Source organism: Virgibacillus siamensis, assembly GCF_900162695.1.
GTDB lineage: Bacteria > Bacillota > Bacilli > Bacillales > Amphibacillaceae > Lentibacillus > Lentibacillus siamensis_A.
Map to the genome: position 1 here is coordinate 1,493,250 of NZ_FUIH01000007.1, position 57,671 is coordinate 1,550,920.

Below are 57,671 nucleotides of genomic sequence, written 5' to 3' on the forward strand. Positions count from 1 at the left end.
CTTCTGTATCATTATAGATGATATAACAGTTTGTACCCAATGGTCCGAGTGATAATGATTTAATATGCAATGCCATTCCCCCATTAAAAATTGTTTTGGACTCGACAAAAACGTATTTATACTATAAACTAATATTTAGCAATGCTTAGTTACATAATAATACATATGAGCTGATTCGAATAGTGACAAACATCGAAATACACAAGGAGGATTTATAATGGTTTTGGGAATAATTCTATTGGTCGTTGCTTTATTATCAGTTGTTTCCGTCGTACGTCAATTAAAATTCAAAAATCTTTTTGCCCTTGGATTTTCAGCAGTATCGGCACTTGTTTTTGGTTTTTTCTCCATCATGACCATTATTCATGAATTTGGAAAAATGTCCTAATCATAAAAACTAACTGTTATGACAGTTAGTTTTTTTATATGTAGAGCAAAAAGAAAAGCTAATTCACATTTGAATGAATCAGCTTTTCTTTTTTACATCATTTAATTTTCGTATTGGAGCTGTTTTTGCCAGTTGAAAAATTAACAAACCGGAACAAGTCACCGTAAATTAAGTCATCGGAGTATCCCAGTTCTTTCTCAACCTTCTGCGTAATTGGTTCACATGGATTTTCCGATTTATTCGCATCATCCTGATTCTCTTTCTGCTTCACCGGTTCTCCGCTTTTACGTAAGTAGCATATACCATCTGTAGATACATATTGATCACTTACAAAATCCCCATTTCGAAATGCAATATAGTCTTTGCGGTCATCCACAAACAAATCATTTCCAAAATAAATATCATTTTTTGTGCTAACGCCAAGCATATGCAATAATGTCGGTTTCAAGTCAATTTGACCGGAAACTTCAGACATTACCTTGCCTTTATCATATCCAGGGATGTGAATAAACAAAGGTACTCGCTGCAACTGCACATGATCATACGGACTTATTTGATCTTTTCCTAAATATTTTGCCATTGCTTTATTATGATTCTCGCTGATTCCGTAGTGGTCACCCATTATCACAATGATGGAATCCTTGTACAATCCCGATTCTTTAAGCTGATTAAAGAACTGCCTTAATGCTTCATCCGTATACCGGACCGTCTGAAAGTAATTATTAAGTGTTTTGGAATTGGAATCAAATTCCCCAATAGATGCTTTATCTTTATTAAGCTCAAAAGGAAAATGGTTCGTCAGTGTAATAAATTTTGTATAAAACGGTTGCTTTTGCGACCTCAGGTATTTCATGGACTGTTCAAAGAATGCTTTATCTTCTAATCCCCAGCCGATTGAGTTCTGATCAGTCACTTCGAATGCCTTCTCACCATAAAAATGATCGTATCCAAGACTGTCATACATTTGATCACGATTCCAGAAGCTTTTGTTATTCGAGTGAAAAACCGAGGTATAGTAACCTTTTTGGTTTAACATTTCCGGAAGGGCGTGATATTCATTTTGACCATGTGTAAAGAAAACAGCCCCTCTTGATAATGGATATAGTGAGTTCTCAAGAAGGAATTCTGAATCGGAAGTTTTCCCCTGTTGTGTCTGATGATAGAAATTTTTGAAATAAAACGTACTGTCGTCTTTCGTCAAACTGTTTAGGAAAGGTGTAATAACCTGTCCTTTCATTTTATTATTGATAACAAAGCTTTGCATCGATTCTGCAGATATGAAAATCAGATTCTTCCCCTTTGCAATCCCATGCAATGGAGAACTTTCATCACTTTGCACGTGCTCATTAACGTACTCCTTAATTTCCGGCAGTTCATTCCCATCAGCAAAAACTTTCTGTGATTTCACTTTGGAATGCAAAGCCAGATCATAAATATGATAATTGAAAATCCCAATATTTTTAACGAGATATTCCCTGTCAAATGCCCGGGTGAATAATTGCGGCCGCTCCATCTCAGCCAAGAAAAAGTTTCCAGCCAAAAGCATTAATGACATAGCCAATGCAAAGACCCTGCCGCTTTTCGGGTAGCTGACCGATAAGACATCGGACTTTTTCCTGCTTAAATACCAGATTATTGCCACATCAGCAAACAAAAGTACATCGTATACTTCCAAAAGTGAAAAAATACTGGAACCAAGATCCCCCATGTTACTCGCCTGGAACAATTGCGGTATCGTAATAAAATCCGTAAATGATCGATAAAATACCAGATTAAAGTATAAAATTACCGATCCAATTAAAGCAGTATACCGCAAAAACTTCATTTGACTGGTTGGTTTCTTAAGCCATACACTGATCGCAAAAATCAGGAAAGCTGAAACAAATGGGTTAATTGCCAGTATGAGCTCCTGCATTGCATTTTCCAGTTCAATATGAAATAAAAAGCGGTATATGATATACGTTTTTAAGCCAAACAATATTGTCGCGATAATAAATAAAGGTATCTTGGGAAACTTACCATTCATCTTTGTTCCTCCTACAATTAAACATACCAATACCCAATTCCGGTTCCGTATTCAATTAATGAATACCCGCACCATTTTTTTCTAAACTTCTACCCTATCTTATTATTAGACGTTTCAGTATATGAAAAGTTTCATAGATTGCTAATAAAATATAAAAAATAGGTTGTAATCCTGCAAAATCAACGTCTAAAATGTCACTTTTTCCAGGTTCTGTTTGACTAGAAATGCGGCACCTATGATTCCTGCATCATTTCCAAGCTGTGCTATTTTCATTTCACAGACTTCTCCGGCCTTTGCTAATGTGTTCCGCCTAAAAGCATCGTCTATCTGTTTCACAAAGCTGTTGCCTGCTTGCGAAACCCCTCCTCCAATCAGTATCCGGGAAGGGTTAATAATTACTGCAAGATTTGCAAGTGCAAGTCCAAGCACTTCCGCAGCATGCTGAATAATTTCACGGCAAATAGTGTCTCCCTTTTCAGCGAGTTCAAAAATATCCTTTGCAGTCAGATTGTTTTGTCTGGCATAGACCTCTGCCAATGGACTTGCAGGGTATTCATGAATCTTTTCTGTTGCCTGACGAATCATTCCGGTTGCAGAGGAAATTGTTTCCAGGCACCCTTGACGGCCGCAATTACACGGAGAACCATGCGGATCCATTGTTATGTGTCCGATTTCTCCCGCAGTTCCGCTTTCGCCATTTAAAATGGAGCCATTTGCAATGATTCCCCCCCCAATTCCGGTTCCAACCGTTATGGCAACAAGATTTTTCACCTGTCCGCCTGCACCTTTCCAGTTTTCACCCAGCACAGCAGCATTTGCATCATTTTCAACAAAAACAGGCAAACCAGTCTTTTCCTTCATTATTTTAGCCAGTTCAACCTGCTTCCAGCCAATATTCACTGCCTCATAGACATCACCTGTTTTCTGATCAATAAATCCGGGCACCCCAATCCCGACTCCTGCAACATCATGAAGGGAAACCCTTCCTTCAATGGATTTCCAAATATCGGATAAAATGGATTCACCTTCATTATCCGTATTCGTAGGTATCTCCCACTTATCCAGAATATTACCGTTTTCATTAATTATGCCAAATTTTACAGTCGTTCCACCCACATCAATTCCGATAAAAGTATTATTCATTCGTTTGTGACCTCCCGTTTTCACGTAAACGCGCTGCTTCTTTTTTTAACACATATACAGCAGTCTGATAATCTGCCGTTTCAATACACCCAGTTTGGTAGAGTTCCCGAACTTCATCCTCCATCATTTCCAGTTCGGCAATTCTGTTTCCTATATATATAATTGTTCCAAATCGTTTTAACAATTGCTGTACATCATATACTGTCTTCATGTAATCACCAGACCTTATTATACCAAATCTGATGCAAATTAGGAATTGCAATCATCAATCGTACATAAACGTCATGCTCCCTACATATATTTACCTGAAGAAGCGCAAAGAGGATGATGAACATGAAAAAGTGGACAGGCGGATTACTTGCTGTTCTCCTGGCAGCTGGTGCTGCATTATTTCTTTTCACCTATACTACTGGAGATACACCAGCAATTACGTATTTCCCAATGGATCAGAAAACTAAATTTGTGCATGCATCAACGCGTCTTAAATTGATTGAGGAAATGGACAAGGATTCCTATAGAATATCATGGGAAAGCGAGTCCAAAAGTGACCAAAAACTTTATTTAAGGCAAGATGCAGCAATGTTATTTGACAACGGCAGATTAATCGGGATTCAAAGCAAATGGAAGGAAAATACTGCCATTATTAAAATGAAGCAGAAACTTACCGGTGATGACAGCAGTCACTTTCAAACAATTACCTACCATCATGGCGAAGTACATTATCCGGATGATCAAATTAAAAGCATTCACAAAATGTCCTATGATCAGCTGTATGTCATCGATTCCCCAAACACGCCGCTGGATTCATTCAAAATTCCGGAAAATGAGGACGAAGATGAGTGGGTGCGATTGTTGGAGCATACAACACATCAGCAGTTAGTGTATAACTGGAAAAACTTAATGCATCATTTTAAAATCAATTCCAGCAAATATAAACCGGTCCCGCTCACAAAATTGTATATGTATAATGATCAGCCATTGCCGTCATTTACCCAGGAAGAAACGAATCAAATTATTGGACAGCTTTGGGAGGGATTGTATAAAAATTATATTTTGAATGCCAAGGTGGATCAACAAATAAAAAGTTATGTTCCTCTTATTTTATTTGATAAACAGCATAAACACCTGCTTGTGCTTTATACACTGAACGGTCAAAAAGAAAAACTGATTCAGAAGTATCCTGATTTTACTAAATAAGAACCCCCTTTTGTTGGGGTTCTTATTAGTCCGCCTGTTTTCCGGTGATCTCCTCGTACAATTCCTTCACGTTAAGCTTAACTGCATCCCGGTTATCCTGTTTCAGTTCATATGCTTTCGTAATGTGTTTTTTTGCTTTTGATACGTTGTTATGGTTGTAATAAATAATCGCCAAATTATAATGTGCACTGATAAATTCGTCGTTTATACGGATTGCCTTCTGTAAATCTTTCTTTGCACGGGTTATTTTATTCAATTTAATATATGCATAGGAACGCTGAAACAACAATTGATCCTTGATATCACTTTCAAATTCAAGTCCGTTTGTCGCAGCCTCAACTGCTTCCTCATATTGTTGATTCCCTGAAAGATATTCAGCATCCATAAGCTGATAAAGCGGGTCATTCAGATTGTGCCGAATCCCAAAAACGATTAAAAATAAAAGAATCACCGCATAAAAGATACCGGCAGAAAACTGTACCCGTAATTTTCTTTTGCCTGGAAGGTGAATTGCAGCTGAAGCAACAAACCCTGTAAGTAAACCTCCCAAATGAGCTCCCATATCCACTGACTGCACGGTAAAGCCAAAGACAATATTGATGCCGATGATAATCAATAAATTTTTTCCCATTGTCTGATTAAAAATACGTTTATGAATAAGGCCAAAGAACAATAGTGCACCAAACAGCCCGAACAATGCACCGGATGCTCCCGCAGATACATTCGTGGTAAAGGCAAAACTTGTCAATCCGCCGCCGACTCCGGACAAGAAGTAGATTAGTATAAAACGCCACGAACCGTAAATACGTTCAACAGCAACACCGAGAAAATAAACTGCCAGCATGTTCATAAACAGATGAACCGGGCCAATATGCAGGAACATTGATGTCAGGATGCGCCACCATTCATTTCCTTCAATGACTGCCGGATTGTATTTGGCTCCAAATTCAATTAGTGTTCCCGTATTTGTACTGCCGCCTTTTAATTCCAGCATTATAAAAATCAGTGTATTGATTACAATCAAAAAATATGTAAAAAATGGTTTCCCTCGTGAGAAGACCTCTTTTTCCTCGTTTTTTCGTTGATGATAGCGATCATGCATGAATGATTTATAATAATTGACCTGTTCTTCAATATCCAAATCTTCGTTGTCAGCAATAGGACCTGAACTGTCAATTGCTTCCCTGAACCGCTTCTTTTCCACGCCGCTTACTTCATCAGTTAAATAGTATACATTCATATGTAAAGGATTTTTTTCATTTAGTTGCATCGGTTTTTTTAATATTTCCCAGTCATCCACCGGCGAATCCGAAGCTATATAAACATTATGTATAATTATTTGTTTTCCACGTAAAAATCGTTTCATTGCCTTTGTTTTTTGAAACACTGCGGCTATGTCACGTTTTAAGTGATTTTTCCACTGAAAATTGCGATGAATAAGGCGTACTACATCTGATTTCTTCTTTTCATATTTTTCAAGCCAGATTTCTTCATCGCCTTCGTTAATATGTATAATTTCAAAATTGTCATTTTTCACAAGGGAAAATGCCAATTTATACATCGTATATTGTTCGTAAAGGTACATTCCATTTCCTCCCTTCCCCTTATCATACCAAAAGTAAAGGTTTTTTTCTTTAGAAACAAATAAAGAAGCTGCTAAAATGCAGCTTCAGAATGATGATACTATTCGGACGAACGACCTAACAGATTCGGTACCACTTTATTTCGGAATTCCGGCATATTCATCGTGATCATAATTGCCAATTTCCTTAAAAAACTAATTGCCAGCAATGTGTTTATAATTCTGTAACGCCACTTAACAAGCACGGTAATTGCTGTTATTGCGAAGGCGAATATTATAAATACCCTCATTTAAACACCCTTTTCTTTATTTGTTGGTGTTTTTAGTTATTTTCCACTATACGGTTTTTATACATCATGATCCGATGTACCGATCATATATGGTTCTTGCCTTCACACTGTCTTCAGTTCCCTGAACAAGAACTCGTCCATCAGGAAATATGACGAGTTTCAAACCGTTTCGGAAATCTGCCTTCAATAAAAATGGAGTCCTTTTTGCCTCTGAAACACCGGATAAACGTTGTTCCCATAATTCCAAATCCATCTCCTTATTTTGATGAATCTGTACTGTATTCCTGCCGCATAACGTTGTTTCCATGTTCTTTGCCGATTTTGTCAATGCAGGAAAATCCTTTTTCACACAAGTCGGACAAGCTGGATTCGGATCGGTAAATTTAATATCATACGTTTGGTTGAACCAAATATCCATTGTCTTTAATGAATTCCGTAAGTGCTCCTCATTACCTGTCATATATTTCATTGCTTCCGTCACCTGCAGTGATGAAATTATATCAACTACAGGGCCAATTACTCCAACTGTATCGCATGTTTGTCCATTTCCCGCACTTTCCTGCACCATACAGCGAAGACACAGTGTTTTACCAGGTATAAAAAATGCTGTCATTCCTCTTGAACTGACAACACCACCGTACGAAAATGGAACCTTTAATTTGAAACATGCATCATTCAGCAAAAATCTTGTTGCAAAATTATCGGTCCCATCCATAACAATGTCAATGTCCTTCATGAGCTCCTCTACGTTTTCATTCGTCACATTGCCTACAATAGCTTCCATTTCAACCTCGGAATTCATTTTCTTCAATTTTTGTGTTGCGGCAATTGCTTTCGGCAATGCCTTTCTTACATCATCTTCATCAAACAGCATTTGGCGCTGCAAGTTGCTGAGTTCAACATAATCACGATCAATCAGTCGAATTTTTCCTATTCCTGCCCTGACAAGATGATTGCAAATAACAGTGCCCAAAGCACCCGCACCAACAACAAGCACTGAACTGTCTGTCAATTTTTGCTGACCCTGTTCGTTAATCGGAGCAAACAACATCTGTCTGGAATAGCGCATCGCATCCATTTCCAGTCCCCCTTAACCGATCTTTCCTTTATCGGTAATAATGGTTTCAACCGGGATATCAAATGATTCTGCGGGTACTTCCTGAACCACTTGAAAATTCGAGGCAAGGGAGACTGTCCGATTCGGATAATCGGCAAGGAACCGATCGTAGTATCCTCCTCCGAATCCGATACGATACCCATTTTGATCAAACAAAAGGCCCGGGACAACCAGTAAATCAATATCCTCTTTCTTCACTTTTTCACTTTCTTCAGGGTTTGGTTCCAGCAAATTATAGTAAACAACTTCCAACTGGTTATATGTATGTAATTGATAAAAATCAAGTTTCCGCGATTTCGGCAGGCATTTCGGAACACAAACGTCTTTTTGTTCATTCCACGCTGTTTCAATTATTGGCCTTGTTGCCCATTCAAATCCATTCGAAATCGTGATACCTATTGTTTTTGCCTGTTTCCAGCCTTTAAATTGCAATAAATGGTAAAGTAGTTTCTCCTCAATTATCTTTCTTTCTGACTCACTCGTATTTTTCAGACGCATAATTGCATTTTTTCGCATTTCCGTTTTATCCAATATACTCACCTCTCCCCTCATTAATAGCACAAGTCAGGTAAAAACAAAACTCCCGCCACTTTTCAGGGCAGGAGTTCCATTCATATAACCATTATTTGGTTTCACGGTGCAATGTGTGTTTTTTAAGACGTGGACAATATTTCATAAGCTCAATGCGTTCAGGATTTGTACGCTTATTTTTAGTAGTGATGTAATTGCGATCGCCTGTTTCAGTACATGCTAATGTGATGTTTACGCGCATAATAATTTCCCTCCAAACTATAAAGTCCTGCATTTCAATAACTGCAATTCTTTTCAGACTTAATTATAATAGCAGAAGTTCATCATTTATTCAAGAACATGAATGTTAAATTTTGATGATTTCCCTTTTTTAAATTGTATGTTATAACTATTAAAGAGAAAGAATTGGAGGGGAATACAATGATTTATGCAATAGCTGCCATCATTACAATTGCTGTTGTACTGCTTATCATATCACTATTTGTAGGTGACAGATTTGAAGAAATGGAAAGCCAGATGGAACAACTTTCCATCACCACCATGCAGGACACACAACAATTGAAAAAGAAGGTAAAAGTTCTGGAAGAGGAATTGCTGGCGGATGACTTTTCGAACAACAGTGTACATAAGAGATAAAAAAATAGCTGGAGGTTAGGGCATACGATGAAACAAACAATCCGTTCATTTGCTTTGGGTCTGCTGGTGGCAGGAATTGTTATACTTGCAACCTTTTATTTTTCCGAAGATACAAGACAAGCCTCACAAAAATTATCAACGGACGAAATGATTGCTAGCATCGAAGAAGAAGGCTACCACGTCCTCGACGAATCCGAGTATATTTCATTTTCCGTAAAATCGGACAACAGTAGAAGCGAAGAAGAGAAAAGTAATGAAGATACGAAAAAAAGCAGCGAGAAGTCTTCCAAAGAAAATGAACAAAACGAACAGAAAAATAAGGATAATGACAATACCAGTGACAAGGAAAATTCCAAAAACGATAAGAACAAATCATCCAATGATAACGATTCAAAGGATAAAAAGAACGATTCCGATAAAGAAAAACCCGCTGCGTACACGTTAAAGGTAAAATCCGGGATGCCGCCATCCGTCATTAGTGATAAACTTGCCAAACACAATATTATTAAAGATGCAGACAAATTCGTACAATACATGGAAAACTATGATTATATATCAAAAGTACAACTTGGAACATTTAAATTCACCAGTGACATGAGCAACTATGAAATAGCAGAAGAATTGACAAACTAAAAGAAGAGCGGAAGCAAATAGTGCTTCCGCTCTTCTTTTCAGTTTAATTTATATGATTCCCCTTTTACCAGAAAAAGAATACTTTCCCCTAAATTTGTAATATGATCACCGATTCGTTCGATATACCGGGCAACAAATGCCTGTTGCAAAATAGACAGTGTTTTCCCTTCATCTTCAGCGGTGATAGCCAACAGCTCCCGTATAACGTTTTCATACTGATTATCCAGTCGATCATCCATACCGGATAATTTGCCGGCAATTGACACATCTTCCTGCTGAAATGCATTCATTGCTGTATGGATCATTTCAATTGCCAAATCCCGCATTTCCTTGAATGCAGGGTGAATTGAAAACTGATAACTTTCCCCCAGTTGAATAGCGGACTCAGCAATATTTTTCGCGTGATCAGCCATACGCTCCAAATCCGTTGTTATTCTAAGGGAGATTATTAATTGACGCAGATCCGTGGCGACAGGCTGCTGTTTTGTGATAGTCAGGATTGTATTGTTATTGATATCAATTTCCTGTTTATCAATCCAGCGATCACCTTCCAAAACCTTGTTTGCTAATTTCAAATCCTGATTGTACAATGCATCAACTGCTTCGAGAAAAGCAATTTCCACTTTTCCCGCCATTTCTGAAATCTCATCTTTTATACGATTTAATTCAGTTTCAAACTGTCCCCTTGCAATCATTTACATCCCCCTTATCCAAAACGTCCAGTAATATAATCTTCTGTTCGCTGATCTGCTGGGTTTGAAAAAAGCTTATCTGTATCGTTATATTCAATTACTTCACCGTTCAGAAAAAACGCTGTCTTATCAGAAATCCTTGCTGCCTGCTGCATATTATGCGTAACAATTACAATACTGTATTCTTGCTTCAGTGTTTGGACAAGTTCTTCCACCTTTGATGTTGAAACCGGATCAAGAGCGGATGTGGGTTCATCCATCAAAATGACATCCGGTTCAATTGCCAGACATCTGGCAATACATAACCGTTGCTGCTGTCCACCGGATAAACCAAAAGCATTCTCATGCAGCCGGTCTTTCACTTCATCCCAAAGTGCAGCACCTTTAAGACTTTTTTCAACGATTTCATCAAGTATTTTTTTCTTTTTGATTCCATGAATTTTCAAACCAAATACGACATTTTCATAGATTGATTTTGGGAATGGATTAGGTTTCTGGAAAACCATACCGACATTAGTACGTAAATTCTCCACATTGTACTTTCGAGCGAAAATATCTTTATCTTTATATATAATACGCCCACCCATTTTCACAGATGGCACCAATTCTACCATTCGATTGAGGGCTTTAATGAATGTGGACTTACCACATCCTGAAGGCCCTATTATTGCCGTGATTTTAGTAGCCGGGATATCCAGATCTATATTAAACAAGGCTTGCTTTTCACCGTACCAAAGGTTAAAATCCGAAATTGTATAAATGGATTCTGCCTGTTCTACGACTTTAATTGATTCTCTTATTCCAGTTTGTTTCTTTTCGATTGCTGCTGTCTGCATACATAATCCCCCTTAAAATCGTTTGGAAAATTTATTCCTTATAAATACTGCGATGGAATTCATAACCAGGAGCATGAACAAGAGCACAATAATTCCGGCAGAGGCTACCAGATGAAATTCCTCTTGCGGCCTTCCCGTCCAGTTAAAGATTTGAATAGGAAGAACAGTAAATCCGGACCAGATATTTTCAGGCAAATAAGCAATAAATGATAATGCACCAATCATTAACAAAGGTGCTGTTTCACCAATTGCACGGGACAGTGCCAATATTCCCCCTGTAAGTATCCCTGGAATTGCCGCTGGAAGTACAATACGCCGAATGGTTTGCCATTTTGTAGCACCCATTGCATAGGATGCCTCCTTCTGTTCAGGAGGTATGGCACGAATAGCTTCCTGGGCAGCCACTACGATAATTGGAAGAATCAAAAGACTCATCGTTAGACCGCCGGCCAAAACACTTCTGCCCATTTCCAATAGCCTTACAAATACAGTTAAACCAAGCAGACCAAAAACAATGGATGGTACTCCTGCGAGATTGGAGATATTCACTTGAATAAATCCGGTGAATTTATTTTTCTTTGCATACTCCTCCAAATATATGGCAGTTCCAACCCCAAGTACCAATGATACAGGTGCTGTAACGGCCATTAACCAGAGTGATCCGGCAATCGCAGCCTTGATACCTGCTTCTTCAGGAAATCTGGATGCAAAACTGGTTATATATGACCAGTCAAGGTACCCGATCCCCTGCGTTAAAATACGATATAACAGTACCGCCAACACAGTTATTCCAAAAACAGCCGCCAGAAAAAATAAACCCTTTAAGATTTGATTGGCTGCCAGCCTCCTTGGAATTCCGTTATGGATAGACTTTTTATCAACCAGATTCATTCTAATACTCCTCCCTGAAACGACGGGTAATAAATTGTGACAGCAGATTCATCAATAAGGTGAAAACAAACAAAGTCATTCCAACAGCGTAGATGCTGTAATATGTGGTTGACCCGTATGAAGCATCACCCAAGCTTACCTGCACAATATATCCCGTCATTGTTTGAATCGATTCCATCACATCCAGCGTTAATTTTGGAGTTGACCCTGCAGCTACAGCAACAATCATCGTCTCCCCGATTGCCCGTGATATCCCCAGCACAAATGAAGAAATAATTCCCGACAGTGCAGCCGGAACGACTATTTTCAGCGCAACTTCCAGTCTTGTTGCCCCCATCGCCAGTGCACCCTCCCTCATTGCATTCGGAACTGACCCCATCGCATCTTCCGACAGAGATGCAATCATTGGGATAATCATGATTCCTACCACGATTCCAGGACTAAGTGCATTGAAAATTGGCAGACTTGGAATGAGCTGCTGTAAAACAGGAGTAACAAAGGTCAAGGCAAAGAAACCATATACAATAGTAGGAATACCAGCTAATACCTCCATGATTGGCTTCACGATTCTACGTACTCGGTCACTAGCATATTCACTTAAATAAATTGCCGAAGCAATTCCTGTTGGGATAGACACTGCCATTGCTATGCCAGTAATTAACAATGTTCCAGAAATAAGGGGAAGAATTCCAAAAACCGGTTCCGTGCCAAATGGCCACCATTCGGTTTCGGTTATAAAATCAAGGAAAGATACCCGATCGAAAAAAGTAACGGTTTCCACTAATAATGTGACAACAATTCCAATGGTTGTCAGTACCGAAATAACAGCACACATCATTAAAAATACCGGAACTGCTTTTTCATTGAATCTGAGCATAAAACGATTTGAGTTTTTTTCGTTAATCATTTTTTTAACGTCAATAGCCATACGTAATACTCCTCTGCAAAATCTTATGATTGGGTTGAATGACAATAGGAAAGCGAGGTGAACAGCAGCCATTCACCTCTCTCATAATCCTGTTTCCGGAATACTTCATACGAGCTTATTTACCGGCTATGTTTTCGATTTTCTTTATGTCCTTTTTATAAGCTTTTTCAGGTTTAGCAACATATCCAACAGCTTCTGCCATTTTACCGGCATGTTCAAGGGTGTACTTCACAAAATCATATACAGATTCATTTTTCAGTGCTTCGTTTTTTACATAGATGTACAATGGTCTTGAAAAAGGATTGTACGTACCGGATTTAATTGATTCATGACTTGGCAATACCGGGCTTCCCTTACTGTTTACAATTGGTACTGCTTTTAATTGGTCTTTATTTTCGGCATAATACGCATAGCCAAAATAGCCAATACCGTTTTTAGATCCTGTTACACCTTGTACCAAAACATTGTCATCTTCCGAAAGTGCAGCATCTTTCCGGATTTGTCCTTCTCCCAAAACGACTTCACTGAAATAGTCGTAAGTTCCGGAATCTGCACCGGGACTGAAAAATTTTATTTCTTCATCCGGCCACCCTTTTTTAATGTCCGACCATGATTGAACTTCCCCTTTTTCACTCCACATTTCCTTCAACTGCCCAACTGTCAGTTTATCAACCCAATCATTCTTTTTATTGACAACGATTGACAGTCCATCAAGTGCGACTTCAAATTCCGTATATTCAATTCCTTTTTCTTTCAGTAATTTCTTTTCTTCTTTATCAATCGGACGGGAAGCATTTGAAATATGAGTTTCTCCGGCGATAAACTTTTCCAATCCGCCACCAGTACCGGAAACACCTATATTCACTTTCGCATCGGGATTCTTTGTCTGATATTCTTCGGCAATCCCCTCCAAAATCGGGAAGACAGTAGAGGATCCATCAACCATAATTTCTGTTTCATTACCGTTACCTGTTCCTTTACTTCCTTCCGCATTCCCACATGCTGCCAATAGCACTACTGTCAGAGAAATGAACAGCGATACGAAAATAGTCCTTCTTCTCAATTTAAAGCCCCCTGTTATGGTTGTTGTCAGGAAAGCATACTTCCTTTCCTGCAACTCCATCATAAAGGACCAGTGTTAATTACCTGTTAACTGCTTGTAAAAAATACGTAAAAAAAGCCTGAACCCATGCTGCAGGTTCAGACTTGACGAAATGGAAACTTATTTCCCGTTATCTTTTTTTAATTCAAAATATGCATCCAAAATACCCTCGCCAACCAATTTACTTACCGGATGTTGGGCTGCCACTACGCCACCCTTTGGAACCATAACGGCAAACGCTACTTCCGGATGGTTATATGGAGCATAGCCGACAAGTGAATGATTCTCTGCATCCATAACCTTTTTGCCATCCTCATATATATCACTCTCCGCTGTACCCGTTTTTCCGGCAGCGGTATACGGTTTCCCCGCGAAATAGGATGCTGCAGTTCCGCCAACTTCCTGATAAACCCTCCGGAAGCCTTCCTGTACACGATCCAGATACTTATCTTCCATCGTAATTTTATTCAACACTTCGGTATTAACACTCTTATATACCGGTCCTAAATCTTCCTCATGAGGAACCGGGGTTCTTATTGATTTCAGGAAATGCGGCTGTACGCGATATCCATCATTTGCAATAGTTGACACATATTGGGCAAGTTGCAGTGTTGTATATGTATCATACTGACCAATTGCAAAGTCCAGCAGGTTACCTGCTTTCGGATCCGGACCTTCATAGCCAACCGATTCATATGGAAAATCAACGCCGGTTGAAACACCAAGACCGAACTGACTGAAATAGTTCCGAATTTCCTGGAAGGCAGATGGATCAAAATTCAATTTTTCATTCGGCTGGTAATTAAAATCCCCGCCCATCCGCATTGCAATATAGAACATATACACGTTGGACGACCGTTTCAGTGCGTTCACATCATTAATCCAGCCAAGATTCATATATGAGCTTTTCTCTGGTGTTCCAGCAATTTGAATTGGTGCATCATAAAACGACTGGCCAATATCAATAACGCCTGAAGCATAACCGGAAAGCATGGTAGCACCCTTAACTGCGGACCCCGGCTCATGTGCTGCATACAGCGCTTTAAGCCCTGCATTTTCAAATTCATGTTCCTCGCGGTTATAATGCTGTCCGGCGATTGCCAGCAGTTCCCCTGTTTGGGGATTCATAACTACCGCAAATGCATCGTTCATGTAACGATTTTTATACGGATATTTTTGGATAGCCGTTTTCAGTTCTTTACGCAAAATTTTATTTACTTTCTTTTGCAGTTTCATATTGACCGTAAGAACGAGATCTTTCCCGCGCTGACCTTCCACGACTACTTCAGAATCAATCACCTTTCCGTCATTATTCGTCGTATATTCAATTTTTTCTTTACGGCCTCTCAGCAGTTCTTCATACTGTTCTTCCAGGCCGCTTTTTCCAACACGATCATTCCGTTTATATCCTCTTGATAAATAGTACGATTCCTTCTCAGCGAGAATACCCTGGGATTGGGAAGTAATTGATCCAATAAAGTTACTGAATGTTTCACCGTACGGCTTAATCCGCTCCCAGTCAGTAGTAGCGTTTATTCCATCCAGCATATCCAAATGCTCGGACACTTTAGCAAATTCTTCAGGTGTTACACCTTCGTTTTTAATAACATGCGGTGTTAAGGTCATAGCCTGGTCCATTTCTTTTTTAATAGCCATTACTTCAAGCTGTTTATCGGTAAAATCATCAATCTCATTTTTTTTAATTCGTTTTAAAATGGTATCGTACTCTTCTCCATTATCCATTTTTTCAATTTCTTTTTCCGTGATACGGCTTTTGGCTTCTTCCATATGTTTCAGGTACCAATATTCCTTTTTATTTCGTTCCGTTACACCATAATCCCCGTCTTCTTCCGGCATGGAAATAAATTGTGACAGTTTCTCAGCTACCTTCAGCCTGTCCTCTGCCTGTATCCCTTTTGCCGGTGTATACGTAATCGAATATAATGGTTTATTTCCAACAATTAAATTATGATTCCGGTCAAACATTCGACCTCTCGGAACCGGAATTTGTGTATACTCCTTCACAGTTTTGTCAATCTCTTCCTGAAACTCTTCCCCATTCAGGATTTGAACAACCCCGAGCTGTAAAACCAAAACAGAGAACAGTAAAAAGACGATGAAAAACAATATATTTAAGCGAAAGGGAAGCTGTGCTTTCTTCTTTCTCGTCTTCTTTTGAACCATTGATCTCCCCCTAAATAAGAACTTCCAAGTAAACCTATTATAGCATTAATCACTGGAAATTCTAAGAGGATTATCGATCTTTTTCATCGGTTAATTGCTCTTTAATCATGACTTCTTTCTTATGCGGACTTCCGAGAAATATATCTTTCACAAATAGGTAAATAAACAAATGACCTGCCCCAAATACAACAAGCAGCCATGGAATAATTTTTTCAGCAGGAACGAGAGAAATAGCAATAAGGAAAGATAATATTGCCACTACTCTCCCGATATTTACAAACAATTCCCTGACGACAATATATTCTATCCGGAAATCTTTCGCCTTCCATGCTTTTCCAATAACATCATATGTCAAGGAGACATACGGGACATTAATTATCGGATAGGCAATCCCGATCAATACTGCATATATAATCAGCTTAAAGTAATTAATGTCAAATAGAATAATGTATATGGAGACATACAACAATATAGCACCGGCCAAAATAGCTTTTTTTCTCATTGATGGCTTAATCCATTTGGTGACAATAAAATAAAAAACGAGTGACAACCCGGATAAGAATAAATTAAACATCCCAAGAGCAAATTCACTTTTCGTGATCAAATACACCCAAATCGCAATCACAAACAGGAAAATCCCTTCGCGGAGCCCTTGAAAGATATGGGCATTCAAAATTTTACTCCAATTTTTATTATGTCTTTTCTCAACCAGCACCCGTTTAAAATAAAATGACCCTTCTGCCTGTCTGCGTTTCAGGAAAAAACTGCAGACAACTGCACTGATAAACAAACCGAAAGAGATTGTAAATATTGTTGTATAACCAATATTGGCAGGCATTTTCAAAATAATGGTACCTGCCAGCAGCGGACCAATCATTCCTCCAAACGACTGGAGAATACCCAAGAAACCATTGAAAAAATCCCTTGATTCCGGTTCAGTTATTTCAAATGTCAATACGTTAAATGCAAGCCAATAAAATCCATAGCCGATCCCTAAAAGGCTTCCTAGAAGAAAATTATACGTAGACGCATCCTCCGCAATAATGAGGACGCTCAAAAAAAATAGGGATAAAACCGTTACCCCTACCCTAAGTACAATCACCCTATCGACCTTTTTCGCAACCTTACCGGCAATGATGAATGTTATCGGCTGCAATAAATAAATCCCCAGATTGTACATTGCAATCGTGACGTAATCACCGGATTGTTTCCACAAATAAATATTAACAAATGTGTTAGACAGAAATATTCCGAGTGAGTATAGTCCGCCAATTACCAGCAGGAATATTAAATCCCTGTTTATATCCACTTTGCCAGCTATATTCTGAATACTTTTGTGCATATCCATTGCTCCTTTAACTGCTATTAGTTTGAGCAAAAAGCAAACAGATATGCAGGGATATTATATTCAAAAAAGGCACGGATACTATATACCCGCGCCTTTCATTGCTAATATTTATTTATTTTGCCGCATCGTAATTTTTTGCAACTTCATCCCAGTTTACTACATTCCAGAATGCGGAAACATAATCAGGGCGTTTGTTTTGATATTTAAGGTAATAAGCGTGCTCCCAAACGTCCAGTCCAAGAAGCGGTGTTTTACCTTCCATCAATGGGGAATCCTGGTTTGGTGTGCTTGTTACTTCCAGTTCACCATTGTTCACTACAAGCCAAGCCCAGCCGGATCCGAAACGGCCTTTTGCAGCTGTTTCAAATTCTTCTTTAAATTTGTCAAAGCTGCCGAATTTGCCATTAATTTTATCAGCAAGTTCACCTGTTGGTTCGCCGCCGCCATTTGGAGACATTACTTTCCAGAATAAGCTATGGTTGGCATGTCCGCCGCCATTGTTACGAACAGCAGTACGAATATTTTCCGGTACAGAATCAATATTGCTTACAAGATCATCAACTGATTTACTTTCAAGATCCGCTTTTCCTTCTACAGCGGCATTCAATTTTGTAACATAAGTGTTATGATGCTTAGTGTGGTGGATGTTCATTGTTTCTTTATCGATTGTTGGTTCTAAAGCATCGTATGCATAAGGTAGTTCTGGTAATTCAAATTTTGCCATTATTAATTCCTCCCACAAAAATATGTTATTTAAAGGAATGAATGAAAATTCAACCTTTTAATCAAAGCGTATCAGAGCAATCCATGACTTGCAAATTATATGCATAATTTAGCGAAACTTTGCCTTTGCCTTCTATCTTTTATCAAAAAAACAAAAACAAGCGTTATGCCCGTTTTTGTTTTGGGATGGCTCCGGACGGAATCGAACCGCCGACACAAGGATTTTCAGTCCTTTGCTCTACCGACTGAGCTACAGAGCCGTGATATTATAGTTAAATGTTTAATTACTGCTTCCTGAGCCTGGCTCGTCGTCTGTTTCATGCGGCTATGCTCTGAACTAATCAAAATATGTATGGAGGAGGTAGAGGGATTCGAACCCCCGCGCGGTTTGACCCGCCTGTCGGTTTTCAAGACCGATCCCTTCAGCCAGACTTGGGTATACCTCCAGTGAGTAAATGGTGGACCCTGCAGGATTCGAACCTGCGACCGATCGGTTATGAGCCGATAGCTCTAACCAGCTGAGCTAAGGGTCCGTATTAAATTATAATGGGGCGACCGGTGGGGATCGAACCCACGTATGCCGGAGCCACAATCCGGTGCGTTAACCGCTTCGCCACGACCGCCGTTTTATGTAATTGAAATGGTAGCGGCGGAGGGGATCGAACCCCCGACCTCACGGGTATGAACCGTACGCTCTCGCCAGCTGAGCTACACCGCCATATGGCTCCACAGGCAGGAATCGAACCTGCGACCGATCGGTTAACAGCCGATTGCTCTACCGCTGAGCTACTGTGGAATAATAAAATAAGGTACGACAATCCAACAAATACGATTAGCTTATGTAAGCAGCTTTTCCGTTGCAAAAAATAACAATTTTTTTATCAGCAACGAAATATAATTTACCATGTACGACAGAATCTGTCAATAACTTTTTATGTTTTTGTCTGCCGTTGACGGATGATTGAACAACAATATTTACTATAGCATGTTTACCTGTTGTTTTCAATATAAAATAACAGGTTGGCCATAAACAAATTGAAAATAGCTAATTCAAAAATAAAACCGCATGGAATCGTACTTTTAATTTCCGATTCCATGCGGTTCGTTTTATAAATCCCTTTTGCTTACTCTCCTAATACTTCTTCTGCAATGTTAACAGCATGATCGCCGATTCGCTCAAGATTGCTGATAATATCCACAAAGACAATCCCTGCAGAACCATTGCAAAGTCCTTCATTCATTCGAATAATATGTTTCTTGCGATACGTACGTTCCATTTTATCAATCTGATCCTCTTTCTGGATAACAGCCAGCGCTTCTTCCCTGTCATCTGAATCGAGGGCTTTAACAGCCTGTTTTACTGTCATAATCGTCAAATCAAACATATTGTTCAAGTCATCTTGCGCCTGTTCAGTTAAATTTACTTTATTTGATATTTTATAATCAATCAGCTCGATAATATTTTCAAAATGATCACCAATTCGCTCAATATCCCGTACAGAATCCATCAATGCCGTATGTCGGGCACTTTCCAATTCCGACATGGATTCTCCGGATATATTAACCAGATATTCCGTTATTTTCTGATCGAGGTTATTTAATGCACCTTCAATCTGCATAGCCATTTCTGAGTGCTTTTGTGAATTTGTTGTGAGATACTGGTTGGTTTCTTCCAGACCTTGATACGCATATTCACCCATTCGGATAATTTCAGCTTTGGACTGATCTAATGCCAATGAAGATGACTGCTGAATAAAAATCGGATCCAAATGCTTCGGTTTGTACTCAATAATGGTATCTTCGCCAGGAATTAATTTGGTTACAATCCAGGCCAACACAGCAATAAATGGAAATTGAATAATTGTATTGGCAATATTAAAGCTTCCATGTGCAAACGCAAGTGTCATTTCCGGATTTAAATTCAGGCTGGACTGCAGGAACACTACATAGTTTGTAAATACACTCAATAGGATTAGAAATATAGTGGTTCCGACCAAGTTAAAAATAACATGGACAAACGCTGCACGTTTTGCCGCAATACTTGTACCAATTGAAGCCAGCACGGCCGTTACCGTTGTACCTATATTATCACCGAATAAAACCGGTATTGCAGCTTGCAATTCAATTGCTCCTTGAGCAAACAACCCCTGTAAAATACCAATGGTTGCACTGGAGCTTTGTACAACAACTGTAAATATTGTACCAATCACTACACCTAAAATAGGATTATCACTCATGCTAACCGTTAAATCATGGAAAATTTCCAAACCTTCCAGTGGAGCCATCGCATCCCCCATGAATTTCAATCCAAGGAAAAGTGCCCCGAAACCAAATATTGCCTGTCCAATATTACTAATTCGCTGACTCTTAAAGAAAAAGATCAGGAAAGCCCCGACAGCGACAATTGGCAGTGCATAAGCTTCCAAATCAAAACCGATAATAAATGCTGTGACGGTTGTACCAATATTGGCCCCCATAATAACACCAATGGCTTGTCTGAGTGTCATAAAACCGGCGTTCACCAAACCCACTGTTAAGACCGTTGTACCGGAACTGCTCTGAATTAGTATGGTTACAACCATACCTGCAAGTACACCCAAAAATGGATTGCTAGTAAATTTATCAAGTATATCCCGGAGACGATCCCCTGCTGATTTTTGCAGCCCGTCCCCCATAAATTTGATCCCGAGCAGGAAAATTCCAAGCCCGCCGACAAATTCAAAGATCAGCTGTTGTACATCGATATCCAAAAGTTAATCCGTCCCTTCCCAGAAGTTAAAATCTTTTCTATCCTCCACCATTATTAAAAAATAGCGGTTATTTGTAAAGGACTAGTATTGAAACTTAACATTAATTTTACATTCCGCAATTTGTATATAAATTATGTACCGCTCCAGGATTCTCATGCAGCACAAAAAAATACCCATGAACAGTGTTTCATGGAGTATTTTTTTCCACCTTCGTATTCACTTTTTCAACAAGAATTCGAGTGCCATCGACCTGTACAACTTTTATTTTGGTTTTTTCCGGAATCCATTGTCCATTGGAAATAGCACTGTAATATTTATTATGAACCTGAATTGTACCAACCGGTCGAAGGTTACTTAACGCTTCCCCTTCCTCTCCCAGCAGGTTTTCATATTCCGAGTTCATCGAATTATATCCTTTTTCAGATGTCAGCTTATCCACAAGTGTTATCTTTGACCACATATCTCTTCGTTTGAATACCTTTAAAAAGAATAAGGAAGAACCGCCGCCAACCAGAACACCAATTACTGCATACAGACCCGCATTCAGATTTGGTGCAGTTATTGCCACCGCAATCAGCATACATGCTAATCCCAGTGTGGCAAGTGTACCGTCATTTACCAGTTTTCCATCAATAATAATCAGTAATAATCCTATAAAGTACACAATAAGCATGATGATAAAGGAACTTGTCTCAAGATAAACTGCAAAATACATCGTGATAAAAGCAATCCCCATCAGTCCGAAAAAACCTCGCATGTTCACCAAAATTTCCCCGATTAAAAAAAGGGTTCCGAATCCGGTAATGACAAATCCGATCCATTCCAATGAGAATATATCCATAAACGCGCCTCCCTTCTTCTCAATATATTTACGAAAAGGTACCGGAAAATGTTTCAAAAAAGGAGAAAGTTATGATGAATACATTTGTAAAAATTGGTCTATATACATTGGCATTATTGTTTACCGCAAGTTTATACAAAGATTTAACTGTCGGAACACCAATCCATTCTGATACATTAAAACAGGCAGAAGTTGTCTCTGATGACGTTATAAATTCCATGGCGGCGCATGTAAGAGTCATGAAGGGTGAAACGGTTCTATCCATTGTTGAAGATTTAAACGAAGAATCCATACAGGAAATAAATATAAATCAAATACTAAACGATTTTAAAAAGCTTAATCCCGAAACGAAACCGTTGGAAATTAAAGCAGGCAGTTATTATTATTTTCCCCTGTACAATAGAAAAGAGGCTGATTTGTAATAATAATCAGCCTCCCTCCTCTACACAAATGGAAGAACAAAGAGTGTAATCACAATGGATGCAGCTCCTGCAATAATGGCAATATTACCAAGTGTGTCCGCATCCTTGCTTCTTGAAATGAAGCCTAAAATGATCCCAGCAGCACCTAAAATGATCGGCATAACAAAGAATGAAATGACTGATAATGCAACACCTATCCAGCCATATACACTGTTGATATCACCTTCGTCATGATCTACTTCGTTCGTAACATCATCAGCTGTCATTTCAGCCGCAAATTCTTCATCGCGTTTACTTTGTGTCTCACTGGCATTAATTCCTTGCCCGTTCATATTGGTGTCCGCAATATCCTGGGTATCAAAACGGTGATTATGGTCGGTTGTATTGTAATCCGGCCTTCCGCGGGATTCATCCATAAACAATACCTCGCTTTCCTTTTAATGAGGTGCAAGCTTAGTTTATGGAGCATCGTCAAAAATAATGATGTTATTTACTGGTACACGTTCTTACCCATACCGTGCATATACTGTTTGAAGCAATCAATAATAAAGGAGACTTTCGATGTCAAATTTTTTTAAATCGATTATTTTGAACAAAATGAAACACTTGTCCGCACATGAACTGCTCCACTACAGCCAACAATATGGATTTAACATAGATCCACACCAGGCAAAGCAAATTGAATCCTATTTACGTCAAAACACGGTTGACCCATTCAGTAAAAAAGGCCGTAAAATAATGTACAACGATTTGGCACAAATAACGGATAGCCAAACAGCTAATAAAGCCCAGAGGTTATTTGAAAACATCATAAAAGAAAATGGACTGGAATATTTATTTTAAAAAAATCACGCAAGATTACCGGGAATTCCCATCAAATAAATAATATCAAGGACCAACACCAATTAAGTATGGCGTTAGTCCTTGATACTTTACTGTTTTACAATTTTATCCTTCAGATCAGGAATGAACGTTCCTTCTTTGATCATTTCAATTTCGAATTTATATGGCGGCTTTTTATTCTTTTTATCTTCGCCGACATAAGGAGTTTCCAAAATTTTCGGCAGTTCTTGTAATTGCGGGTGATGGATTACATAATGAAGGGCCTCGAAACCGATATGGCCAAACCCGATATTTTCGTGTCTGTCCTTCTGTGCCCCTTGAACATTCTTACTGTCGTTTACATGAACAACCTTTAACCGATCTAGACCGATTATTTTATCAAATTTATTAAGTACACCGTCAAAATCCTCTGTTACATTGTACCCTGCATCATGGATATGACAAGTATCCATACAAACCGATAATTTGTCATTGTGTTTGACGCCATCAAATATCATAGCAAGTTCATCAAACGACCTGCCGATTTCCGTTCCTTTTCCAGCCATCGTTTCCAAAGCGATTTGCACATCTTTTTCCTTTTCCAGTACCTCATTTAAACCTTCAATAATCTTTTCAATCCCCTTATCTGCTCCCGCGCCAACATGGGCGCCGGGATGAAGGACAATTTGTTTGGCACCAAGTGCAGCTGTTCTGTCAATTTCATTACGCAAGAACGTTACTCCCAGTTCAAAAGTTTCCTTTTTAAAGGTATTGCCTATATTGATAATATAAGGTGCATGGACGACAATATCCTCAATTCCATTTTCCTTCATATGCTGTTTACCTGCTTCAATATTCAGATCTTCAATCGGCTTTCTTCGTGTGTTCTGTGGTGCACCGGTATAAATCATAAATGCATTAGATCCGTAAGATACAGCCTCTTCACTTGATCCAAGCAACATTTTTTTCCCGCTCATTGATACATGTGAACCAATTTTTAACATCTTCCCCACTCCTATTTTTTCCTTTTTGGTTTCGTTTTTTTAGCAAGTTGTTTTTTTATTTGTTCTTGCTGTTTTTTCATCTTTTTCTTATAACCGGGTTTTACTTTTTTGGTCCGTTTCACCTGTTTCCATGCCTGCTGATCGAGGTCAGTCGATGATTTTGTCCGATTTCCCCGTTCATTCCATGATTTTGCATCACGCCATGATCCATTTTTTACGTCACAATACGTAAATTCCAGACCCTTTTGTTCCAGTTTCTGAATCAGTTTTAAATCATCATCACCGTATAAGCTGATGGCGGTCCCTTCCAACCCGGCCCGGGCAGTCCTTCCTGTACGATGAATATAAAATTCCTCTTCTTTCGGAAGCTGTGCATTGATTACATGACTGACGCCCTTGATATCAATCCCTCTCGATGCCAGATCTGTAGCAACAATATACTGATATCGTAAATTTTGGATATCTTTCAGCACTCGTTTACGTTCCCTCGGTTTTAATCCGCCATGGATGATACCCGTCTCCAAACCCTTTTGCTGAAGATTTGCCGCCAATTTATCAGCCAGATCTTTTCCATTTGTAAAAATAATTGCCAGATAGGGATGAATAGCTTTCGATATGTCCATTATAATATCAGCTTCATCACGGTGTTTTTGGGCAATTAAACGGTGTTCCATCTTTTCGGGTGACGGCAGATTATCAATTTTGACATGCAGCGGATTTTCGAGATATTTTCTGAAAAAATGCTCCAAACGCTGCGGTATTGTTGCGGAAAATACAAGAAGCTGAATATCCTCACGGGATCGTATCAGCAATTGGTCGACATCGTTGATGAAACCTAAATCAAGCATAAGATCAGCCTCATCAATGACAAACGAATCAGCTTTATAAATCGAAATAGTATCATCTGTAACAAGATCCAATATTCTGCCTGGAGTCCCTACGATAATATGGGGCGGCTGTGACAGTTTTTCAGACATCTTCTTTTTATCCGTTCCACCAACCAATAATTTTGCTTTCCATTTATTATCCATTCCTGCAAATTGAATAATTTTTTTAACTTCCTCATGAATCTGCATTGCAAGTTCTCTAGTTGGTGCAGTTATTACCAACTGAATCTCCTGCCTGTTTTCGTCAATTTTATTGAAAAGCGGGAGCAAATACGCATGTGTTTTTCCTGACCCCGTATGCGACTGTCCGATAACACTTGTACCATTCAGGATGTCGGGTATTATCTTTTCCTGTATTTCCGTCGGTTTATTAAATTGCAGTGCTTGGATTGCTTTTTGAATTTCCTGTTTAAAAGGAAACCTTTCAAATTCATTTTGCATATGAGTACTCCTTCTGGCAATTGTTGTCCTTTCATTATAAGGTATTTCTTATATAAACTGAAATGGATCTGTATTGGAAGCCGAAACAACAAATTCAAGATCCGGAAATTTGCTTTCCAGAAAATCTTTGATCGGCTTTTTCATAACTTTCTCCGCATAATGTCCAGGATCAATAACAGACATTCCTGCTTGCCATGCATCCTGGGCCGCATGGAATGTCATATCACCGGTGATATAAACATCAGCACCCAGTTTCCACGCATCAGACCAGTATTTTTCACCACTTCCACCTAAAATCGCGACCGTTTTCACAGTTTGTGATAAATCTCCAGTTACCCGGAGTTTGTTAATATTGAGCACCTTTTTCATATGTTCACTGAACGACTTCAAGGTGGTTTCTTCCTTCAGACTGCCGATTCTTCCTATTCCAAGGGTTCTCCCTTCATTTTCCATCGGATACAAATCATAGGCCGGTTCTTCATAAGGGTGTGCTTTCAAAACAGCGTTGATGACAGAAGGTAATTTCGGCTGCGGTACAATTGTTTCAATCCTCATTTCATCGGCATATTCCAGTTCATTGGTTGTACCCAGATATGGATTTGTGCCTTCCAATGGCATAAATGTTCCCTGACCGGATGTTTGAAATGTGCAATGGCTGTAGTTTCCAATATGCCCTGCACCACTGTCACTCATCGCATTTCGGACATCTTCAGCATGTGTTCCCGGAACAAAAACAACAATCTTAACCAGTTTTTCGGTATGTGAAGGTAATAATATTTTCCGGTTTGTAATACCAAGTTCATCACACATTATATCATTCACACCGCCTTCAGCGATATCCAGATTAGTATGGGAAGCAAAAACCGAAATATCATGCTGAATCAGTTTTTGCAAAATACGACCCTTTGTGTCATCTGTATTCAGTTGATGAACAGATTTAAATAATAGTGGATGATGGGCGATAATGACATCAATATTCTTTTCGACCGCTTCATCAACGACAGATTCCAGTACGTCCAAGGTAACCATAACTTTTTGTACGTTTTTATTATAAGTACCAACCTGTAATCCTACATTATCCCAATTATAGGCCAAATAAGCAGGTGCCAACGATTCCATTGCAGCAAATAAATCTTTACTCCTGATAACTTGTGTCATCACACAAAACCTCCTCAATCCATTTCATTTCCTTCCTGTATTCCGCTGCTTTTAATTCATCTTTTACCTTTGCTTTTTCCAATTGTGACACGACCCGCGATCGTTTATCCAATTCCTTCTCCCATTTATTCTTGAATAGTGATGGTTGTTTTTGTAATAAAATTGGACCAAAAAGCAATTGTTTTTCCGTATATGGAGTTGCATGCAAGTCTTTTTCCGTAAGCTTATCGGCAACAATCACTTCATAAATATGACCATTTTCCTCCAAAATGGACTCATGCGTGATGACGTAGCCATTTGCAAGAAACCATCTGCGGATACTGCGTTCATCAACATTCGGCTGTGTAATGATTCTATCCACTTTATCAAGTTTTTGTTTGCCGTTTTCCAGAATGGACGTTATCAAAGTACCACCCATACCCGCAATGACGATATGGTTGACTTCATCCTTTTTCAGAACTTCCAACCCATCACCTATCCGAACATCAATTTTCGATGTCAGCTTATGCTTTTGGACAGATTCAACAGCACTTGTGTACGGTCCTTTACTTATTTCTCCAGCTATTGCCTGGGCATTGTCATCATGTTGACATACATAACAAGGTAAATACGCATGATCCGAACCAATATCTGCGAAAACAGCACCTTGGTCCAGGAATGATGCTGCTGTTCTCAACCGATTGGAAAGTTTTATTATATTTGTCATCTTTTTCTCCTTCAATAGCATAAAAGAGCAAGCCTGCTGCATGCTGCCAGTAAGCTCACTCTTTTTAAGCATAATGTTAATTTCTATAAATCGTATAAGTTATTTTTTCTTTGAGAGCCATTCAGCAACTGCGTCTGCTTCTGCTCCCTGTAATAAACCACCAGGCATTCCTGCTTTAGGGAATCCATTTTTGATAATTTCTCTGATTTCTTCTTTTGAATGCGTACTTCCCACTTTTTGAAGATTCGGTCCAACTCCACCGGAAAGATCAGCACCGTGGCAACTGGCACAAGTATTCTCAAAAATCTTGGATGGATCAGTTGATGCAGTTTCGCCACCTTTTGAATCCTGTGACTGTTCCTGTTTCTCCCCGCCTTTTTTATGCTCGTCCTCAATCGCCTGGCGCTGGTCAATACCAACAACTGAGATAACAATTACTAATAATATACCTACTACAGCGATGATAGCATACGGGATGACCGGGTTGTTTTTCATTGTATTTCCTCCTTATGTAATCCCTTATTCTATTTTTAAAGCTATATATATTCTACTTTAAAAACTGCATAGTTTAAAGGGATAATATGTGAATTTTTTAAAACGCTATAAAAACTGTTTCAGTTCATTATGATTTCATTGACAATCCCGAAGTTAATGGATTGTGATTTTACAACTATTGTTACCAAATGATATAAAAATAACCACAGCGGACCTTAGAAAAACAACATTGTTGTCTGCCTAAAAAAGACAGACAACAACAGTACTACAAGCTGCAGTACTGTGGATAATCATATTTATATAGGAAATCTATTTATAATTGCAGCAAAACCGGAAAAAAGAAATTGGGAGAGGATTGTGCTCTGCACTTTTAACTTCACCATTTCAATCAACCACAATTTTCCGGTTTATTCAAGAAAGTCTTTCAGCCGTTTGCTGCGACTCGGATGTCTTAATTTCCTCAACGCTTTCGCTTCAATTTGACGAATACGCTCTCTTGTGACACCAAATACCTTACCGACCTCTTCCAGTGTGCGTGTACGACCGTCATCAAGACCAAAACGCAAACGCAATACATTTTCTTCCCGGTCTGTAAGCGTATCAAGTACATCTTCAAGCTGTTCTTTCAGTAACTCATAAGCAGCATGGTCTGATGGTGAAACAGCTTCCTGATCCTCGATGAAATCACCCAGGTGTGAATCATCCTCTTCACCAATTGGTGTTTCCAGCGATACAGGTTCCTGTGCAATTTTTAGTATATCCCGTACCTTATCCGGTGACAGTTCCATTTCTTTCCCAATTTCCTCAGGTGTCGGTTCACGTCCTAAATCCTGCAGTAACTGACGCTGTACCCGAATAAGCTTATTTATGGTTTCCACCATATGCACCGGGATTCGGATTGTTCTTGCCTGGTCTGCGATAGCACGTGTAATTGCCTGCCGAATCCACCAGGTGGCATACGTACTGAATTTAAACCCTTTACGATAGTCAAATTTTTCTACCGCTTTAATCAGACCCATGTTTCCTTCCTGGATTAAATCAAGAAAAAGCATTCCTCGTCCAACATAACGTTTTGCAATACTTACAACCAGACGAAGGTTTGCTTCGGCAAGGCGCCTTTTGGCTTCCTCCTCACCATTTTCAATTCGATGCGCAAGGTCAATTTCTTCTGCGGCAGATAATAAATCCACCCTGCCGATTTCTTTAAGATACATACGGACAGGATCATTTATCTTAATACCAAGAGGAACACTCAAATCATTTAAATCAAATTCTTCCTCTTTGGCAATCTGCTGCATCTTAGGATCATCTTCTGAATCACCGATAATTTCCACACCCTGCTCTGTCAGGTACTCATAAAATTCATCCATCTGCTCTGATTCAAGCTCAAAGCTGGATAAACGGTCAGCCACTTCTTCATAAGCTAGCACCCCACGCTTTTTTCCCAAATCCAAAAGTTGGTCTTTTGCCTGGTCAAGTGTCAGCTCATGCTCATTTTCTTTTGTTTGTGAAGGCTTATTTTCGGCCATGAGTCCCCCTCCTTTCAACTGCTTTTAAAATTCAATTTATATTTTTCAACTGCTTCTGCAATTCAATAATCTGCATTGCAATCTGGGCAGCTTTAATCGGGTCATTTTGCTGTTCTGCAAGTTTTTGCTGTTCTTTCAGCGAATGAATATCTTTCATGCTGGATTGTTCAGCGTGAATCACCCGGATATAATCATTAATCTCCCGGTCACTGATATCCTCAGAAACAGGCATCATTGCAAGTTCCGTAACCAGTTGTTTAAGTGCGCTGTCGGATAATGCTTCAATAAACCTGCTTACATCTGCCTCGTGTCCTTCTTCATAAAAAGCGTATAAATGCGTGGCGACAACCTTATGGGTATCCACATTGAATGAAGCACCCAATTCCTCCTGCACTTTATCTGCAATTGATATATTCTGAAGCATGTGAGCAAGAAGCTGCCGTTCCGCATTTTGAAAGGCGGGCAGCAATCTGGCGGATGATTGAAGGTTTGATACCCTATTAGTATATCTGTTCTTTTCTCTCTTATCCTTATGAATTCCCATCTTCTGTCGATGATCCTGGAGTTCCTGCGTTAACGTATCCATTGAAATACTGTATTCATTACTTAACTCTTTCAAGTAATATTCCCGTTCAACAGGACTCTCAATCATCGCAAGCTGTTTAAGAATATCTTCAATATAATGTATACGGTCCCCTTCATTACGAAGGTTATAGTCCTTCTTCGTATATTGCATATAAAAGCTCATAAACGTTTTGCTTGATTTAATGACCTCTTCTTTAAAAGGTTCATCACCGTATTCTCTTATAAAACTGTCAGGGTCCATATTCTCCCGCAAATTGGCTATCTTCACTTGACAGCCGGTGGTACGCAGCAATTCCGCGGCTTTATATGTTGCTTCAACGCCCGCATTGTCTGCATCATAACAGATGATTACCGTATCAACATATCTTCTGAGCAATTTCGCCTGGAATTCGGTTAGTGATGTTCCCATAGTTGCTACGGAATTTTTTACCCCTGCCTGAAATGCAGATATCACATCCATATACCCTTCGAACAAAACAACCTCGTTCTGTCTGCGGATATGTTTTTTCGCGAGGTCAAAATTATAGAGAATTTTACCCTTTTGGAACAGCTCACTTTCCGGACTGTTTAGATATTTTGGTTCCTGACCGGTAATCGTTCTGGCACCAAAGCCAATGGTTTTGCCAAGATGGTTTCGGATTGGGATTGTAACCCTCCCCCTGAACCTGTCTGAGATGTTATTATCCTCGTTTAATGAAATAAGTCCGGCTTTAACCAATATTTGCTGATGATAACCCTTCTTTTCCAAAAACTCCGATGTGAAATTTTTGGCGTTTGGCGCAAATCCCAATTGAAATGCACCGATCGTTTCATCATTAATTCCACGCTCTTTAAAATATTGATAGCCCTCTTGACCATCTTTTGTATAGCGCAATAAATGATGATACAGTTTTGTTACCCATTCATATGCTGTGAGCACATTCTGATTTTCCGTGGAAATGGTGTTCTGGTTTTGAATGGTATTTTCCGGCAGTTCTATCCCGCTTCGATCGGCAAGAAACTTTAAAGCTTCATAAAATGAAAAGTCCTCGATCTCCATGATAAATGTCAGCACATTGCCGCCTTTTCCACAGCCGAAACAATGAAAAATCTGCTTTTCCTGTGTAACGGAGAAGGAAGGGGATTTCTCACCATGAAAGGGACATAACCCAAAATAATTCCGCCCCTGTTTTTTTAATTGTACATATTCTCCGACTACATCAGCGATATCATTGGATTTTCGGACTTCCTCGATAACCTCTTCAGATACCCGATTAGGCATATAAACCACCATGCTTTAATATAATTCGATATCCCTTAAGAATATCCTTCATTTTTCGACAATATTTTTTTGAAAGTCGAAAAAAATTTCCTTCTATGATGTTTGTACTTTAGAAGGATGATGCTTTCATACCTGTTTATTCACCTTTATTATTGTACCACCATGCTTGGCATCATAAACCCTTATATAAGGCATATTCTTGCCCATTATACATTAATTCTACACAAACAGGAAAGAATCCTTCCTTATTTTTAATATTTTATTTTTCTGACAACCTTACATAGCTACAATATATTTTCACACAAAGAATAATTATAATACAAAACAATGATGTATGCCACCATTTCACATACATCATTAAAAATTATTTATCTGCGAATCATATGCAATATATGATTCGCTGTTTCCTCAACAGCTTTATTGGAGACATCCACTACCTTGCATCCGATTTTCCCAACTACTTTATTAAAAAACTCAAGTTCCTTATGAATCCGCTCCATATTAGCATATGTTGCCTGGTCACCAAGGCCAAGTGCTTTTAACCGTTCTCTTCTGATTTCATTTAGCTTCTCGGGACTTATTTTTAATCCAATGCATTTTTCAGGATCAACTTCATAAAGTTCCTCGGGCGGATCGACTTCTGGTACAATCGGAACATTGGCTACCTTTAGTCGTTTATGTGCCAAATATTGTGATAGCGGTGTTTTCGAAGTTCGTGAAACTCCAATCAAAATAATGTCTGCTCTGGAAATCCCGCGTGGATCCCGTCCATCATCGTATTTAACTGCAAATTCAATTGCTTCCACCCGTTTGAAATAATCTTCATCCAATTTATGGACAAGCCCGGGTTTCAATCTTGGTGAATTTTCAAACACACGTTCCATCGCGTCCATCATCGGACCCATAATATCAATTGCCTCTATATCTTTTTCGGCCGCCTGCTCATTAACATACTGACGTAAATCAGGGTCAACCAATGTAAACCCAATGATTCCGTTCGTTTCCTGTGCAAGCTGAATCGTATCATCGATCGTTTTATTATCGTCCACATAGGGAACCCGCTGAATTTTGTATTCGCCATTATTAAATTGACTCAAACCTGCTTTAATAACCAATTCGGCAGTTTCACCGACGGAATCAGATAAAACATATACTAATTTAACAGCCATACAGAAGTCCCTCCCTCATTAATGCTCATCCATTATTAATTCCACAAATGCTTTTGTAATGGTAGTTTTCGTTATTCGACCAACAATTTCCAACCCATTTTCTTTTTCTTTTACAACGGGCAGGCCATCAATTTGTTTATTTATCAGCTTTTTTGCCGCATCAATCATTAAATCATTCCGAAAGCAGATCGTAATATTAGGCATTCTGGTCATAATAATGTGGACCGGAATTGCATTTAAATCCTGATTACCGATGCTTGCCCGGAGGAGATCCTTACGTGATAAGACACCTGTTAAACACGCATTGTTATCCACAACAAAAAGTGTCCCCACATCTTCCAGAAACATTGTGGAAATAGCATCATAAACAGATGCATCTTCCCTGACAACAATCGGTACGGACTGATACTCATGCACCTTAAACTTCTTAATTTTTTCTGTTAGAAGCTCTGAACCGGTTTTTCCAGTGTAAAAGTACCCTACCCTTGGTCGTGCTTCCAGAAATCCGGCCATCGTCAGGATGGCCAGGTCCGGTCGCAATGTTGCTCTTGTCAGATTCAATCGATCAGCAATATGTTCACCCGTTATCGGGCCGTTCGCTTTGACAATTTCAATTATTTGTTCTTGTCTGTTTGATAATTCCACTTTTTCACCACCTGCCGTAATTATGTCATACTATTATTAAATATTATAGACTAAATAGCGTGAAAAAGAAAATTCAGTTATACTAATGCATGATTAAAATTGCTGTTTCCACTCAATTGCGGACAAATCAGCGAAATCACGAATCAAGATCGCGATAGAATTAATCAGTCCAAGACGGTTATTGCGAATTGCCTCATCATCAGCCATCACCATATTATGCTCAAAGAATTCGTGTATTGGGTCTGCCAATGATTCCAGCTCTGATAAAGCAACATCCGCCTGCTGCTCATGATCTGGCTTTTTGAATCGTCCCGCGACATCAGTATACCTATCATACAATACTTGTTCAGATTCGGATTCAAACAAGGTAGAATCAATTTCAGTCCGGTCTGTTTTTCCAGCAAGATTCAGCGTGCGAACCAATGCTTCCTGAACAGGTTTAAAGGATGCGTCATTTCGTTTCCCGGACAGTAATTCAGCCTTATTAAACGAATAAGTTACTGCCCCGATTCCACTGTTCAAAACAGCTTTTATAACATCCTGTTCAATTGATTTATCCCGTAGTAAATACGTTATCCGTAAACCAAAAAATTGTTCCAGGTCATTTCGAACCGCTGATGGATCATTTTGTTCTATCGGGAGATCCCTGTACATTTCCTGCGCCAGGTCAAGCAGCGATTCAACCGATATATCCCATTTATAATGCAGCAATATTTTTAATATACCTGCTGCCTGACGTCTGAGTCCATACGGATCCTGAGAACCAGTTGGAACAAGACCAACTGACATACACCCTGTAATCGTATCCAGTTTGTCTGCAATACTGACTACAGCACCAGCCAATGTTGCAGGCAATTCATCATCCGCATGAATCGGGAGATAATGTTCTGCAATTGCTTTGGCAACAGCCTCTTTCTCACCAAAATGCAATGCATATGTTTCACCAATAATTCCTTGTAACTCCGTAAATTCATTAACCATATTCGTAGGGAGATCAAATTTGCATATTTCGGCGGCTCTTATCGCATCCCGACCTACTGGTTCATCAATTGCAAGATTGGTGATGAGCTGCCTTGTCAGTGTCTCCACACGACGGACTTTATCGCCAATGGTACCGAGTTTTTCCTGAAATACAATCCGTTCCAATTTTTGCTGGTAGTAATCAACAGAATGTTTCTGATCCTCATCAAAAAAGAATTTTGCATCGGATAACCTTGCACGAAGTACTTTTTCATTCCCTTTTACAACTGTTTCAAGGGCGTGATTATCCCCATTCCGAACTCCGATAAAATGCGGAAGCAGTTTACCGTCCGCTGATTTAACCGGAAAATACCGCTGATGTTCTTTCATGGAGGTAATTAATACGTTAGACGGAAGTACTAAAAATGATTCATCAAACGACCCTATAAACACCGTTGGATATTCAACCAAGTTTCGTACCTCATCAAGCAGTTCCTGATCAACAGGTATCGTGAAATGTTCATTTTTCTCCAAATTTTCAATCCCATCCAGAATCAGTTGTTCACGTTCTTTCGGATTGACAATGACATAATTTTTCTTAAGAATTGATTCGTAATCAGCAGGAACTGTCACAAAAACTTTTTCGCCAAGAAATCGATGGCCATACGTAAATTTATCCGATTCAACACCTGCCACAGACAGAGGGATAACTGTATCTCCATAGATAGCAGTAATCCAGCGAATTGGCCGTGCATACCGCAGACTTATATCAGACCAGCGCATATTTTTCGGGAACTGAATGGATTCAATGATTGAACCAAGTTCCGGCAGCAGTTCATCTGTCTTTTGGCCGATTGTTTCTTTTTTTACAAAAATATAGGTTTCGTCTTTAATATCTTTTGTAATGGTATCATCAACTGTTTTTCCCTGTCCTTTTGTAAAGCCAATTGCTGCCTTTGTCCATTCACCATCATCGGTTTTGGCAATCTTTAATGATGGACCTTTAACCTCCTCTTCAAGAGATGCCTGTTCTTCAGCGATATCCTTGATAAGAACAGTAAGTCTTCTCGGTGTTGAATATGAAGTGATGGAGGCATAAGCGATCCGTGATTTTTCCAGCCAGTTCTTCGTATTCTGTTTCAATTGATTTTCCGCATCATCGATAAAACGTGATGGAAGTTCCTCGAGTCCAATTTCCAGTAATACATCCACAGCCATTATTCTTCCTCCTTTGCAAGCATTGGAAAACCAAGTCTTTCCCGTTCAGCAACATATGATTTGGCAATATTTCTTGCCAGGTTGCGAATTCGTGAAATATAGCCGGTTCGTTCTGTAACTGAAATCACACCTTTGGCATCCAACAAGTTAAATGTGTGGGAACATTTTAGTACATAATCATATGCAGGAAAAACCAATCCCTTTTCCATCGTCACTTTTGCCTCTTTTTCATACATTGTAAAAAGCTGAAACAGCATATCTGTGTCTGATTCCTTAAACGTGTACATGGAATGCTCATATTCCGGCTGCAAGAAGATATCTTTAACTGTAAAACCTTCTGTCCATTCCAGATCAAAAACATTTTCCTCATCCTGAATATAAGACGCCAACCGTTCAATTCCATATGTTAATTCAACCGTCACCGGGCTTGCTTCCAGTCCGCCGATTTGTTGAAAATACGTAAATTGCGTGATTTCCATACCATCTAGCCACACTTCCCAGCCTAAACCCGCAGCGCCAAGAGTTGGATTTTCCCAGTTATCTTCCACAAAACGAATATCATGTTCAAGCGGGTCAATTCCAAGCGCCTGTAATGACTCTAAATATAGTTCTTGTATATTTTCAGGCGATGGTTTCATAACAACCTGGAATTGATGATGCTGATACAGCCTGTTGGGGTTCTGTCCATATCGTCCATCAGCGGGACGTCTGGATGGCTCCACATATGCCGCATTCCATGGTTCAGGACCAAGACTTCTTAAGAGTGTCATCGGTGACATGGTACCTGCGCCTTTCTCAACATCGTACGCCTGCATTAAGATACAGTTTTGATCTGACCAATGTTTCTGAAGTGTTAAAATCATTTCCTGTATATTCATCATTACAGCCTCCAAAGCATATTGTTTTTATACATCTAAAAACCCGCCCCTATGTCATTTTCAAACGACATAGGGACGGGTTGTTAATCCGTGGTTCCACCCTATTTGCCCATTCCAATCATGAGCCACTTTATACAGCATGCTCGGGAGCGCCGTTCCATAACACCTTGTTATCCGGCTTCCACCACCCCGGATTCGCTTAAAACAGGATTCCATTATGTACTACTCTCCGTCTTCACAAAATATTAGCATGTTAAAATTATGTAAAAATCATACTCCATTTATTATCCGTTGTCAACATATGCTGCCATTATTATAGTTTATCAAGTTGATTCAGAAACTTTTTTGATTTTAGGTAGTAACCGCCATACTGTTCATAATACGCATCAATAATCTGCCGGATTTTTTGAATATTTTCCGGTTTGACAGAAATGGAACTGACGCGTTCCAGACCGACACCGGCAAACAAGCGCATTAGTTTGGCTGCTTTATCGGGAATTACCGCTGCCTCCGGGTCCATATGCCTGCACCTGCTGCACAAAAGGCCGCCCTCTGTTACGGAAAATGAAAAAGGTGCCTTATTACCTCCGCAATTCACACATCTGTCAACGATTGGGGCAAATCCGCCTTTGGCAAACACCTTTAATTCATACATCATCATTGGAACCTCAACAGCATCATGTTCTGCTATCCAGTTTAATGTTTGAAGTAACTGATTATATAAATAAATATCCGGACTTTTTGTATCTGTCAATTTATCCGTTAATTCAGCGATATAAGCTGTATATGCCGTTTTAATAATATCTTCCCGTATAGGCCGGAATGAATTGATTACCTCCCCTTGTTGAATGGTACTTAATCCGGAACCGACATAAACGAAAAATTCTCCCAATATGAATGGCTGCGTGACGGCAGCCATTCTGCTTTTTGGTTTTTTTGCACCACGTGCAATAGCACTGATTTTTCCTAATTTATTGCTGAATATCGTAACAATTTTATGTGTTTCACTGTAATCTTGTGTTCTTATTACAATACCTTCCATTTTTTCAAGCAATCGGTATCACCTTTTCCCCGATTTATCTGCATGCTACATGTTTGTATCAAATGATGATACTTGCTCATTATCCTGTCTTTTCACCGAAGTATTGGCATTTTGTTCTGGTTCTTCCAACTCTTTCAATAATAAATAGGTTTCAATGTTTCCTGTCTGACTAAATAATCTCCAGGTAAAGTCGATCACAAGAAACCCCACCTTTCTTTGAACTTATTTGAAAAAGTACTTATTCCTTAGAATTACCACTGTTGGAGAAACAATAAGTAATAAAATTTACCAAGTTTAATATTCATCTGTCCGAAAACCCAGTTCTCGCAACTGTGATTGCTTATTCCGCCAATCTTTCTGAACCTTTACCCATAATTCAAGATAAACCTTGGAACCAAGCAGTGATTCAATATCTTTTCGGGCATATTTGCCAATATTTTTCAGCATGCTGCCTTGCTTACCAATCAAAATTCCTTTTTGTGTCTTCCGTTCCGTTATAATAGTTGCCTGAATAAAAACAGTATCCGATTCACGCTTTTCAATGTTTTCAATGGCTACAGCGACAGAGTGTGGTACTTCCTCCCTTGTCAGTTGCAGTGCTTTTTCCCGGATGAGTTCACCTATAATAAACCGCTCCGGATGATCAGTTATCTGATCTTCGGGATAATATTGCGGTCCCTCCGGAATATATTCTTTCAATACATTCAGCATATGCTGCACATTGTTTCCTTGCAATGCGGATATTGGTACAATTTCTTTAAAATCATACTTATCTTTATAGGATTTAATAAGTGCAAACAGCTCATCGGGATGTATTAAATCAATCTTATTGATAATTAGAAACACCGGCCGATTCGTTTGTTGAAGCCGATCAATTATATACTGATCTCCTCTGCCATAACCTTCTTCTGCATTAATCATAAACAATACAGCATCAACTTCATTTAACGTGTCTTCTGCGATTTTTACCATAAAATCACCAAGACGATGTTTTGGCTTATGGATTCCAGGTGTGTCAATAAAGATCAGCTGGGCATCTTTTTCTGTTAAAACTCCTTGAATTTTATTGCGTGTTGTTTGTGCTTTATCGCTCATGATTGCTATTTTTTGCCCTATCACATTGTTCATGAACGTGGACTTTCCAACATTCGGTCTGCCGATGATTGCTACAAATCCTGATTTATATTTGCTGGACATGATGTTATTCCTCCACCGTTATTTCTATCTAGTGTTTATATCATACTATAAATTCACGCGTATTTCATATATACGACAAAACCTTTAAAAAATTTTTTGTTTTCCTCATTCCTCTACTGCAATCGACACGATAAAGTCTCCGTGAAAGCGGATTCAAAACAATTATCTGTTGCAGCGTCACATAAAGGTTTCATTTATTTCAGGAATAAATATAAGTAATCCGATGATGATGGCTGTTATGGCGGCCAATAATACCGCCCCTGCGGATATATCTTTTATTATCTTAGCATTGGGGTTAATTTCCGGTTTAATATAGTCGATTATTTTTTCAATGGATGTATTGATCATTTCGGTGATCAATACAACGCAGATTGTTAAAAAGATTAGTGCCCATTGCAACAGATCCAGCTTGAAAAATAGACCTGCTGCAATAACTGCTGCTGCTGCAATCAAATGAACCCTAAAGTTTCCCTCTGATTTAATCACTTCACGCAAACCATTCCAAGCATACGAAAAACCAATTACACTGTGTCGGCGATTATCGTTCAATTCCAAACTCACCCAGTATTTCTTCCTGGCGATTAAACATTTTAACCTCATCAGTCTTATTCATATGGTCATACCCAAGCAAATGCAGAAAACCATGAACTGCGAGGAAACTAAGTTCCCGTTCAAATGAGTGTTCATATTCGTTGGCTTGTTCATCCGCCCTTTCGACAGATATGACAATATCACCAAGCATAACTGGGATATCCTCACTAATTATATCCATTTCACCATCACCGATTTCCTGCATTGCAAATGATATTACATCAGTCGGCTGATCCTTTTGACGATAATTCCGGTTCAATTCCTGTATTTCCTTATTATTCACAAATGTTACGGAGACTTCTGAAGCTGGTGAAACCCCCTCTGCATCAGCAGTAAATAACAGTAGCCGTTGCAGCAAATCTACATAATCGGATGAAACTGAATTTGTTTGGTCATGAAAATCAATATGCATTATGTTGCCTCCTTGGTTGGATATTTGATCCTGGAATGGAATATTCCTTTCAGCGTTTCACAAATTGTCTGATGTACAGTATCTAATTCACTTAACGTCAGGTCACACTCATTAAGCTGACCATCCATCAGCCGGCTATTGACAATGGATCCTACAATTTCATCTATTTTTTCTTTTGTCGGTTCTTTTAACGACCTCACAGCAGCTTCTACTGAATCACAAATACTGATGACTGCTGCTTCTTTAGTCTGCGGTTTGGGTCCCGGATATCGGAACAATTCTTCCTTTACTTCTTCATTAACCTTTTTTTCCATTTGATAAAAGTACTGCAGTAAAGTTGTACCATGATGCTGCTTCGCTATATCAATTATTTCCTCAGGCATTTTATGTTCTTTCAGCATCTCCGCCCCGTCATACGGATGACTTATAATAATTTCTGCACTTTGCAGCGGTTCAATTAAATCATGCGGGTTTTTAATGGAAACCTGATTTTCGATAAAATAATGCGGTCTTATCGTTTTCCCGATATCATGATAATATGCTCCGACTCTAGCCAAAAGTCCGTTCGCTCCAATGGCTTCACAGGCGGTTTCACTAAGATTTGCAACCATTACGGAATGGTGATAGGTACCAGGTGCTTCTGTTAGTATCTTTCGAAGCAGAGGCTGGTTCGGACTTGCAAGTGAAAGTAATTTAATATCTGATAAAATTCCCAGTCCTGTTTCAAAAAAAGGAAGTAAGCCGATTGTCAGCACCGCTGATAACAATGCAGCAGACACCCCATATGCCGATTGAATGATTAAATCCGCATAGGAATATTTTTCAAATGAAAGGAATAGAAATAACAATACAGTAATAACGTTTATAACTGCCATTCCCGCGCCAGCTTTAATGACTGCCAGTCTGTCTTTCACATTGACCAGAAAAATAATTCCGGCCATCTGTGAAAAGAAGAAGTAAATACCTGCTTCAATATTGAGCGTTCCAGGTAATTCACCGTTAAAAATCACACTTCCTAAAATTGCGTAAAGAATCGATAATACGATAGCAAAACGTTCCTGGATCAACTGTTTTATCAATAGCCCGCCTGTGGCAACAGGAACCGCAAAAAACAGCAAATTTTCCGTTGTTGTGAACAAACTGACCACTTTCATCAGAACGATTACAATAAAACTAATCATCAGCACTGCCGCAATTTTTCGGTTATCCATTTGATTTTCCCGGTATAGATGATTTATTTCAGAACCAATAACTGTGATAATCAGCAGAATTAATAGGACAAGGCCAATGACTGGAAATACATTTCGTTCCTGATTTAAAAGCCCTATCAATTTAAGCTCTTCATAAATCCCGTCTGTTATTGTCTGTCCTTCTCTTACAATGATTTCTCCTGCCCTGATAACGACAGGTTCCACATTGCTTGCTGCTTCTTTTCGTGCCTCCATCGTTTTTTCCACATCAAAAAATGAATTCTCCACAATGGCAAACTTACTTAATTTCTTTAACGGTTCTTTCAGCCGCTTATCTAAAGAAGAATATTTAATACTCTGCGTAACATCCGATTCCGCACGTTGTATGTTTTCGGTTCGAACGCCATCCTTTAAAACATTTTCCAGTGAAGAAAGCAGCAGTTTTTTTCCTTCCTGTCGCTTACTTGCTTTAATATCCAATAATTTATAAAATAAACCATCATCGAGCTTGTCCGTTATCTCAGGAGATAAAATCTGTTTCAGCTGTTGAACTTTTTCCTGACTGGATACAAGTGAATCCGAATTCTCTATCCCGTTTACGGATGTATCCTTTTCCACTTTAGCGATCGCATCAAAAATTTCCCCGATATATGAAAGACGCTCTTTCGTTATTTCAGTCGATATATTATATCTATCCTCAACCGCCTGAACAGTTTCCCGTGTTTTCCGCTTTGTTTCCTGCTTATTTTCAATTGTAATAGGAGATCGGATCGTTTCCTTTGCATCAGAGAACCGTTCAATATTATACGTTTCGGTATAAACATTATTGACAGTCATCAGAAAGAAAAATGCACCCAATAAAATTAATGCCAGAATGATCATAACCCACTTTGGCTGAAGATGAATAAAATTATGCAGAAATTTTTTCATGACTGTCACCTCACCATCCGGATTATTGTATATAGAAATAAGACCCATTAAATAAGGGTCTTACACTATACACTTCATCCGTTATTAGCATTTTCGTAGGCATTAATAATCTTCTGAACCAATGGATGTCTTACCACATCTGTCTGAGTCAATTGAATAAAGGAGATACCTTCAACCGGAGACAGCAGATGATGAGCAGTATGCAGTCCCGACTTTACCCCTTTTGGCAAATCAATTTGCGTTATATCCCCTGTAATGACCATCTTAGAACCAAAACCAAGCCTGGTTAGAAACATTTTCATCTGTTCAGGCGTAGTATTTTGTGCCTCGTCCAAAATGACAAATGCGTCATCAAGCGTTCTTCCCCGCATATAAGCGAGCGGGGCAATCTCAATGGTATCCCTTTCAATCAGACGCAATGTATGCTCAGCTCCAAGGACGTCATGGAGTGCGTCATACAATGGTCGCAGGTATGGATCAACTTTTTCTTTCAAATCCCCGGGTAAAAAACCAAGACTCTCACCGGCTTCTACCGCAGGGCGGGTTAGAATAATCCGTTTCACTTCACCGTTCTTCAAGGCACGGACAGCCATCACCACGGCAAGATATGTTTTACCTGTACCGGCAGGACCGATCCCAAAGACAAGATCATTTGCTTTTATTGCCGCAATGTAACTTTTTTGTCCTAATGTTTTCACCCGGATGGACTTTCCGTGGGCATTCTTGGTAATTTCATCTTCAAATAGTGCCTCAAACTGATTTAGCTTTCCTTTTTTGGCCAAATCAGCCGCATATACAACATCCCGTTCGGTAATCGCCAAACCTTTTCTAACAACAGATAAAAGGGTTTTCAGTAATTCTTCTGCTAAATTGGCTGCTTCCTCACTTCCGGAAACATGAACTTCTTCACCCCTTGTCACTATGGTGATATCAAGTTGTTGTTCGATTTGTTTCAGAAATTTATCATTTGTACCGAAAAGTTCTAAAGCTTCATTCGGGGTTTTCAGTTGTAAATCTATTGTGTTAAAGTGTCTTGACATAATCAGTCTCCTTGACGTATTGGTACTTCTTTTACAATATTTTCTTCCACTGTCATATATAAGATTAATTTAACTTTACCACTCTCGGTAGTTTCATGCAAAATATTTTCAGAAATGATCTCGGCATCATTCCCAAGCTTTAGCAGCAATTCTTTTTTAGCCTGTTTAATCCCGATATTTATTGCTTCCTCTTTACTCCGCTCTAGTTTATTATACTTCTTTTCACTTAAAATGGTTTCAACTATTTTAATGGGAAGTTCCCATTTAAGAAAATAGAGATCTTTAACATAACGCTCCCGATGAATATTTTTGTATTCAGGTGTACCAAATCCCCAAACAGGCAACTCTACATTTCCCAGTTTCAGATGGTATTTATTTTCCCGCTTCCCTGTAAGCAGTTCATGATTGGCCTTCAGTGGTACCGTAACGGAAACCTCATACCAAGTTTTTGCAATGATATCAGCTTCTGATTCAACCAATTCGTATTTCTTGTCCTTTTTATTTTCATCAAAACGCAGCCTGCCAGATACAAGCAGGTCGCCTGGCTCCACATATTCATTTACCTGAACCTTTGGAACACCCTTCGATACATACATCTTTTGAATAACACCTTTTTTTGCGGCTACAAGGTTACGGGGACCACTTTTTTCCTCCTCTTCCACGATCGTTTTCTCAACGCCTTCCAATACAAAGGTTGTCCCTTTTTGATGCACACCGACCCAAAGAAGTTCCGGAATATCATGCATCAGTTTTTGTTGAATAACGCTCGACTTTCCGATTGAAAAGGTCCATGCACCGCGGTGTATTCCATATTCCTCCAGTTGCTTGTCTATCTTTTCTTCAAGATCAGTCGGGACATCCTTTATTTTCACTTCCCAAATAATATTGGAAAGTAAAAAAATCAAAAGAATGCTCATTAGAAATGCTGCCGGTATCTCTTTACGAACGGTCAATCGTTCCATGAAAAAAGGCAATCCTTTTTTCTTAATGAACCTTATTTTATACGCTCTTTTCCTTCTGATGTCTTTCACAACATGCAAACTGTTTAATTTAATATTACCTGTACAAACGGTTGCCGATTCTTTTTTAATATTCCATACAAAAACACCTTGTTCCACACAAGCTTGAAAAAACGTTTCCGGTTCCGATCCTTCAATTCGAATCGTGACATAGCCGGTTAAATAGGACCCTTGCATTTGTTTCATGTTCTCACCCTTTTTCCTGCTATCGTTTAATCAAAAATGAATTTTATCTCATGAATAGTACCTTCCAGCAATATTTCCTCTGGCAACATAGTTTTTAATACAAATGATGAACCCGTAATTTGGATATGACCTTTGTTCGCCCTAACTGTCAGCTCTTCATCGGAATAAACGACCAATCCTTTGTGATTCTCTATGTACACGTGAATTTGACCAATCGTCGTGATTCTCGGCAATTCCAGCATGACGTCAGATGGAAGGTCCAAATATTTTGTCAGCAATGGAGCAATTCGCTGTTGTAATTTCTTCATGGATGCGGCCCCCTCTCACAATCATATTTATGAAGGTTTCAAGTGGATAAGAACACAAAAAAAGAACCACTTCCGGATATGTACATCCGGAAGTGATCCTATCTGGTTCTAGTTACCTCTTCGTTTTGAAATAATACTCCGATATGGCTGCATCGCTCTTGGCTTACCTAGTATTTCAGCCATAATGATGCCATTTACCAACCCTTTTTTATTCAGATTGTTGCTGATTCGCTTTTTAAATTCCTTTTGTTCTTTTGTGAGTCCTCTCTCATTTGGCTTTTTGTTTTCAGACATCACACTTTTATATTTCCGTTTTTCCATTTCCAGCCTTGTTTGTGAACGCTGTATTTCCCTGCTCAAAGCATGGTGATTCTCATGATCCCCGAAATCTTCAGCGTATTCCTGTTGTACTGATTCCTGATTTTTATATGCCTGCTGCGCGGTGCTCGTATGTTTTGATCTGCCTGCAGTTCTGCCGCCTGATTTTACTTCCTTTTTATCTTTCTTTTTAGCAAAAGAACTGACAATCCCGAAAATGATTAGTACGAGAAAGGGTAGAAATTGCTCCATAGCACAGCTCCTTTCATTCTCAATCCTTCTTACCGGTTATCCTCGTCCGTATCGTCTTTTGATATTTTTCCAATGGAATCACGCATATCCGTGTCAGCATCAATATTCTTGTAATTCATATAATCCATAACTCCTAAATTACCGGAACGTAATGCTTCGGAAAGTGCACGTGGAACATCCGCTTCGGCTTCAACCACTTTTGCACGCATTTCTTCTACTCTTGCCGTCATTTCCTGCTCCTTCGCTACAGCCATTGCACGACGCTCTTCGGCTTTCGCCTGGGCGATGTTTTTATCCGCTTCGGCCTGGTCTGTCTGCAGAATAGCTCCAATGTTTTTACCAATGTCGATATCCGCTATATCAATTGATAATATTTCAAATGCAGTACCTGCATCAAGTCCTCTTGACAATACATTTTGCGAAATGGAATCAGGATTCTCCAGTACCTTTGCATGTGTTTCCGAACTACCGATTGTACTGACAATCCCTTCACCAACCCGGGCGATTACAGTATCTTCCCCTGCACCACCGACCAATCGATCAATATTGGCCCGAACAGTAATTCTTGCCTTCGCTTTCACCTCAATACCATCAATTGCAATCCCTGAAATAAAGGGAGTTTCAATTACTTTCGGATTAACACTCATTTGTACGGCTTCCAGAACGTCACGGCCAGCCAAATCAATTGCTGCCGTACGTTCAAAGCTTAGTTCAATATTAGCACGCTGGGCAGCAATCAGAGCGTTGACTACCCTGTCGACATTCCCACCAGCCAAATAGTGACTCTCGAGCTGATTTGTGGTGACACTCAGCCCTGCTTTATGGGCTTTAATTAGCGGGTTAATTACCCTGGAAGGAATAACCCTTCGAAGGCGCATACCTACCAACGTAAAAATTCCAACCTTTACACCTGCGGCTAATGCACTGATCCATAGCATGACAGGTATAAATGTAAATAATACTGCTACAACAATCAAAATAACTGCGATAATAATTATCGGCATAAGTTGTATTTCCATTAAAATTCCTCCTGTTCTTTTTCTGTATGATTTAATGCTCTTACCACTACACGTACACCTTCGACCTTCACTACTTTAACATGCTGATCCTTGGCAATGAACCCGCCTTCTGTTACAACATCAATACGTTCATTCTCGAGAATAGCGGTACCCGACGGACGCAAGGGTGTTACCGTAACCCCCCGCAAACCAATTAATTCCAGCCTATTAACGGATGAGACATATCCTTGTTCTGTCATGGTCCGATCTTTTAAAATGATATGACGGAAAAATCCTTTCTCCAATCCTATCGTTCTGAATAACACCACCGTTGCGATTATCGCAACAATGAATGCAATACCAATGCTCATGGACATTTGCCCAATATCCTGACCAGACATAATCAGGGAGACAATAATCGCACCAATGCCGAGAAGACCAACAATGCCCCCCGGCACAAAAAACTCTGCAACAATCAGCACAAGCCCCAAAATCAATAGTATAATTGCTTCCATTCCAGCCAGTCCCGCGACAATATGACCATAAAAAAACAATACCAGTGATAATAATCCAACTATACCAGGTATACCGAAACCGGGCGAATAAAGTTCCACGATTAATCCAAGACTCGCCAGCGACAATAGAATTGGAACAATAATTGGGTTTGTTATAAATCGGGCAGCTTCTTCTGACAAAGTTGGCTCTTTTTCAATGACAGAAGCCTGTGCCAAGCCTAATTCCTGCAGTAATTCTTTCCGGTCTTGGACAGTATCCTCAGAATAGCCCACCTTTTTTGCTGATTTGGCTCCAAGTGTAAGATATTCACCTTTGCCGGCACCGAACTCCGGTAAGTCAATACTTGGATCTGCCATGGCGACTGCATACAGGGGATCTTTCCCTGACGAATTTGCAGCGCTTTTCATAGCGGCAATCCACGCTGACTGAGCTTTCTTACTTGCTGCGGTACCATCCTGATTGATAACACCACTGGCTCCCATTGTTGCCTGTGGTTTCATATAAATGGTATCCGTATTAAGCGCAATATATGACCCTGCCGACAATGCACGGTTTACAATAAAAGATGTAGTCGGGATTTCAAGACCTTGAAGTAATTCCGCTATATTCCCGGCTGCATCAACACGGCCGCCAGGTGTATCGATTTCAAAAATGATGTAATCCGCGTTATCTTCTGTTGCTTCCTCTGTGGTTCGTTCTATAAAGGATTCAAGACCGCGCTCCACTTCATCTTCAACCGGAATGACATAAACCAGTTTCCCGTCACCATTATTGGTTGCATGGATAGAAGACATTGCGGAGAAAAGCGAAATTGCAGCAATAAGCAGTATTACTATGTACTTGTAATGTTTCGGCAAACGCCCTCACCCCCCTTCCGCTTACAGTACTCATACGAAAAAAATACTAAAATGGTTTCATTTTCTTACATAAATACTATCACAAACTATCCGAAAAATGAGGGTGTATTTATAAATGATTAAAAGTGCACCGGTTTGGGAAGCGTTAATGTTAAGGAAGCATTTAAAAAGCCCCGTCCAATCTGACGGGGCTTACAAAAAAAAATCCTGTTAATTTAAATGTTTTTGAACCAATTTATTGATTTGTGAACCATCGGCCTTCCCTTTTACCTTAGGCATGATGGCACTCATCACTTTTCCCATATCTTTTTTGGAAGTTGCATTTACTTCCTGAATCGTAGTCTGAACTACTGCCTCCAGCTCACCTTCAGAAAGCTGTTCAGGCATATATTCTTGTAAAATATTGATTTCAGTTTCAAGTTTTTTAACAAGATCATCTCGCCCAGCTGATTTAAATTCCTGGAGGGAATCTTTCCGCTGCTTCAATTCTCTTGAAAGAACTGACAACTCTTCATCTTCGGAAAGATCTTTGTTACCAAGTTTAATCGATTCATTTTGCAAAGAAGCTTTGACCATGCGTATAACAGCTAATGATTCTTTATCCTTGCTTTTCATGGCCCTCTTCATATCTTGGTTCAGCTGTTCCATTAATGTCATGCTCTCGCACCTTCTTTAGAATCTGCGCTTTCTTGCATTTTCAGATTTTTTCTTGCGTCTTACACTTGGCTTTTCATAGTGTTCACGCTTCCGGTATTCCTGAAGAGTACCGCTTTTTGAAACGCTGCGCTTGAAGCGACGAAGAGCATCCTCGAGAGACTCGTTTTTACGAACGCGAGTTGTATTTGACATGCTAATTTCCCTCCCTCCGAAGCATAAAACAAAAATATACCAACATGTAATACTTTACATGTCTTTGATAATTATAATATAACCCGCATACCAGGTCAACTTCTAATTTTAATTAATAGGCATCGTTTCCTGTATTACCTGCAATAATATCCACTCCTGCACTGGCACCGATCCTGGTTGCACCTGCATCTATCATTGCCTTCGTGTCTTCAAGCGAACGAACGCCGCCGGACGCTTTCACTCCCATGTCCGGGCCGACAGTTTCACGCATCAACTTAATATCTTCAACCGTTGCACCACCTCCGGAAAAACCAGTAGATGTTTTAACAAAGTCCGCCCCTGCTTGCTTTGCCAGTTTACAGGCCAGAACTTTTTCATCTTCGGTCAGTAAAGATGTTTCAATGATAACCTTTGTAAGGATATTTTCGCCGGCAGCTTCAACCACAGCCCGAATATCATGAAGCACAGTCTGATCATCACCGGATTTAAGCGCTCCGACATTTATCACCATATCTACTTCAGATGCACCATCCTGTATTGCTTGTTTCGTTTCAAATTCTTTCACTTTGGTTGTTGTTGCCCCAAGTGGAAAACCAATTACAGTACAAACTTTAACATCGGTCCCATTTAAATGTTTATGGCAATATGACACCCAATACGGGTTAACACAAACAGAAGCAAAACCGTGCGTTTTCGCTTCACTGACTATTTGTTTGATTTTTTCCTCTGTCGTTTCAGGTTTCAATTGCGTATGGTCAATATATGTTGCCAAATCCATTTCATCGTTCTCCTTTTTGATTAGTTATACTTACTCCGAATTCATAATAGCATTTAAATACGGAAAAATAAATCCCGGGGTAAACTCCCGGGATCACTGTGCAGCCTCTTCAATATTGTGATTGGTCGCATTATCCATTACCCGTACAAAGACACCTTCATTATAAGGGTATCCTGATTTGGTGATTTTGACACGGACTATCTTGCCGATCAGGTCCTGTGTCCCTTCAAAACGGACTTTTAAATAATTATCGGTATAACCGACAAGTGTATGTTCGTCTCCTTCAGATGTGTGTTCTTCCGGAATAACTTCGAGAACCTCATCCTCATAAGTTGCTGCATATTCTTTTGCAAGCTGATCGGACAGTTCAATCATTTGATTTACCCGTTCATTTTTCACATCATCATCCACTTGATTGTCCATTCTGGCAGCAGGTGTACCAGTTCTTCTGGAAAACGGAAATACATGCAATTCGGAATATCCGATATCCTTAATAAAGTTGCATGTCTCAAGAAATTCATCCTCCGTCTCACCCGGGAAGCCTACAATTACATCCGATGTGATCGCAAGACCTGGTAATGCTCTGCGGATTTTGTTAACTTTTTGTTTGTAAAATTCGCTGGAATATTTTCTGCGCATTCTGGCAAGAACCGAATCAGATCCTGATTGAAGAGGTATATGCAGATGACGTACAATCTTTTCCGATTTGTCGAGCACTTCAATAACCTCATCTGTAATCTGACTGGCTTCAATTGATGAAATACGAATCCGTTTTAAGCCAGCAACTTTCGTTTCCAGGTCGTTAAGAAGCTTGGCGAAATTATAATCTTTCATATCTTCACCGTATCCCGCAGTATGAATCCCTGTCAGCACAATTTCCTTATAACCTGCATCTACAAGACTTTGCGCTTGTTTAATAACGTTTTCCGGCTCACGCGAACGAAGCAGACCGCGTGACCAGGGAATAATACAGAATGTGCAGAAATTGTTGCACCCTTCCTGTATTTTTAATGACGCGCGTGTCCGATCTGTAAAGTCAGGAACATCCATTTCTTCAAAAACACGATTTTTCATGATGTTGGAAACACCATTGATTGGTTCACGGGTCTTCTTATGTTCTTCAATATAATCAAGCATCTTTTTGCGATTCTGCGTCCCGACAATTATGTCAACACCTGGTATCTCCATAATTTCACCAGGTGATGTTTGTGCATAACAGCCTGTTACACAAACAATGGATTCAGGATTTTTGCGGATTGCCCGGCGAATTACCTGTCTGCTTTTTTTATCTCCGGTATTTGTTACTGTGCAGGTGTTAATGACGTATACATCTGACTGACGGTCAAAATCCACACGTTCATAACCGTTCTCCTTAAACATATTCCAGATACCTTCTGTTTCATAATGATTCACTTTACATCCTAATGTATGGAATGCAACAGTTGTCATCATGTACACCTCAATTCTTCTAAGTGATAAGAAATACTCGACAATACATATAAGCTAGCTGTTTCTGTTCGAAGTATACGCGGTCCAAGCCTGATTGGCGTGAAATCATATTCCTTCAGCATAGCTGCTTCTTCCTTCGAAATACCACCTTCCGGACCAATATAGACCAGAATCCGTTTTCCCTTTTCGAGCCTGCCGAGCACGGTACCAAGTGATTGCGACGCCGTCCTCTTTGCTTCTTCCTCGAATGCGAACAACTTCACGTCAAACGCTCGCGCATATTCAGCCATTTCACTGGTTGTGTGAACCGGCATAACTTCAGGTATTTTATTACGATGACTCTGCTCACTTGCTTCCTTTACGATCTTCTGGAATCTGCCCAATTTCTTTTCAAATTTTTTACCGTTCCAGACTGCCACTGAACGTTCTGATTGAACCGGTAAAAAGGTACTTGCTCCCAATTCTGTACCTTTTTGCAAAACATATTCAAATTTATCACCTTTAGGTATTCCTTGGGCAATGGTAACATCAACCGGCATTTCCATCGACTCATTCAACCACTCTTCAATCTGCAGACACACTTCTGTTGAATAAATGGACACGATCCGGCAAATTGCCGCATTTCCATCCGGATGATTGCAAATAATCCGATCTCCGTCCCGATAACGCATCACACGCTGGATATGATGAGCATCATCATTCTGAATCATTACCGTGTTTTCCTGCCAATTTTCATCAGGAACAAAATAGCGTTGCAAGGTCAGCACCACTTTTCAATTAAATCTTCTTGGCAACAATCGCTACCCAATCTTCCATCTCATTTACTTCCAAAATTTCAAATCCTGCTTGTTTCAGGTTATCCAACACCAATTGTTTCTTAGCTTGAATGATTCCGGATGTGATAAAAATTCCGCCCGGGCGCAAGTTATTCCACGCCTCGTTTGTAAACCTGACGATGATCTCCGCCAGTATATTCGAAACAATAACATCCGCTTCCATCTTAACATTGTCCAGCAGATTATTTTGCCTGACATGAATGATCGCATCGGTCTTATTTAGCTTTGAATTTATCGATGTACTTTTAACTGCAATTTCATCCAGGTCGAATGCATGTACTTCATTAGCACCGAGTAAAGCGGAAGCAATACTGAGTACACCTGACCCGCATCCGACATCTATAACCAGATCACGTGGATTCAGATACTGCTCAATTGCCTGGATGCTTAATACAGTTGTCGGATGTGTACCTGTACCGAAAGCCATGCCAGGGTCAAGTTCGATAATCACTTCATCACTTGATACAGGTTCGTAGTCCTCCCAAGTCGGGATGATAGTTATCTTTTTAGAAATTTTAACAGGCTTGTAGTATTTTTTCCATGCTGTTGCCCATTCTTCTTCGTGAATTTCACTTAACGTTACCTGATTTCTTCCCAAATCAATATCATACAGCATCAGGTTATTAACTGCCTGTTTTATTTCATTGACTGTTTCGCCCAGGAAGCTGTTTACCGGCAAGTATGCTTTGATGTACACCCCTTCTTCCGGGTATTCATCTTGATTCAATTCATATATTTCTCCAAATTTACTTTCATGTTCCATCGTGAGATCCAATGGGTCCTCAATTACTACACCACTGGCGCCGGTCTCATGAAGTATATTAGAAATCGGCTCGATAGCTTCGTTCGTAGTATGAATGCATATTTCCGACCATTTCATATCGATTCACTCATTTCCTGAAAAAGTAGGATGTCGTATTAAAAACTGCAGTAAGTTGGTAGCCCTTTAAGTTGATAATCCTTGGCACACAGCTAAAAAATACCGTTTAATTTTTAAATGCATTTTTAAATTTTTGGAAGAACGAGCCGCCTTGCTCATCTGTTGCTTCATTTCCGCCAATTTCATTAAATTCACGAATCAGCTCTTTCTGACGGTCGGTCAGTTTATCTGGTGTAATCACCCGTACTTGAACATGTTGATCACCATGTCCATAGCCACGTACATTCGGTGCACCTTTTCCTTTCAGACGGAATGTTTTACCTGTTTGGGTCCCGGCAGGCACTTTCAACATCACTTTTCCGTGTACAGTTGGCACTTCCATCTCATCACCAAGTGCTGCCTGTGCAAAGGTTATTGGCAATTCGCAATGAATATGGTCGCCTTCACGTCTGAAAAATTCATGTGGTCTTACTTGAATTACAACAAACAAATCTCCTGGAGGGCCACCATTTTTACCTGCCTCTCCTTTTCCGGACACTCTGATTTGCTGTCCATCATCAATTCCTGCTGGGATGGAAATATGGATTTTTTTATGCTTCGTTACCTTTCCAGATCCACCACAAGTACCGCATTTTTCAGGGATAATCTTACCACTTCCATTACAATGATGACAGACACGGCGGTTTACAACCTTTCCAAACGGCGTATTTTGCTCCATATTCAACTGTCCTGATCCGCCGCAGTGTGAACAGGTTTTTGTTTCTGTCCCCGGTTTCGCACCTGAACCTTTACACGTATCGCAATTTTCCTCATTCGGAATTTTGATATCCGTTTCCTTTCCAAAAATCGCTTCCTCGAAATTAAGCGTCATGGAATACTGCAGATCCGCACCTTGTTGAGGCGCATTTGGATCACGTCTGCGTCCGCCGCCAAAGAACATATCAAAAATATCACCAAATCCGCCAAAGTCCTGTGCTCCGCCGCCAAATCCTCCAAACCCTTGACCTTGTGCGCCAGCATGGCCGAATTGATCATACTGTGCCCGTTTTTGTTCATTGCTTAACACTTCATAAGCTTCTTTTGCTTCTTTAAATTTTTCGGATGCATTATCTTCCTTGCTCACATCCGGATGATATTTCCTGGCCAGTTTCCGATAGGCCTTTTTTATTTCATCTTTTGAAGAGCCTTTTTCAACTCCAAGCACTTCATAATAGTCACGCTTACTCACTTAAAAATCACTCTCCCGATACACTATTGCATAAATTTTATCATACCATTATATGAGGCACGATAGCAAACGAACACTGTGCCACATACTGTATATCCAAATGTTGTTTCAAAACTCCTGTTAAAAAGCTCATTCAGAAAAAAGAGTCAAAGCCAAGGAATTCCTGACTTTGACTCTTTTTGATTAACGTGATGCTTATTTTTTATTGTTCTCTTCGTCATCTACCTCTTTATAATCAGCATCTTCTACATCATCTGCTGAACCGGCATTGCCATCAGCACCCTGCTGAGCCTGTTGTTCTTGCTGCATTTGCTCATACAGTTTTACTGAAAGCTGCTGGACTTGCTCCTGAAGTGCCTCTTTCTTTTCCTTGATTTGATCTATATCGTCAGCTTCAATTGCCTTTTTCAATTCTTCCTTCGCGTCCTCAGCTTTTTGTTTCTCATCTTCGGAAACTTTGTCACCAAGGTCCTTGATGGTTTTATCAGTTGTAAAGATCAGTTGATCTGCTTCATTGCGAAGTTCAATTTCTTCGCGGCGTTTTTTGTCCGCTTCAGCATTCTCTTCTGCATCTTTTACCATTTGATCAATTTCATCATCAGACAAGCCCGAAGAGGACTTGATTGTAATTGACTGTTCTTTATTTGTACCCATGTCTTTTGCACGGACATTAACAATACCGTTCGCATCAATATCAAAGCTTACCTCAATTTGCGGTACCCCTCTTGGTGCCGGTGGGATATCCGTCAACTGAAAACGGCCAAGTGTTTTATTATCTGCTGCCATTTCACGTTCTCCCTGCAGCACATGAATATCTACAGCTGTTTGATTATCTGCAGCTGTTGAGAACACTTGTGAATGGCTTGTTGGGATTGTTGTATTACGTTCAATCAGCTTCGTTGTTACACTTCCCATTGTTTCAATACCGAGTGAAAGTGGAGTGACATCAAGCAATACAACATCTTTCACATCACCTTGAAGCACACCGCCCTGAATTGCAGCACCAAGTGCAACAACTTCATCAGGGTTTACACCTTTAGAAGGGTCTTTACCAGTTTCACGTTTGATTGCTTCCTGTACTGCCGGAATCCGAGTAGATCCACCTACAAGCAGTACGCGGTCAATTTCGCTGGCTGACAGGTCCGCATCTTTTAGTGCTTTTCTTGTTGGAGCCATTGTACGTTCAACCAACTCAGATGAAAGCTCCTCAAATTTTGCACGGGTCAAATTCATTTCCAAATGTAGCGGTCCCGCATCCCCCGCTGTAATAAATGGCAGGGAAATTTGAGTTTGTGATACACCTGACAAGTCTTTTTTCGCTTTTTCAGCTGCATCTTTCAAACGCTGTGTTGCCATTTTGTCTTTGGAAAGGTCAATTCCATTTTCTTTTTTGAATTCCTGAACCATATAATCAATGATAACTTCATCAAAGTCATCCCCGCCAAGACGATTATCACCGGCAGTAGAAACAACTTCAAAGGTGCCATCGCCGATATCCAGGATTGATACGTCAAATGTACCGCCGCCAAGGTCATAAACAAGGATGGTCTGATCCTGGTCATCTTTGTCAATACCATAGGCAAGGGCAGCTGCTGTTGGTTCATTAATAATACGTTCAACTTCGAGACCAGCAATTTTACCCGCGTCCTTGGTTGCCTGACGTTCCGCATCATTAAAATATGCAGGAACAGTGATTACTGCTTTATTTACGTCCTCACCAAGATAATCTTCCGCATATGATTTAATGTGCTGCAGAATAATTGCGGAAACTTCCTGTGGTGTATATTCTTTATCTTCAATTTTCACCTTGTAATCAGTACCCATATGACGCTTAATGGATTGAATAGTGTTTGGATTGGTGATTGCCTGGCGTTTTGCAACTTCACCAACTTGGCGCTCACCATTTTTAAACGCAACGACTGATGGCGTTGTCCGGTTGCCTTCCGGATTGGGGATTACTACCGCTTCCCCGCCTTCCATAACTGATACACATGAATTTGTTGTACCTAAGTCAATACCAATTATCTTACTCATAAAACATTTCCTCCTTAACTGCTTTGCAATTACTTATTCACTTTTACCATTGCTGGTCGAATTACTTTATCTTTCAGCATGTAGCCTTTTTGCAATTCTTCCGTTACAATATTTGATTCCATATCCTCTTCTTCCACCTGCATTACTGCGTGATGGATATTCGGATCAAATTCTTTCCCAACACTTTCAATTTCCACAACATCATTTGCTTTCAATGCATCCTTGATTTGACGATATACCATTGAAACGCCATCCACAAAACTTTCTGCGGCATCTGTTACTTCAACCTGCAGTGCGCGCTCAAAGTTATCAAGTGCGGGCAATAATTCAGTTGCCAGTGTCTCTGCTTTATATTTTCGTTCCGCCTCTTTCTCTTTGCGGGAACGTTTTTTGAAGTTGTCAAATTCGGCTTGTGTTCGAAGCAACCGTTGATACATTTCATCTTTTTCCTGTTTCAGCTTGCTGACTTCAGCTTTTAGATCTTCCATTTCACTTTCATCTGAACCAAGTTGTTGTTCCAGATCCTCTTTTTCCGGATTATCTATTACTTCAGTAGCCTCTGCAGTTTCAGTTGCTTCTGTTTCTGCTGCATCGTTGCTGTCGACCATCTTTTCCTTATTTTCATCCATGTCTGCCACCTCCTGCATAACCAATTTCCATGATAGACTATATCATGACTGAATTAGATTTTAAATATATACACATTAAGAAATGATGGGAACTTCCCACCAAATCGATGTACCCTTGATTGACTAAATTTAATCATTATTTTTATGCCATAAATATAAAGCATCCGACATCTCATGAGACAACGTATTTAACAAATTGATCACTCTTTTGTATTCCATCCGCGTTGGGCCAAGAATTGCGATAGTACCCACCTGCTCCTCATCCAATTGATACGTTGCTGTAATCAGGCTGAGATCTTTTATAGCATCAGCCTTGTTCTCATGCCCGATAGTAACTTTAATGCCATCGTGTGTATCTTTCAGGATCTTGGCAATCTCATCCTCTTTTTCCATCATGGCATAAAACGAACGCACTTTATTGATATCATTGAATTCTGGCTGCATCAATATATTGGTTTTTCCACCAAAATACAATTTAACCGGATTTTCATTAAAAAATGCCTGTTTAATATAATTATACGATTTTTTAAAGTCTGAAATATACTTTTGCATTAAGGTGATGATTTCAGAATTCAGCTTCTCCGGCAGTCTGATTAGAGACACACCCTGTAACCTGTCATTTAAAATATTTACCATCTTCTCCAAGTCAGATGTGCTAATCTCTTCCGGAATGGAAAATGATCGATGTTCCACATGGCCATTGTCTGTTACAAGTATAACAACCGCATTCTGGCTTGACAGTGTGACAATCTGAAGTTGCTTAAGCTTTGTTTCCAGTACCTCAGGACCTAATATAATAGACGTGTAATTTGTTATATCAGACAAAATTTCAGCAGACTTTTGAGCAATTTGTTCAAATTCAAAAAAGCCGTCCTGAATCGAATTATGGATGAGTTTTACATCACTCCTTGGGCTTTTTGGTGCTGCCAAATGATCAACATAATATCGATACCCTTTTTCAGAGGGAATCCGTCCAGAGGATGAGTGTGTTTTTTCCAGAAAACCCATTTCCTCTAAGTCCGCCATCTCATTCCGAATGGTCGCAGAACTGTAGGGGATATTGTTTTTTTTGGAAATTGCACGTGATCCAACTGGTTGTGCTGATTCGATGAAATCATCAATAATGACCTGCAAAATTAACAATTGCCTTTCTGTTAACATGATGATCACCTCTGTTAGCACTCTCGATCACCGAGTGCTAATTCTAATATTAAATTATCAAATCCATATTTTTTTGTCAACGCACAAGCTTCATATCCTCTTCATCAAGTAAAAATTCTGCAAATACATTGTTGCCGAACAACAACCCTTCATCGGTGAGATGCACACTATCCTTTTCTTCCGTAAGCCACCCCTTCTGAATCAGGCGTGAAATAGCATCACCATACATTGTCTTACAGGAAAATCCGAATTTTGCCCGGAAATGCGATTTGGACACTCCGCTCAGTTTACGCAATCCAAGAAACATTTCTTCCTCAACCATCTCTTTTAAACCAATCTCCTCAGTTGATAAAATCGGGTGACCATCTTCCAAAGCCTTCTTGGTATATGCCGGAAGCGGACGGATATTACCTGTCCTTCTGCCTGGCAAATATGCGTGTGCACCAGCACCAAAACCATAATAATGCTCATTGTTCCAATAGGTCAGATTATGCTGGCTTTCAAAACCAGCTTTGGCGAAATTACTAATTTCATACTGATTTATATCATTCTTCTTCATACTATTTTTCAGAATTTCATACATTTGGACTTCCGCTTCCTGTGGTGGACGATGTAATTTCCCTTTTTTATGTCGCTGATAAAAAACGGTTTTCGGTTCTATTTGCAGTGCATATGTTGAATAATGCGGCAGGTCTAACGAGAGAGCTTCTTCCAGTGATCGTTGAAATTGCTCCACTGTCTGATTCGGCAATGCATAAATCAGATCAATGCTGATATTTGAAAATCCGTTCTGGTGAAGCAGCTCCAATGTACGGTATACATCTTTGACTTTATGCAATCTGCCCAATTCCTGCAACATTTGATCATCGAACACCTGTACACCAAGCGAGATGCGATTAACACCATAATCTTGAAGCATCTTAACCTTTTCCTCTTCAAAATCGCCCGGGTTT

60 protein-coding genes and 6 tRNA genes (2 of these 66 cut by a window edge) are annotated in these 57,671 nt (G+C 39.6%); 6 read left to right on the top strand and 60 right to left on the bottom strand.

What is annotated here, in order from left to right; translation table 11 throughout:
- Positions 1–70, bottom strand: partial view of an MBL fold metallo-hydrolase gene (locus B1K71_RS11295; protein WP_077326967.1) — the start only. Its footprint begins 557 nt before the window's first position; 70 of the gene's 627 nt are visible here — the first part of the coding sequence; the start codon lies at positions 68–70; its stop codon lies off the left edge, out of view.
- Between the two features lie 147 nt (positions 71–217).
- Between B1K71_RS11295 and B1K71_RS11300 the strand changes: the two genes are divergently transcribed.
- Positions 218–388 (top strand): DUF2759 family protein, encoded by a 171-nt coding sequence (locus B1K71_RS11300; protein ID WP_077326969.1) that lies wholly within the window; start codon positions 218–220, stop codon positions 386–388.
- Between the two features lie 97 nt (positions 389–485).
- Here the strand turns inward: B1K71_RS11300 and B1K71_RS11305 are convergent, their stop codons facing one another.
- From B1K71_RS11305 to B1K71_RS11315, 3 genes are all read right to left on the bottom strand, one after another.
- Positions 486–2,414, bottom strand: a complete 1,929-nt coding sequence (locus B1K71_RS11305; protein WP_077326971.1) for an LTA synthase family protein — start codon at positions 2,412–2,414, stop codon at positions 486–488.
- Positions 2,415–2,600: 186 nt separating this feature from the next.
- Positions 2,601–3,557, bottom strand: a complete 957-nt coding sequence (locus B1K71_RS11310) for an ROK family glucokinase (RefSeq protein ID WP_077326973.1) — start codon at positions 3,555–3,557, stop codon at positions 2,601–2,603.
- Positions 3,550–3,768, bottom strand: a complete 219-nt coding sequence (locus tag B1K71_RS11315) for a YqgQ family protein (protein WP_077326975.1) — start codon at positions 3,766–3,768, stop codon at positions 3,550–3,552. Before B1K71_RS11315 ends, B1K71_RS11310 begins: the two co-directional genes overlap by 8 nt.
- 122 nt (positions 3,769–3,890) lie before the next feature.
- On the opposite strand from B1K71_RS11315, the gene B1K71_RS11320 reads away from it, so the two are divergent.
- Positions 3,891–4,754, top strand: a complete 864-nt coding sequence (locus B1K71_RS11320; protein WP_077326977.1) for a hypothetical protein — start codon at positions 3,891–3,893, stop codon at positions 4,752–4,754.
- Between the two features lie 25 nt (positions 4,755–4,779).
- Here B1K71_RS11320 and B1K71_RS11325 read toward each other — a convergent pair whose 3' ends face one another.
- The 5 genes from B1K71_RS11325 to rpmG form a co-directional block, all read right to left on the bottom strand.
- Positions 4,780–6,339 carry a rhomboid family protein gene (locus B1K71_RS11325; RefSeq protein WP_077326979.1) on the bottom strand — a complete coding sequence of 520 codons (1,560 nt, stop codon included), beginning with the start codon at positions 6,337–6,339 and terminating at the stop codon, positions 4,780–4,782.
- Between the two features lie 98 nt (positions 6,340–6,437).
- Positions 6,438–6,626, bottom strand: coding sequence for a hypothetical protein (locus B1K71_RS11330; protein WP_077326981.1), 189 nt, complete (start codon positions 6,624–6,626; stop codon positions 6,438–6,440).
- A gap of 64 nt (positions 6,627–6,690) precedes the next feature.
- Positions 6,691–7,704, bottom strand: coding sequence for a ThiF family adenylyltransferase (locus tag B1K71_RS11335; protein ID WP_077326983.1), 1,014 nt, complete (start codon positions 7,702–7,704; stop codon positions 6,691–6,693).
- 12 nt (positions 7,705–7,716) lie between these two features.
- Positions 7,717–8,283, bottom strand: coding sequence for a 5-formyltetrahydrofolate cyclo-ligase (locus B1K71_RS11340; RefSeq protein WP_342742131.1), 567 nt, complete (start codon positions 8,281–8,283; stop codon positions 7,717–7,719).
- 82 nt (positions 8,284–8,365) lie between these two features.
- Complete coding sequence (gene rpmG, locus B1K71_RS11345) at positions 8,366–8,515, bottom strand: 50S ribosomal protein L33 (RefSeq protein ID WP_026681152.1); 150 nt, start codon at positions 8,513–8,515, stop codon at positions 8,366–8,368.
- 179 nt (positions 8,516–8,694) lie between these two features.
- Between rpmG and B1K71_RS11350 the strand changes: the two genes are divergently transcribed.
- Positions 8,695–8,910, top strand: a complete 216-nt coding sequence (locus tag B1K71_RS11350; RefSeq protein WP_077326987.1) for a hypothetical protein — start codon at positions 8,695–8,697, stop codon at positions 8,908–8,910.
- A gap of 27 nt (positions 8,911–8,937) precedes the next feature.
- Positions 8,938–9,543, top strand: coding sequence for a hypothetical protein (locus B1K71_RS11355; protein WP_077326989.1), 606 nt, complete (start codon positions 8,938–8,940; stop codon positions 9,541–9,543).
- A 38-nt stretch (positions 9,544–9,581) separates the two neighbouring features.
- Here B1K71_RS11355 and phoU read toward each other — a convergent pair whose 3' ends face one another.
- From phoU to B1K71_RS11435, 16 genes are all read right to left on the bottom strand, one after another.
- Complete coding sequence (phoU, locus tag B1K71_RS11360; RefSeq protein WP_077326991.1) at positions 9,582–10,238, bottom strand: phosphate signaling complex protein PhoU; 657 nt, start codon at positions 10,236–10,238, stop codon at positions 9,582–9,584.
- Between the two features lie 11 nt (positions 10,239–10,249).
- Entirely contained in the window at positions 10,250–11,071 is an 822-nt protein-coding gene (gene pstB / locus B1K71_RS11365; protein WP_077326993.1) for a phosphate ABC transporter ATP-binding protein PstB, read from the bottom strand.
- 12 nt (positions 11,072–11,083) lie between these two features.
- Positions 11,084–11,962 (bottom strand): phosphate ABC transporter permease PstA, encoded by an 879-nt coding sequence (pstA, locus tag B1K71_RS11370; RefSeq protein WP_077326995.1) that lies wholly within the window; start codon positions 11,960–11,962, stop codon positions 11,084–11,086.
- Between the two features lies 1 nt (position 11,963).
- Complete coding sequence (pstC, locus tag B1K71_RS11375; protein WP_077326997.1) at positions 11,964–12,890, bottom strand: phosphate ABC transporter permease subunit PstC; 927 nt, start codon at positions 12,888–12,890, stop codon at positions 11,964–11,966.
- Between the two features lie 115 nt (positions 12,891–13,005).
- The gene (locus tag B1K71_RS11380) at positions 13,006–13,953 is read right to left on the bottom strand and encodes a PstS family phosphate ABC transporter substrate-binding protein (protein WP_245799251.1); all 948 of its coding nucleotides are present in this window, start codon (positions 13,951–13,953) and stop codon (positions 13,006–13,008) included.
- A gap of 159 nt (positions 13,954–14,112) precedes the next feature.
- Positions 14,113–16,176 carry a peptidoglycan D,D-transpeptidase FtsI family protein gene (locus tag B1K71_RS11385; RefSeq protein ID WP_077326999.1) on the bottom strand — a complete coding sequence of 688 codons (2,064 nt, stop codon included), beginning with the start codon at positions 16,174–16,176 and terminating at the stop codon, positions 14,113–14,115.
- Positions 16,177–16,246: 70 nt separating this feature from the next.
- On the bottom strand, positions 16,247–17,518 hold the full coding sequence (locus tag B1K71_RS11390; protein ID WP_077327001.1) for an MFS transporter: 1,272 nt from the start codon (positions 17,516–17,518) through the stop codon (positions 16,247–16,249).
- A gap of 118 nt (positions 17,519–17,636) precedes the next feature.
- A complete protein-coding gene (gene sodA / locus B1K71_RS11395) occupies positions 17,637–18,248 on the bottom strand; it encodes a superoxide dismutase SodA (RefSeq protein ID WP_077327003.1) in 612 nt (203 codons plus the stop codon).
- 186 nt (positions 18,249–18,434) lie between these two features.
- A tRNA-Phe gene (locus B1K71_RS11400) sits at positions 18,435–18,507 on the bottom strand.
- 93 nt (positions 18,508–18,600) lie between these two features.
- A tRNA-Ser gene (locus B1K71_RS11405) sits at positions 18,601–18,693 on the bottom strand.
- Positions 18,694–18,703: 10 nt separating this feature from the next.
- Positions 18,704–18,780: transfer RNA gene (locus B1K71_RS11410), tRNA-Ile, on the bottom strand.
- Between the two features lie 14 nt (positions 18,781–18,794).
- Positions 18,795–18,870, bottom strand: a tRNA-His gene (locus tag B1K71_RS11415).
- A gap of 18 nt (positions 18,871–18,888) precedes the next feature.
- Positions 18,889–18,965 (bottom strand) — tRNA-Met (locus tag B1K71_RS11420).
- A 3-nt stretch (positions 18,966–18,968) separates the two neighbouring features.
- Positions 18,969–19,043: transfer RNA gene (locus B1K71_RS11425), tRNA-Asn, on the bottom strand.
- Between the two features lie 328 nt (positions 19,044–19,371).
- Positions 19,372–20,997 carry a Na/Pi cotransporter family protein gene (locus tag B1K71_RS11430; protein WP_077327005.1) on the bottom strand — a complete coding sequence of 542 codons (1,626 nt, stop codon included), beginning with the start codon at positions 20,995–20,997 and terminating at the stop codon, positions 19,372–19,374.
- 187 nt (positions 20,998–21,184) lie between these two features.
- Positions 21,185–21,838, bottom strand: coding sequence for an NfeD family protein (locus tag B1K71_RS11435; RefSeq protein WP_077327007.1), 654 nt, complete (start codon positions 21,836–21,838; stop codon positions 21,185–21,187).
- A 74-nt stretch (positions 21,839–21,912) separates the two neighbouring features.
- Here B1K71_RS11435 and B1K71_RS11440 point away from each other — a divergent pair, with 74 nt between their 5' ends.
- The gene (locus B1K71_RS11440) at positions 21,913–22,260 is read left to right on the top strand and encodes a hypothetical protein (protein WP_077327009.1); all 348 of its coding nucleotides are present in this window, start codon (positions 21,913–21,915) and stop codon (positions 22,258–22,260) included.
- A 20-nt stretch (positions 22,261–22,280) separates the two neighbouring features.
- Here the strand turns inward: B1K71_RS11440 and B1K71_RS11445 are convergent, their stop codons facing one another.
- Complete coding sequence (locus B1K71_RS11445) at positions 22,281–22,676, bottom strand: hypothetical protein (protein ID WP_139343326.1); 396 nt, start codon at positions 22,674–22,676, stop codon at positions 22,281–22,283.
- Between the two features lie 145 nt (positions 22,677–22,821).
- Here B1K71_RS11445 and B1K71_RS11450 point away from each other — a divergent pair, with 145 nt between their 5' ends.
- Positions 22,822–23,103: a DUF2624 domain-containing protein gene (locus B1K71_RS11450; RefSeq protein ID WP_077327011.1), complete on the top strand. Its 282-nt coding sequence runs from the start codon at positions 22,822–22,824 to the stop codon at positions 23,101–23,103.
- Between the two features lie 89 nt (positions 23,104–23,192).
- Here the strand turns inward: B1K71_RS11450 and B1K71_RS11455 are convergent, their stop codons facing one another.
- The 34 genes from B1K71_RS11455 to hemW form a co-directional block, all read right to left on the bottom strand.
- Positions 23,193–24,086 carry a deoxyribonuclease IV gene (locus B1K71_RS11455; protein ID WP_077327013.1) on the bottom strand — a complete coding sequence of 298 codons (894 nt, stop codon included), beginning with the start codon at positions 24,084–24,086 and terminating at the stop codon, positions 23,193–23,195.
- Positions 24,087–24,097: 11 nt separating this feature from the next.
- Complete coding sequence (locus tag B1K71_RS11460) at positions 24,098–25,414, bottom strand: DEAD/DEAH box helicase (protein WP_077327015.1); 1,317 nt, start codon at positions 25,412–25,414, stop codon at positions 24,098–24,100.
- A 48-nt stretch (positions 25,415–25,462) separates the two neighbouring features.
- A complete protein-coding gene (locus B1K71_RS11465) occupies positions 25,463–26,572 on the bottom strand; it encodes a Nif3-like dinuclear metal center hexameric protein (protein ID WP_077327017.1) in 1,110 nt (369 codons plus the stop codon).
- The gene (locus B1K71_RS11470) at positions 26,550–27,278 is read right to left on the bottom strand and encodes a tRNA (adenine(22)-N(1))-methyltransferase (protein WP_077327019.1); all 729 of its coding nucleotides are present in this window, start codon (positions 27,276–27,278) and stop codon (positions 26,550–26,552) included. The genes B1K71_RS11465 and B1K71_RS11470 overlap by 23 nt, the downstream gene beginning before the upstream one ends.
- A 99-nt stretch (positions 27,279–27,377) precedes the next feature.
- A complete protein-coding gene (gene cccA / locus B1K71_RS11475; RefSeq protein WP_077327021.1) occupies positions 27,378–27,773 on the bottom strand; it encodes a cytochrome c550 in 396 nt (131 codons plus the stop codon).
- A 407-nt stretch (positions 27,774–28,180) separates the two neighbouring features.
- Positions 28,181–29,302 (bottom strand): RNA polymerase sigma factor RpoD, encoded by a 1,122-nt coding sequence (gene rpoD / locus B1K71_RS11480; RefSeq protein WP_077327023.1) that lies wholly within the window; start codon positions 29,300–29,302, stop codon positions 28,181–28,183.
- A 31-nt stretch (positions 29,303–29,333) separates the two neighbouring features.
- The gene (gene dnaG, locus B1K71_RS11485; protein WP_077327025.1) at positions 29,334–31,148 is read right to left on the bottom strand and encodes a DNA primase; all 1,815 of its coding nucleotides are present in this window, start codon (positions 31,146–31,148) and stop codon (positions 29,334–29,336) included.
- A gap of 368 nt (positions 31,149–31,516) precedes the next feature.
- Entirely contained in the window at positions 31,517–32,317 is an 801-nt protein-coding gene (locus tag B1K71_RS11490; RefSeq protein WP_077327027.1) for a pyruvate, water dikinase regulatory protein, read from the bottom strand.
- Positions 32,318–32,335: 18 nt separating this feature from the next.
- Positions 32,336–32,962: a helix-turn-helix transcriptional regulator gene (locus tag B1K71_RS11495; RefSeq protein WP_077327029.1), complete on the bottom strand. Its 627-nt coding sequence runs from the start codon at positions 32,960–32,962 to the stop codon at positions 32,336–32,338.
- 93 nt (positions 32,963–33,055) lie between these two features.
- The gene (gene glyS, locus B1K71_RS11500) at positions 33,056–35,140 is read right to left on the bottom strand and encodes a glycine--tRNA ligase subunit beta (protein ID WP_077327031.1); all 2,085 of its coding nucleotides are present in this window, start codon (positions 35,138–35,140) and stop codon (positions 33,056–33,058) included.
- A complete protein-coding gene (gene glyQ, locus B1K71_RS11505) occupies positions 35,140–36,018 on the bottom strand; it encodes a glycine--tRNA ligase subunit alpha (protein ID WP_077327033.1) in 879 nt (292 codons plus the stop codon). Before glyQ ends, glyS begins: the two co-directional genes overlap by 1 nt.
- Before the next feature lie 313 nt (positions 36,019–36,331).
- Complete coding sequence (gene recO / locus B1K71_RS11510) at positions 36,332–37,072, bottom strand: DNA repair protein RecO (RefSeq protein ID WP_077327035.1); 741 nt, start codon at positions 37,070–37,072, stop codon at positions 36,332–36,334.
- 33 nt (positions 37,073–37,105) lie between these two features.
- On the bottom strand, positions 37,106–37,258 hold the full coding sequence (locus tag B1K71_RS11515; protein ID WP_077327037.1) for a YqzL family protein: 153 nt from the start codon (positions 37,256–37,258) through the stop codon (positions 37,106–37,108).
- Between the two features lie 96 nt (positions 37,259–37,354).
- Positions 37,355–38,257, bottom strand: coding sequence for a GTPase Era (gene era, locus B1K71_RS11520; RefSeq protein ID WP_077327039.1), 903 nt, complete (start codon positions 38,255–38,257; stop codon positions 37,355–37,357).
- A 177-nt stretch (positions 38,258–38,434) separates the two neighbouring features.
- A complete protein-coding gene (locus tag B1K71_RS11525) occupies positions 38,435–38,806 on the bottom strand; it encodes a diacylglycerol kinase family protein (RefSeq protein ID WP_245799253.1) in 372 nt (123 codons plus the stop codon).
- Positions 38,796–39,260: an rRNA maturation RNase YbeY gene (gene ybeY / locus B1K71_RS11530; RefSeq protein WP_077327043.1), complete on the bottom strand. Its 465-nt coding sequence runs from the start codon at positions 39,258–39,260 to the stop codon at positions 38,796–38,798. Before ybeY ends, B1K71_RS11525 begins: the two co-directional genes overlap by 11 nt.
- A complete protein-coding gene (locus tag B1K71_RS11535) occupies positions 39,260–41,380 on the bottom strand; it encodes an HD family phosphohydrolase (RefSeq protein ID WP_077327045.1) in 2,121 nt (706 codons plus the stop codon). The genes ybeY and B1K71_RS11535 overlap by 1 nt, the downstream gene beginning before the upstream one ends.
- Positions 41,381–41,454: 74 nt before the next feature.
- A complete protein-coding gene (locus B1K71_RS11540; RefSeq protein WP_077327047.1) occupies positions 41,455–42,420 on the bottom strand; it encodes a PhoH family protein in 966 nt (321 codons plus the stop codon).
- Positions 42,421–42,422: 2 nt separating this feature from the next.
- Positions 42,423–43,625 carry a sporulation protein YqfD gene (gene yqfD / locus B1K71_RS11545; protein WP_077327049.1) on the bottom strand — a complete coding sequence of 401 codons (1,203 nt, stop codon included), beginning with the start codon at positions 43,623–43,625 and terminating at the stop codon, positions 42,423–42,425.
- A gap of 26 nt (positions 43,626–43,651) precedes the next feature.
- Positions 43,652–43,933 carry a sporulation protein YqfC gene (gene yqfC / locus B1K71_RS11550; RefSeq protein WP_077327051.1) on the bottom strand — a complete coding sequence of 94 codons (282 nt, stop codon included), beginning with the start codon at positions 43,931–43,933 and terminating at the stop codon, positions 43,652–43,654.
- Positions 43,934–44,041: 108 nt separating this feature from the next.
- Complete coding sequence (locus B1K71_RS11555) at positions 44,042–44,503, bottom strand: hypothetical protein (protein ID WP_077327053.1); 462 nt, start codon at positions 44,501–44,503, stop codon at positions 44,042–44,044.
- Between the two features lie 29 nt (positions 44,504–44,532).
- On the bottom strand, positions 44,533–45,522 hold the full coding sequence (gene floA / locus B1K71_RS11560) for a flotillin-like protein FloA (RefSeq protein WP_077327055.1): 990 nt from the start codon (positions 45,520–45,522) through the stop codon (positions 44,533–44,535).
- Positions 45,522–46,811 carry an NfeD family protein gene (locus tag B1K71_RS11565; RefSeq protein ID WP_077330206.1) on the bottom strand — a complete coding sequence of 430 codons (1,290 nt, stop codon included), beginning with the start codon at positions 46,809–46,811 and terminating at the stop codon, positions 45,522–45,524. Before B1K71_RS11565 ends, floA begins: the two co-directional genes overlap by 1 nt.
- A 273-nt stretch (positions 46,812–47,084) precedes the next feature.
- A complete protein-coding gene (locus tag B1K71_RS11570) occupies positions 47,085–47,531 on the bottom strand; it encodes a GatB/YqeY domain-containing protein (RefSeq protein ID WP_077327057.1) in 447 nt (148 codons plus the stop codon).
- 15 nt (positions 47,532–47,546) lie between these two features.
- On the bottom strand, positions 47,547–47,723 hold the full coding sequence (rpsU, locus tag B1K71_RS11575) for a 30S ribosomal protein S21 (RefSeq protein WP_077327059.1): 177 nt from the start codon (positions 47,721–47,723) through the stop codon (positions 47,547–47,549).
- 112 nt (positions 47,724–47,835) lie between these two features.
- Entirely contained in the window at positions 47,836–48,501 is a 666-nt protein-coding gene (gene deoC / locus B1K71_RS11580) for a deoxyribose-phosphate aldolase (protein WP_077327060.1), read from the bottom strand.
- Between the two features lie 93 nt (positions 48,502–48,594).
- A complete protein-coding gene (gene mtaB / locus B1K71_RS11585) occupies positions 48,595–49,950 on the bottom strand; it encodes a tRNA (N(6)-L-threonylcarbamoyladenosine(37)-C(2))-methylthiotransferase MtaB (protein ID WP_077327062.1) in 1,356 nt (451 codons plus the stop codon).
- Positions 49,950–50,708 carry a 16S rRNA (uracil(1498)-N(3))-methyltransferase gene (locus B1K71_RS11590; protein WP_077327064.1) on the bottom strand — a complete coding sequence of 253 codons (759 nt, stop codon included), beginning with the start codon at positions 50,706–50,708 and terminating at the stop codon, positions 49,950–49,952. The genes mtaB and B1K71_RS11590 overlap by 1 nt, the downstream gene beginning before the upstream one ends.
- A gap of 19 nt (positions 50,709–50,727) precedes the next feature.
- Entirely contained in the window at positions 50,728–51,666 is a 939-nt protein-coding gene (gene prmA / locus B1K71_RS11595; protein ID WP_077327066.1) for a 50S ribosomal protein L11 methyltransferase, read from the bottom strand.
- A gap of 106 nt (positions 51,667–51,772) precedes the next feature.
- A complete protein-coding gene (dnaJ, locus tag B1K71_RS11600; protein ID WP_077327068.1) occupies positions 51,773–52,894 on the bottom strand; it encodes a molecular chaperone DnaJ in 1,122 nt (373 codons plus the stop codon).
- Positions 52,895–53,089: 195 nt separating this feature from the next.
- Complete coding sequence (dnaK, locus tag B1K71_RS11605) at positions 53,090–54,928, bottom strand: molecular chaperone DnaK (protein ID WP_077327070.1); 1,839 nt, start codon at positions 54,926–54,928, stop codon at positions 53,090–53,092.
- Between the two features lie 29 nt (positions 54,929–54,957).
- Positions 54,958–55,557 (bottom strand): nucleotide exchange factor GrpE, encoded by a 600-nt coding sequence (gene grpE, locus B1K71_RS11610; protein ID WP_077327072.1) that lies wholly within the window; start codon positions 55,555–55,557, stop codon positions 54,958–54,960.
- Between the two features lie 129 nt (positions 55,558–55,686).
- The gene (gene hrcA / locus B1K71_RS11615) at positions 55,687–56,718 is read right to left on the bottom strand and encodes a heat-inducible transcriptional repressor HrcA (RefSeq protein WP_077327074.1); all 1,032 of its coding nucleotides are present in this window, start codon (positions 56,716–56,718) and stop codon (positions 55,687–55,689) included.
- A gap of 76 nt (positions 56,719–56,794) precedes the next feature.
- On the bottom strand, positions 56,795–57,671 hold the 3' portion of the coding sequence (hemW, locus tag B1K71_RS11620) for a radical SAM family heme chaperone HemW (protein WP_077327076.1). 281 nt of this gene lie beyond the right edge of the window; only the last 877 of its 1,158 coding nucleotides appear in the window; its start codon lies beyond the right edge, outside the window; its stop codon occupies positions 56,795–56,797.

Excerpts from the sequence above, each read along its gene's own strand:
- B1K71_RS11300 (WP_077326969.1), top strand. The coding sequence starts at position 218 with ATGGTTTTGGGAATAATTCTATTGGTCGTTGCTTTATTATCAGTTGTT.
- B1K71_RS11305 (WP_077326971.1), bottom strand. The coding sequence starts at position 2,414 with ATGAATGGTAAGTTTCCCAAGATACCTTTATTTATTATCGCGACAATA.
- B1K71_RS11310 (WP_077326973.1), bottom strand. The coding sequence starts at position 3,557 with ATGAATAATACTTTTATCGGAATTGATGTGGGTGGAACGACTGTAAAA.
- B1K71_RS11315 (WP_077326975.1), bottom strand. The coding sequence starts at position 3,768 with ATGAAGACAGTATATGATGTACAGCAATTGTTAAAACGATTTGGAACA.
- B1K71_RS11320 (WP_077326977.1), top strand. The coding sequence starts at position 3,891 with ATGAAAAAGTGGACAGGCGGATTACTTGCTGTTCTCCTGGCAGCTGGT.
- B1K71_RS11325 (WP_077326979.1), bottom strand. The coding sequence starts at position 6,339 with ATGTACCTTTACGAACAATATACGATGTATAAATTGGCATTTTCCCTT.
- B1K71_RS11330 (WP_077326981.1), bottom strand. The coding sequence starts at position 6,626 with ATGAGGGTATTTATAATATTCGCCTTCGCAATAACAGCAATTACCGTG.
- B1K71_RS11335 (WP_077326983.1), bottom strand. The coding sequence starts at position 7,704 with ATGGATGCGATGCGCTATTCCAGACAGATGTTGTTTGCTCCGATTAAC.
- rpmG (WP_026681152.1), bottom strand. The coding sequence starts at position 8,515 with ATGCGCGTAAACATCACATTAGCATGTACTGAAACAGGCGATCGCAAT.
- B1K71_RS11350 (WP_077326987.1), top strand. The coding sequence starts at position 8,695 with ATGATTTATGCAATAGCTGCCATCATTACAATTGCTGTTGTACTGCTT.
- B1K71_RS11355 (WP_077326989.1), top strand. The coding sequence starts at position 8,938 with ATGAAACAAACAATCCGTTCATTTGCTTTGGGTCTGCTGGTGGCAGGA.
- phoU (WP_077326991.1), bottom strand. The coding sequence starts at position 10,238 with ATGATTGCAAGGGGACAGTTTGAAACTGAATTAAATCGTATAAAAGAT.
- pstB (WP_077326993.1), bottom strand. The coding sequence starts at position 11,071 with ATGCAGACAGCAGCAATCGAAAAGAAACAAACTGGAATAAGAGAATCA.
- pstA (WP_077326995.1), bottom strand. The coding sequence starts at position 11,962 with ATGAATCTGGTTGATAAAAAGTCTATCCATAACGGAATTCCAAGGAGG.
- pstC (WP_077326997.1), bottom strand. The coding sequence starts at position 12,890 with ATGGCTATTGACGTTAAAAAAATGATTAACGAAAAAAACTCAAATCGT.
- B1K71_RS11385 (WP_077326999.1), bottom strand. The coding sequence starts at position 16,176 with ATGGTTCAAAAGAAGACGAGAAAGAAGAAAGCACAGCTTCCCTTTCGC.
- B1K71_RS11390 (WP_077327001.1), bottom strand. The coding sequence starts at position 17,518 with ATGCACAAAAGTATTCAGAATATAGCTGGCAAAGTGGATATAAACAGG.
- sodA (WP_077327003.1), bottom strand. The coding sequence starts at position 18,248 with ATGGCAAAATTTGAATTACCAGAACTACCTTATGCATACGATGCTTTA.
- B1K71_RS11435 (WP_077327007.1), bottom strand. The coding sequence starts at position 21,838 with ATGGATATATTCTCATTGGAATGGATCGGATTTGTCATTACCGGATTC.
- B1K71_RS11440 (WP_077327009.1), top strand. The coding sequence starts at position 21,913 with ATGAATACATTTGTAAAAATTGGTCTATATACATTGGCATTATTGTTT.
- B1K71_RS11445 (WP_139343326.1), bottom strand. The coding sequence starts at position 22,676 with ATGGATGAATCCCGCGGAAGGCCGGATTACAATACAACCGACCATAAT.
- B1K71_RS11450 (WP_077327011.1), top strand. The coding sequence starts at position 22,822 with ATGTCAAATTTTTTTAAATCGATTATTTTGAACAAAATGAAACACTTG.
- B1K71_RS11455 (WP_077327013.1), bottom strand. The coding sequence starts at position 24,086 with ATGTTAAAAATTGGTTCACATGTATCAATGAGCGGGAAAAAAATGTTG.
- B1K71_RS11460 (WP_077327015.1), bottom strand. The coding sequence starts at position 25,414 with ATGCAAAATGAATTTGAAAGGTTTCCTTTTAAACAGGAAATTCAAAAA.
- B1K71_RS11465 (WP_077327017.1), bottom strand. The coding sequence starts at position 26,572 with ATGACACAAGTTATCAGGAGTAAAGATTTATTTGCTGCAATGGAATCG.
- B1K71_RS11470 (WP_077327019.1), bottom strand. The coding sequence starts at position 27,278 with ATGACAAATATAATAAAACTTTCCAATCGGTTGAGAACAGCAGCATCA.
- cccA (WP_077327021.1), bottom strand. The coding sequence starts at position 27,773 with ATGAAAAACAACCCGGTCATCCCGTATGCTATCATCGCTGTAGTAGGT.
- rpoD (WP_077327023.1), bottom strand. The coding sequence starts at position 29,302 with ATGGCCGAAAATAAGCCTTCACAAACAAAAGAAAATGAGCATGAGCTG.
- dnaG (WP_077327025.1), bottom strand. The coding sequence starts at position 31,148 with ATGCCTAATCGGGTATCTGAAGAGGTTATCGAGGAAGTCCGAAAATCC.
- B1K71_RS11490 (WP_077327027.1), bottom strand. The coding sequence starts at position 32,317 with ATGGCTGTTAAATTAGTATATGTTTTATCTGATTCCGTCGGTGAAACT.
- glyS (WP_077327031.1), bottom strand. The coding sequence starts at position 35,140 with ATGGCTGTGGATGTATTACTGGAAATTGGACTCGAGGAACTTCCATCA.
- glyQ (WP_077327033.1), bottom strand. The coding sequence starts at position 36,018 with ATGAATATACAGGAAATGATTTTAACACTTCAGAAACATTGGTCAGAT.
- era (WP_077327039.1), bottom strand. The coding sequence starts at position 38,257 with ATGTCCAGCAAATATAAATCAGGATTTGTAGCAATCATCGGCAGACCG.
- ybeY (WP_077327043.1), bottom strand. The coding sequence starts at position 39,260 with ATGCATATTGATTTTCATGACCAAACAAATTCAGTTTCATCCGATTAT.
- B1K71_RS11535 (WP_077327045.1), bottom strand. The coding sequence starts at position 41,380 with ATGAAAAAATTTCTGCATAATTTTATTCATCTTCAGCCAAAGTGGGTT.
- B1K71_RS11540 (WP_077327047.1), bottom strand. The coding sequence starts at position 42,420 with ATGTCAAGACACTTTAACACAATAGATTTACAACTGAAAACCCCGAAT.
- yqfD (WP_077327049.1), bottom strand. The coding sequence starts at position 43,625 with ATGAAACAAATGCAAGGGTCCTATTTAACCGGCTATGTCACGATTCGA.
- yqfC (WP_077327051.1), bottom strand. The coding sequence starts at position 43,933 with ATGAAGAAATTACAACAGCGAATTGCTCCATTGCTGACAAAATATTTG.
- B1K71_RS11555 (WP_077327053.1), bottom strand. The coding sequence starts at position 44,503 with ATGGAGCAATTTCTACCCTTTCTCGTACTAATCATTTTCGGGATTGTC.
- floA (WP_077327055.1), bottom strand. The coding sequence starts at position 45,522 with ATGGAAATACAACTTATGCCGATAATTATTATCGCAGTTATTTTGATT.
- B1K71_RS11565 (WP_077330206.1), bottom strand. The coding sequence starts at position 46,811 with ATGTCTTCTATCCATGCAACCAATAATGGTGACGGGAAACTGGTTTAT.
- B1K71_RS11570 (WP_077327057.1), bottom strand. The coding sequence starts at position 47,531 with ATGACATTAATGGAACAGCTGAACCAAGATATGAAGAGGGCCATGAAA.
- rpsU (WP_077327059.1), bottom strand. The coding sequence starts at position 47,723 with ATGTCAAATACAACTCGCGTTCGTAAAAACGAGTCTCTCGAGGATGCT.
- deoC (WP_077327060.1), bottom strand. The coding sequence starts at position 48,501 with ATGGATTTGGCAACATATATTGACCATACGCAATTGAAACCTGAAACG.
- mtaB (WP_077327062.1), bottom strand. The coding sequence starts at position 49,950 with ATGACAACTGTTGCATTCCATACATTAGGATGTAAAGTGAATCATTAT.
- prmA (WP_077327066.1), bottom strand. The coding sequence starts at position 51,666 with ATGAAATGGTCGGAAATATGCATTCATACTACGAACGAAGCTATCGAG.
- dnaK (WP_077327070.1), bottom strand. The coding sequence starts at position 54,928 with ATGAGTAAGATAATTGGTATTGACTTAGGTACAACAAATTCATGTGTA.
- grpE (WP_077327072.1), bottom strand. The coding sequence starts at position 55,557 with ATGGATGAAAATAAGGAAAAGATGGTCGACAGCAACGATGCAGCAGAA.
- hrcA (WP_077327074.1), bottom strand. The coding sequence starts at position 56,718 with ATGTTAACAGAAAGGCAATTGTTAATTTTGCAGGTCATTATTGATGAT.